General features: G+C 72.6%; 59 protein-coding genes (1 of these 59 running past the window's edge). 24 read left to right on the forward strand and 35 right to left on the reverse strand.

The window, feature by feature from the left end; translation table 11 throughout:
- Window positions 1-187 precede the first annotated feature (187 nt).
- Window positions 188-976, forward strand: a complete 789-nt coding sequence (locus tag ACFP3U_RS28995; protein ID WP_380228671.1) for a ferritin-like domain-containing protein — start codon at window positions 188-190, stop codon at window positions 974-976.
- 64 nt (window positions 977-1,040) lie between these two features.
- Here the strand turns inward: ACFP3U_RS28995 and folE are convergent, their stop codons facing one another.
- The 6 genes from folE to dacB form a co-directional block, all read right to left on the reverse strand.
- Entirely contained in the window at window positions 1,041-1,646 is a 606-nt protein-coding gene (gene folE, locus ACFP3U_RS29000; RefSeq protein ID WP_380228728.1) for a GTP cyclohydrolase I FolE, read from the reverse strand.
- A gap of 113 nt (window positions 1,647-1,759) precedes the next feature.
- Window positions 1,760-3,814 (reverse strand): ATP-dependent zinc metalloprotease FtsH, encoded by a 2,055-nt coding sequence (gene ftsH, locus ACFP3U_RS29005; protein WP_380228672.1) that lies wholly within the window; start codon window positions 3,812-3,814, stop codon window positions 1,760-1,762.
- Between the two features lie 227 nt (window positions 3,815-4,041).
- A complete protein-coding gene (gene hpt, locus ACFP3U_RS29010) occupies window positions 4,042-4,596 on the reverse strand; it encodes a hypoxanthine phosphoribosyltransferase (protein ID WP_030059589.1) in 555 nt (184 codons plus the stop codon).
- Between the two features lie 71 nt (window positions 4,597-4,667).
- Window positions 4,668-5,813 (reverse strand): tRNA lysidine(34) synthetase TilS, encoded by a 1,146-nt coding sequence (tilS, locus tag ACFP3U_RS29015; RefSeq protein ID WP_380228673.1) that lies wholly within the window; start codon window positions 5,811-5,813, stop codon window positions 4,668-4,670.
- A gap of 279 nt (window positions 5,814-6,092) precedes the next feature.
- Window positions 6,093-7,271, reverse strand: coding sequence for a zinc-dependent metalloprotease (locus tag ACFP3U_RS29020; RefSeq protein ID WP_380228674.1), 1,179 nt, complete (start codon window positions 7,269-7,271; stop codon window positions 6,093-6,095).
- 93 nt (window positions 7,272-7,364) lie between these two features.
- Window positions 7,365-9,032, reverse strand: a complete 1,668-nt coding sequence (gene dacB / locus ACFP3U_RS29025; RefSeq protein ID WP_380228675.1) for a D-alanyl-D-alanine carboxypeptidase/D-alanyl-D-alanine endopeptidase — start codon at window positions 9,030-9,032, stop codon at window positions 7,365-7,367.
- A gap of 77 nt (window positions 9,033-9,109) precedes the next feature.
- Here dacB and ACFP3U_RS29030 point away from each other — a divergent pair, with 77 nt between their 5' ends.
- From ACFP3U_RS29030 to ACFP3U_RS29040, 3 genes are all read left to right on the forward strand, one after another.
- Window positions 9,110-9,601 carry an inorganic diphosphatase gene (locus ACFP3U_RS29030; RefSeq protein ID WP_350553205.1) on the forward strand — a complete coding sequence of 164 codons (492 nt, stop codon included), beginning with the start codon at window positions 9,110-9,112 and terminating at the stop codon, window positions 9,599-9,601.
- A 224-nt stretch (window positions 9,602-9,825) separates the two neighbouring features.
- Window positions 9,826-10,497: a biliverdin-producing heme oxygenase gene (locus ACFP3U_RS29035; RefSeq protein ID WP_380228676.1), complete on the forward strand. Its 672-nt coding sequence runs from the start codon at window positions 9,826-9,828 to the stop codon at window positions 10,495-10,497.
- Window positions 10,498-10,615: 118 nt separating this feature from the next.
- A complete protein-coding gene (locus ACFP3U_RS29040; RefSeq protein ID WP_380228677.1) occupies window positions 10,616-11,203 on the forward strand; it encodes a hypothetical protein in 588 nt (195 codons plus the stop codon).
- 39 nt (window positions 11,204-11,242) lie between these two features.
- Here ACFP3U_RS29040 and ACFP3U_RS29045 read toward each other — a convergent pair whose 3' ends face one another.
- The 4 genes from ACFP3U_RS29045 to ACFP3U_RS29060 form a co-directional block, all read right to left on the reverse strand.
- Window positions 11,243-12,181: a TolB-like translocation protein gene (locus tag ACFP3U_RS29045; protein ID WP_380228678.1), complete on the reverse strand. Its 939-nt coding sequence runs from the start codon at window positions 12,179-12,181 to the stop codon at window positions 11,243-11,245.
- 248 nt (window positions 12,182-12,429) lie between these two features.
- Complete coding sequence (locus ACFP3U_RS29050) at window positions 12,430-12,603, reverse strand: hypothetical protein (RefSeq protein WP_380228679.1); 174 nt, start codon at window positions 12,601-12,603, stop codon at window positions 12,430-12,432.
- Window positions 12,600-12,833, reverse strand: coding sequence for a hypothetical protein (locus ACFP3U_RS29055; RefSeq protein WP_380228680.1), 234 nt, complete (start codon window positions 12,831-12,833; stop codon window positions 12,600-12,602). The genes ACFP3U_RS29050 and ACFP3U_RS29055 overlap by 4 nt, the downstream gene beginning before the upstream one ends.
- Window positions 12,830-13,195 carry an ATP-binding protein gene (locus tag ACFP3U_RS29060; protein WP_380228681.1) on the reverse strand — a complete coding sequence of 122 codons (366 nt, stop codon included), beginning with the start codon at window positions 13,193-13,195 and terminating at the stop codon, window positions 12,830-12,832. Before ACFP3U_RS29060 ends, ACFP3U_RS29055 begins: the two co-directional genes overlap by 4 nt.
- Window positions 13,196-13,453: 258 nt before the next feature.
- On the opposite strand from ACFP3U_RS29060, the gene ACFP3U_RS29065 reads away from it, so the two are divergent.
- From ACFP3U_RS29065 to ACFP3U_RS29075, 3 genes are all read left to right on the forward strand, one after another.
- Window positions 13,454-14,314 (forward strand): helix-turn-helix domain-containing protein, encoded by an 861-nt coding sequence (locus ACFP3U_RS29065; RefSeq protein WP_380228682.1) that lies wholly within the window; start codon window positions 13,454-13,456, stop codon window positions 14,312-14,314.
- Window positions 14,315-14,325: 11 nt separating this feature from the next.
- The gene (locus tag ACFP3U_RS29070) at window positions 14,326-14,517 is read left to right on the forward strand and encodes a DUF397 domain-containing protein (RefSeq protein ID WP_380228683.1); all 192 of its coding nucleotides are present in this window, start codon (window positions 14,326-14,328) and stop codon (window positions 14,515-14,517) included.
- Between the two features lie 73 nt (window positions 14,518-14,590).
- Window positions 14,591-14,782 carry a DUF397 domain-containing protein gene (locus tag ACFP3U_RS29075; RefSeq protein WP_380228684.1) on the forward strand — a complete coding sequence of 64 codons (192 nt, stop codon included), beginning with the start codon at window positions 14,591-14,593 and terminating at the stop codon, window positions 14,780-14,782.
- 66 nt (window positions 14,783-14,848) lie between these two features.
- Here the strand turns inward: ACFP3U_RS29075 and ACFP3U_RS29080 are convergent, their stop codons facing one another.
- The gene (locus ACFP3U_RS29080; RefSeq protein ID WP_380228685.1) at window positions 14,849-15,715 is read right to left on the reverse strand and encodes a helix-turn-helix domain-containing protein; all 867 of its coding nucleotides are present in this window, start codon (window positions 15,713-15,715) and stop codon (window positions 14,849-14,851) included.
- 114 nt (window positions 15,716-15,829) lie between these two features.
- Between ACFP3U_RS29080 and ACFP3U_RS29085 the strand changes: the two genes are divergently transcribed.
- Entirely contained in the window at window positions 15,830-16,528 is a 699-nt protein-coding gene (locus tag ACFP3U_RS29085; RefSeq protein WP_380228686.1) for an SDR family NAD(P)-dependent oxidoreductase, read from the forward strand.
- A 73-nt stretch (window positions 16,529-16,601) separates the two neighbouring features.
- Here ACFP3U_RS29085 and ACFP3U_RS29090 read toward each other — a convergent pair whose 3' ends face one another.
- Window positions 16,602-17,570, reverse strand: coding sequence for a helix-turn-helix transcriptional regulator (locus tag ACFP3U_RS29090; protein WP_380228687.1), 969 nt, complete (start codon window positions 17,568-17,570; stop codon window positions 16,602-16,604).
- 63 nt (window positions 17,571-17,633) lie between these two features.
- Between ACFP3U_RS29090 and ACFP3U_RS29095 the strand changes: the two genes are divergently transcribed.
- Window positions 17,634-18,020, forward strand: a complete 387-nt coding sequence (locus ACFP3U_RS29095) for a VOC family protein (RefSeq protein WP_380228688.1) — start codon at window positions 17,634-17,636, stop codon at window positions 18,018-18,020.
- Window positions 18,021-18,297: 277 nt separating this feature from the next.
- On the opposite strand, the gene ACFP3U_RS29100 is transcribed toward ACFP3U_RS29095, so the two are convergent.
- Window positions 18,298-19,098 (reverse strand): DUF6426 family protein, encoded by an 801-nt coding sequence (locus tag ACFP3U_RS29100; protein WP_380228689.1) that lies wholly within the window; start codon window positions 19,096-19,098, stop codon window positions 18,298-18,300.
- A gap of 234 nt (window positions 19,099-19,332) precedes the next feature.
- On the opposite strand from ACFP3U_RS29100, the gene ACFP3U_RS29105 reads away from it, so the two are divergent.
- Entirely contained in the window at window positions 19,333-22,245 is a 2,913-nt protein-coding gene (locus tag ACFP3U_RS29105) for a LuxR C-terminal-related transcriptional regulator (RefSeq protein ID WP_380228690.1), read from the forward strand.
- A 279-nt stretch (window positions 22,246-22,524) separates the two neighbouring features.
- On the opposite strand, the gene ACFP3U_RS29110 is transcribed toward ACFP3U_RS29105, so the two are convergent.
- The 3 genes from ACFP3U_RS29110 to ACFP3U_RS29120 form a co-directional block, all read right to left on the reverse strand.
- The gene (locus ACFP3U_RS29110; RefSeq protein WP_380228691.1) at window positions 22,525-22,743 is read right to left on the reverse strand and encodes a dodecin; all 219 of its coding nucleotides are present in this window, start codon (window positions 22,741-22,743) and stop codon (window positions 22,525-22,527) included.
- A 107-nt stretch (window positions 22,744-22,850) separates the two neighbouring features.
- Entirely contained in the window at window positions 22,851-23,810 is a 960-nt protein-coding gene (locus ACFP3U_RS29115) for an asparaginase (protein WP_380228692.1), read from the reverse strand.
- 76 nt (window positions 23,811-23,886) lie between these two features.
- Window positions 23,887-24,474 (reverse strand): RsiG family protein, encoded by a 588-nt coding sequence (locus ACFP3U_RS29120; protein ID WP_380228693.1) that lies wholly within the window; start codon window positions 24,472-24,474, stop codon window positions 23,887-23,889.
- A gap of 524 nt (window positions 24,475-24,998) precedes the next feature.
- Between ACFP3U_RS29120 and dtd the strand changes: the two genes are divergently transcribed.
- Entirely contained in the window at window positions 24,999-25,439 is a 441-nt protein-coding gene (gene dtd, locus ACFP3U_RS29125; protein ID WP_380228694.1) for a D-aminoacyl-tRNA deacylase, read from the forward strand.
- A 33-nt stretch (window positions 25,440-25,472) separates the two neighbouring features.
- On the opposite strand, the gene ygfZ is transcribed toward dtd, so the two are convergent.
- The 3 genes from ygfZ to ACFP3U_RS29140 form a co-directional block, all read right to left on the reverse strand.
- Entirely contained in the window at window positions 25,473-26,435 is a 963-nt protein-coding gene (ygfZ, locus tag ACFP3U_RS29130) for a CAF17-like 4Fe-4S cluster assembly/insertion protein YgfZ (RefSeq protein WP_380228729.1), read from the reverse strand.
- Between the two features lie 19 nt (window positions 26,436-26,454).
- Complete coding sequence (locus tag ACFP3U_RS29135; protein WP_380228695.1) at window positions 26,455-26,919, reverse strand: Fur family transcriptional regulator; 465 nt, start codon at window positions 26,917-26,919, stop codon at window positions 26,455-26,457.
- 145 nt (window positions 26,920-27,064) lie between these two features.
- Window positions 27,065-27,667, reverse strand: a complete 603-nt coding sequence (locus ACFP3U_RS29140) for a heme-binding beta-barrel domain-containing protein (RefSeq protein ID WP_380228696.1) — start codon at window positions 27,665-27,667, stop codon at window positions 27,065-27,067.
- A 283-nt stretch (window positions 27,668-27,950) separates the two neighbouring features.
- Here ACFP3U_RS29140 and ACFP3U_RS29145 point away from each other — a divergent pair, with 283 nt between their 5' ends.
- Window positions 27,951-28,331: a DsrE family protein gene (locus ACFP3U_RS29145; protein ID WP_380228697.1), complete on the forward strand. Its 381-nt coding sequence runs from the start codon at window positions 27,951-27,953 to the stop codon at window positions 28,329-28,331.
- Here ACFP3U_RS29145 and ACFP3U_RS29150 read toward each other — a convergent pair.
- From ACFP3U_RS29150 to ACFP3U_RS29180, 7 genes are all read right to left on the reverse strand, one after another.
- On the reverse strand, window positions 28,325-28,603 hold the full coding sequence (locus ACFP3U_RS29150) for a DUF3099 domain-containing protein (RefSeq protein ID WP_380228698.1): 279 nt from the start codon (window positions 28,601-28,603) through the stop codon (window positions 28,325-28,327). The genes ACFP3U_RS29145 and ACFP3U_RS29150 overlap by 7 nt on opposite strands.
- Window positions 28,604-28,673: 70 nt before the next feature.
- Window positions 28,674-28,964 carry a DUF1416 domain-containing protein gene (locus ACFP3U_RS29155; protein ID WP_380228699.1) on the reverse strand — a complete coding sequence of 97 codons (291 nt, stop codon included), beginning with the start codon at window positions 28,962-28,964 and terminating at the stop codon, window positions 28,674-28,676.
- A 39-nt stretch (window positions 28,965-29,003) separates the two neighbouring features.
- Window positions 29,004-29,837: a sulfurtransferase gene (locus ACFP3U_RS29160; RefSeq protein ID WP_380228700.1), complete on the reverse strand. Its 834-nt coding sequence runs from the start codon at window positions 29,835-29,837 to the stop codon at window positions 29,004-29,006.
- 265 nt (window positions 29,838-30,102) lie between these two features.
- Window positions 30,103-30,183, reverse strand: coding sequence for an Ms5788A family Cys-rich leader peptide (locus ACFP3U_RS29165; protein ID WP_350517234.1), 81 nt, complete (start codon window positions 30,181-30,183; stop codon window positions 30,103-30,105).
- 225 nt (window positions 30,184-30,408) lie between these two features.
- Window positions 30,409-31,125, reverse strand: a complete 717-nt coding sequence (locus ACFP3U_RS29170) for an LmeA family phospholipid-binding protein (protein ID WP_380228701.1) — start codon at window positions 31,123-31,125, stop codon at window positions 30,409-30,411.
- 190 nt (window positions 31,126-31,315) lie between these two features.
- The gene (locus tag ACFP3U_RS29175) at window positions 31,316-32,941 is read right to left on the reverse strand and encodes a hypothetical protein (RefSeq protein WP_380228702.1); all 1,626 of its coding nucleotides are present in this window, start codon (window positions 32,939-32,941) and stop codon (window positions 31,316-31,318) included.
- A gap of 5 nt (window positions 32,942-32,946) precedes the next feature.
- The gene (locus ACFP3U_RS29180; RefSeq protein ID WP_380228703.1) at window positions 32,947-33,246 is read right to left on the reverse strand and encodes a MoaD/ThiS family protein; all 300 of its coding nucleotides are present in this window, start codon (window positions 33,244-33,246) and stop codon (window positions 32,947-32,949) included.
- Window positions 33,247-33,929: 683 nt separating this feature from the next.
- Here ACFP3U_RS29180 and ACFP3U_RS29185 point away from each other — a divergent pair.
- The 5 genes from ACFP3U_RS29185 to ACFP3U_RS29205 all read left to right on the forward strand — a co-directional run bounded on the left by ACFP3U_RS29185 (window position 33,930) and on the right by ACFP3U_RS29205 (window position 39,500).
- Window positions 33,930-34,664 carry a response regulator transcription factor gene (locus ACFP3U_RS29185; RefSeq protein ID WP_380228704.1) on the forward strand — a complete coding sequence of 245 codons (735 nt, stop codon included), beginning with the start codon at window positions 33,930-33,932 and terminating at the stop codon, window positions 34,662-34,664.
- Between the two features lie 147 nt (window positions 34,665-34,811).
- Window positions 34,812-35,858: a LacI family DNA-binding transcriptional regulator gene (locus ACFP3U_RS29190; RefSeq protein ID WP_380228705.1), complete on the forward strand. Its 1,047-nt coding sequence runs from the start codon at window positions 34,812-34,814 to the stop codon at window positions 35,856-35,858.
- A 94-nt stretch (window positions 35,859-35,952) separates the two neighbouring features.
- A complete protein-coding gene (locus tag ACFP3U_RS29195; RefSeq protein ID WP_380228706.1) occupies window positions 35,953-37,173 on the forward strand; it encodes a S1C family serine protease in 1,221 nt (406 codons plus the stop codon).
- Between the two features lie 57 nt (window positions 37,174-37,230).
- Window positions 37,231-38,007 carry a response regulator transcription factor gene (locus ACFP3U_RS29200; RefSeq protein WP_380228707.1) on the forward strand — a complete coding sequence of 259 codons (777 nt, stop codon included), beginning with the start codon at window positions 37,231-37,233 and terminating at the stop codon, window positions 38,005-38,007.
- Window positions 38,004-39,500 (forward strand): sensor histidine kinase, encoded by a 1,497-nt coding sequence (locus ACFP3U_RS29205; RefSeq protein WP_380228708.1) that lies wholly within the window; start codon window positions 38,004-38,006, stop codon window positions 39,498-39,500. Before ACFP3U_RS29200 ends, ACFP3U_RS29205 begins: the two co-directional genes overlap by 4 nt.
- Before the next feature lie 75 nt (window positions 39,501-39,575).
- On the opposite strand, the gene ACFP3U_RS29210 is transcribed toward ACFP3U_RS29205, so the two are convergent.
- From ACFP3U_RS29210 to ACFP3U_RS29225, 4 genes are all read right to left on the reverse strand, one after another.
- A complete protein-coding gene (locus ACFP3U_RS29210) occupies window positions 39,576-41,366 on the reverse strand; it encodes a bifunctional metallophosphatase/5'-nucleotidase (RefSeq protein WP_380228709.1) in 1,791 nt (596 codons plus the stop codon).
- Window positions 41,367-41,608: 242 nt separating this feature from the next.
- Window positions 41,609-42,958 carry an ATP-binding protein gene (locus ACFP3U_RS29215; RefSeq protein WP_380228710.1) on the reverse strand — a complete coding sequence of 450 codons (1,350 nt, stop codon included), beginning with the start codon at window positions 42,956-42,958 and terminating at the stop codon, window positions 41,609-41,611.
- Between the two features lie 38 nt (window positions 42,959-42,996).
- Window positions 42,997-44,586, reverse strand: coding sequence for an SCO6880 family protein (locus tag ACFP3U_RS29220; RefSeq protein WP_380228711.1), 1,590 nt, complete (start codon window positions 44,584-44,586; stop codon window positions 42,997-42,999).
- Window positions 44,587-44,593: 7 nt separating this feature from the next.
- Entirely contained in the window at window positions 44,594-45,541 is a 948-nt protein-coding gene (locus ACFP3U_RS29225) for a hypothetical protein (RefSeq protein ID WP_380228712.1), read from the reverse strand.
- Here ACFP3U_RS29225 and ACFP3U_RS29230 point away from each other — a divergent pair.
- Window positions 45,531-45,695, forward strand: coding sequence for a hypothetical protein (locus ACFP3U_RS29230; protein ID WP_380228713.1), 165 nt, complete (start codon window positions 45,531-45,533; stop codon window positions 45,693-45,695). The two genes, ACFP3U_RS29225 and ACFP3U_RS29230, sit on opposite strands and share 11 nt — an antisense overlap.
- 186 nt (window positions 45,696-45,881) lie before the next feature.
- Here the strand turns inward: ACFP3U_RS29230 and ACFP3U_RS29235 are convergent, their stop codons facing one another.
- A complete protein-coding gene (locus tag ACFP3U_RS29235) occupies window positions 45,882-46,712 on the reverse strand; it encodes a hypothetical protein (RefSeq protein WP_380228714.1) in 831 nt (276 codons plus the stop codon).
- 271 nt (window positions 46,713-46,983) lie between these two features.
- The gene (locus ACFP3U_RS29240; RefSeq protein WP_363555486.1) at window positions 46,984-47,334 is read right to left on the reverse strand and encodes a hypothetical protein; all 351 of its coding nucleotides are present in this window, start codon (window positions 47,332-47,334) and stop codon (window positions 46,984-46,986) included.
- 248 nt (window positions 47,335-47,582) lie between these two features.
- On the opposite strand from ACFP3U_RS29240, the gene ACFP3U_RS29245 reads away from it, so the two are divergent.
- Complete coding sequence (locus ACFP3U_RS29245) at window positions 47,583-48,752, forward strand: C40 family peptidase (RefSeq protein WP_380228730.1); 1,170 nt, start codon at window positions 47,583-47,585, stop codon at window positions 48,750-48,752.
- Window positions 48,753-48,947: 195 nt separating this feature from the next.
- A complete protein-coding gene (locus ACFP3U_RS29250) occupies window positions 48,948-49,685 on the forward strand; it encodes a phosphatase PAP2 family protein (RefSeq protein ID WP_380228715.1) in 738 nt (245 codons plus the stop codon).
- A 14-nt stretch (window positions 49,686-49,699) separates the two neighbouring features.
- On the opposite strand, the gene ACFP3U_RS29255 is transcribed toward ACFP3U_RS29250, so the two are convergent.
- Window positions 49,700-49,891 (reverse strand): hypothetical protein, encoded by a 192-nt coding sequence (locus ACFP3U_RS29255; RefSeq protein ID WP_380228716.1) that lies wholly within the window; start codon window positions 49,889-49,891, stop codon window positions 49,700-49,702.
- Window positions 49,892-50,056: 165 nt separating this feature from the next.
- Here ACFP3U_RS29255 and ACFP3U_RS29260 point away from each other — a divergent pair, with 165 nt between their 5' ends.
- Together ACFP3U_RS29260 and ACFP3U_RS29265 are read left to right on the forward strand one after the other, a co-directional pair.
- Window positions 50,057-50,947, forward strand: coding sequence for an SCO4651 family lipoprotein (locus tag ACFP3U_RS29260; protein WP_380228717.1), 891 nt, complete (start codon window positions 50,057-50,059; stop codon window positions 50,945-50,947).
- A gap of 203 nt (window positions 50,948-51,150) precedes the next feature.
- Window positions 51,151-51,342, forward strand: coding sequence for a hypothetical protein (locus tag ACFP3U_RS29265; RefSeq protein ID WP_380228731.1), 192 nt, complete (start codon window positions 51,151-51,153; stop codon window positions 51,340-51,342).
- A gap of 76 nt (window positions 51,343-51,418) precedes the next feature.
- Here the strand turns inward: ACFP3U_RS29265 and ACFP3U_RS29270 are convergent, their stop codons facing one another.
- On the reverse strand, window positions 51,419-51,817 hold the full coding sequence (locus ACFP3U_RS29270) for a metal-sensitive transcriptional regulator (RefSeq protein ID WP_380228718.1): 399 nt from the start codon (window positions 51,815-51,817) through the stop codon (window positions 51,419-51,421).
- Window positions 51,818-52,167: 350 nt separating this feature from the next.
- On the opposite strand from ACFP3U_RS29270, the gene ACFP3U_RS29275 reads away from it, so the two are divergent.
- Both ACFP3U_RS29275 and ACFP3U_RS29280 read left to right on the forward strand, forming a co-directional pair.
- Complete coding sequence (locus tag ACFP3U_RS29275; protein ID WP_380228719.1) at window positions 52,168-52,788, forward strand: DUF47 domain-containing protein; 621 nt, start codon at window positions 52,168-52,170, stop codon at window positions 52,786-52,788.
- A 5-nt stretch (window positions 52,789-52,793) separates the two neighbouring features.
- Entirely contained in the window at window positions 52,794-53,792 is a 999-nt protein-coding gene (locus tag ACFP3U_RS29280) for an inorganic phosphate transporter (RefSeq protein WP_380228720.1), read from the forward strand.
- 168 nt (window positions 53,793-53,960) lie between these two features.
- Here the strand turns inward: ACFP3U_RS29280 and pstB are convergent, their stop codons facing one another.
- On the reverse strand, window positions 53,961-54,365 hold the 3' portion of the coding sequence (gene pstB / locus ACFP3U_RS29285) for a phosphate ABC transporter ATP-binding protein PstB (protein WP_380228721.1). It continues 372 nt past the right edge of the window; 405 of the gene's 777 nt are visible here — the last part of the coding sequence; its start codon lies off the right edge, out of view; it ends in the stop codon at window positions 53,961-53,963.

Genomic DNA, 54,365 nt, shown 5'->3' on the forward strand with positions numbered 1-54,365 from the left:
AAGCCGTCGAGGTGCGTGCCCCGGCGTCGGCCCGCAGGCGGGGGTTTGAAGACGGGCCCTAGGTGTGTGTGCGGCACCCGGGTGATTACCGGGCGGTCGGCGCAAGGCCGGGCGCCGCGGGGGGACGCATCTCGACCGCCACGGCCGACGGACGGCCGGGGCCGTCCCGATCCGGGCAGGAGGCCCCATGCTCAGCACCCGATCGCTCTTCGACGAGATCTACCGGAACGACGAGGCCTACCAGTTGTTCTGCAGCATCGCCGCGGGCGGCGAGGACCAGGGCGGCTGGGAGAACGAGCGGATCACCGAACTCACCCGTGACCCGGTACTCGCCCCGAAGATCGCCCGGCACGGCGCCGACGAGCGCAAGCACGGCCGGATCTTCACCCAGCTGCTCCACAAGCGCGGCCTGCCCAAGCTGGACGTCCCCGCCGAGGCCGACTACTGCATGCTGCTGGAGCGGCAGGGCGTCGGCCTCGCCCACGAGCGGCTCACCACCGACGCCCCGCTGACCGACCGCGAGATCATCACCTACCTGGCGCACAGCCGGGTCACCGAGCAGCGCGCGGCCGAGCAGATGCGCCAGCTGGTCAAGGTGTACGGGGACAACCCCGACCTCGGCCGGGCGATGCGGATGATCTCGGCGGACGAGGACAACCACCTCGCCTACTGCCACGAGGAGCTGCTGCGGCTGGCCGCCGAGGGCCACGGCCCGTTCATCCGGCACACGCTGGAGACCTGCGCGCGCGGCGAGATCCGCACCCACCGGGACGTCGGGCTGGCGGTGACGTCCCGGATGGCGCGGATCCTGGCCTGGCCGCGCTGGCAGCTGGCCGTGGTCACGGCCGGCGTGCACGCGCTCTACCTGTACGACCTGCTGTACGGCTGGCGGCGGATGGTGCGGCTGCGGACGCCCGCCCTGCGCAACGCGCTGGGCACCCCGGCGCCGCCGCACGCCGAGCACGAGCCGCTCTGAGCGGCTCCCGCCCCTCCGCCCGTACGAGCCCGTACGACGCCGTACGGGGCCCCTCGCGACCCGGTCAGCGCCCGATGATGAGGCTCATCGCCTCGGCCCGGGTGGCCGGGTCGCGCAGCTGCCCGCGCACGCAGGAGGTGATGGTCTTGGCGCCGGGCTTGCGGATGCCCCGCATCGACATGCACATGTGCTCGCACTCGACGACCACGATCGCGCCGCGCGGCTCCAGGATCCGCATCAGCGCGTCGGCGACCTGGCTGGTGAGCCGCTCCTGCACCTGCGGCCGGCGGGCGTAGACGTCGACCAGCCGGGCCAGCTTGGACAGGCCGGTGATCTTGCCGCTGGTGGACGGGATGTACCCGACGTGCGCGACGCCCCGGAACGGCACCAGGTGGTGCTCGCAGACGGAGGTCAGCTCGATGTCCTTGACCAGCACCATCTCGTCGTGGCCGAGGTCGAAGGTGGTGGTCAGGACCTCCTCGGGCACCTGCCAGAGCCCGGCGAATATCTCCTTGTAGGCCCGTGCCACCCGGGCGGGGGTCTCCAGCAGCCCCTCGCGGTCCGGGTCCTCGCCGACCGCCAGCAGCAGCTCACGGATGGCGTTCTCGGCCCGCTTCTGGTCGAAGGTGCCGACGGCGGGCGGACCGTCGAGCGTCACCGGGTCGATCATGCGGGCCTCGCTCACTCGTTTGACGAACATGGGTTGAACAGCACGGATGCCGCGCCTCCAGGGTACAAACCCTGGTGGCGCGGCATCCATTCCGTCGGTTGCCGGTGCGGCGGTCAGCCCTCGGTGGGCGGTTCGACCGGCAGCGGCGGGAGCTTCACCACGTCGGCCGGGGCGGCCTCGGCGGTGGCGGCGGCACCGTTGGTGAGCGCCAGCTCCTTGGGCGACTGGACCGGCGGGCGGGTGGACGGCGTCCGACGGGCGGAGCCGGTCCACGCCGGACGCGCCGGGCGCCTGACGATGGGGGCGAAGATCTCGGCGATCTGCTCCTTGTTGAGGGTCTCCTTCTCCAGGAGCTCCAGGACCAGGTTGTCGAGCACGTCGCGGTTCTCGACCAGGATCTCCCAGGCCTCGTTGTGCGCGTTCTCGATGAGCTTCTTGACCTCTTCGTCGACCAGCCCGGCGACCTCTTCCGAGTAGTCGCGCTGGTGGCCCATCTCGCGGCCCAGGAACGGCTCCGAGTTGTCGCTGCCGAACTTGATCGCACCGAGCCGCTCGGTCATGCCGTACTGGGTGACCATGGCCCGCGCGGTGGCGGTGGCCTTCTCGATGTCGTTCGACGCGCCGGTGGTCGGGTCGTGGAAGACCAGCTCCTCCGCCGCGCGCCCGCCCAGCATGTAGGCCAGCTGGTCGAGCATCTCGTTGCGGGTGGTGGAGTACTTGTCCTCGTCCGGCAGCACCATGGTGTAGCCGAGGGCCCGGCCGCGGGACAGGATGGTGATCTTGTGCACCGGGTCGCTGTTGGGGCACGCCGCCGCCACCAGGGCGTGGCCGCCCTCGTGGTACGCGGTGATCTTCTTCTCCTTCTCGGACATGATCCGGGTCCGCTTCTGCGGGCCGGCCACGACGCGGTCGATCGCCTCGTCCAGCGTGACGTTGTCGACCAGCTTCTTGTCCGAGCGGGCGGTCAGCAGGGCGGCCTCGTTGAGGACGTTCGCCAGGTCGGCGCCGGTGAAGCCGGGGGTGCGCTTGGCGACGGCCGAGAGGTCGACGTCCGGCGCGACCGGCTTGCCCTTCTGGTGCACCTTGAGGATGTCCAGTCGGCCCTGGAGGTCGGGGCGCTCGACCGCGATCTGCCGGTCGAAGCGGCCCGGGCGCAGCAGCGCCGGGTCCAGGATGTCCGGGCGGTTGGTGGCGGCGATCAGGATGACGCCGCCCTTGACGTCGAAGCCGTCCATCTCGACCAGCAGCTGGTTGAGGGTCTGCTCGCGCTCGTCGTGGCCACCGCCGAGGCCGGCACCGCGGTGCCGGCCGACGGCGTCGATCTCGTCGACGAAGACGATCGCCGGGGCGTTCGCCTTGGCCTGCTCGAAGAGGTCGCGGACGCGGCTGGCGCCGACACCCACGAACATCTCGACGAAGTCCGAGCCGGAGATCGAGTAGAACGGCACCCCGGCCTCGCCCGCGACGGCGCGCGCCAGCAGGGTCTTGCCGGTACCGGGCGGGCCGTAGAGCAGCACGCCCTTGGGGATCTTGGCGCCGACGGCCTGGAACTTGGCCGGCTCCTGGAGGAACTCCTTGATCTCGTGGAGCTCCTCGACCGCCTCGTCCGCGCCGGCGACGTCGGCGAAGGTGGTCTTCGGGGTGTCCTTGGTGAGCAGCTTCGCCTTGGACTTGCCGAACTGCATGACGCGCGAGCCGCCGCCCTGCATCTGGTTCATCAGGAAGAGGAAGACCAGCACGATGATCACGATGGGCAGCATCGACAGCAGGAGGCTGACGAGGGTGCTCTGCTTCTCGGGGCTGATGGTGTAGCCCTCGGTGAGCGTGCTCTGGTCGTTGTCGTTGATCTGGGCCTGGAGCTTGTCGGCGATCGCGACACCCTGGTCGCCGATGTACGAGGCCTGGAACTTGCTGCCGGACTGCGGCTTGCCGGTGCCCACGGCGGGCAGCTTGGAGCCGTCCTTCAGCTGGATCTTGATCGTGTTCGAGTCACCCGTGGTGATCTGCGCCGACTTGACCTGCTTCGCGTCGATCGCTGCGACGACCTGCCCGGTGTCCACCGTCTTGTAGCCGTTCGAATCCGAAACGACCTGCATCAGCACGATGACGGCGAGGACGGCCAGCACGATCCACATGATCGGCGCACGGAAGTATCGCTTAACGTCCATCCATGCGGGGCGTTGCCGCCCCGTCCCTCCTGCCACTCAACGGCGCCGCGGGGCCCTGGGCCGCCGGCGCATCCGGTCAGTGCTCATGTGAAGAGCGGTTTTATTGGACCGTACCGCAGTACGACCCCCACGTGGCGGGAGCACTGCGATACGACGTTCTTCTATGGTCCCCCCGATCCAACGGGCGGGAACAGGTTCCTGTTCCCGCCCGTCGTCCGAACGGGTTCTCAGCCGCCGTAGACGTGCGGGGCGAGAGTGCCGATGAACGGCAGGTTGCGCAGCTTCTCGGCGTAGTCGAGGCCGTATCCGACCACGAACTCGTTCGGGATGTCGAAGCCGACGTACTTGACGTCGATCTCGACCTTGGCCGCGTCCGGCTTGCGCAGCAGGGTGCAGACCTCCAGCGAGGCCGGGCCGCGCGAGCCCAGGTTGCCGAGCAGCCAGGACAGGGTCAGACCGGAGTCGATGATGTCCTCGACGATCAGGACGTCACGGCCGGCGATGTCGGTGTCGAGGTCCTTCAGGATCCGCACCACGCCGGAGGACTTGGTGCCCATCCCGTAGGAGGAGACCGCCATCCAGTCCATGGTCACCTGCGAGTGCAGGGCACGGGCGAGGTCGGCCATCACCATCACGGCCCCCTTGAGGACGCCGACGATCAGCAGGTCCTTGCCTGCGTAGTCGCGGTCGATGCGCTCGGCCAGCTCCAGGAGCTTCGCGTCGATCTCGTCCTTGCTGATGAGCACCTTCGCGAGGTCAGCGCCCATGTCGTTCTGGTCCACCGGGGATACGTCCTCAAACGTGTCGGGGTCTGGATGGCCGGCGGCCGGCTCCCCCGGGGCATGCCCGCCCGTCAGTCGCCCTGTCGCCGAAAGACCAGCGTGCCACACCGCCGGGTGGCTTCGACGCCCCCGGGTAGGTGCAGCGGCCCCTGGCCGCGCCATCCGGTGACCAGCAGGTCGATCGTTTCGAGGTGCCGGGCGAACAGGTCGCCCGCCGGACAGCCCGCCCGCAGCGCGGCCCGGCGCAGCACCCGGCGGCGTACGGCGGGGGGCAGCTCGGCCAGTTTGACGGCGTCCAGGGCGCCTTCGCCCGTCCGGATGTCGCGCTCGGCCAGCGCGGCCCACTGGTCGAGCGCGTCGGCGTCGTCGCGGAACAGCCGGGCGGTCCGGGCGAGGGCCTCGACCACACCGCCGCCCAGGTGCTTCTCCAGCACCGGCAGCACCTCGTGGCGGACCCGGGAGCGGGTGTAGGCCGGGTCGCAGTTGTGCGGGTCGTCCCAGACCGGGATGGCCTGGGCGGAACAGGCCTGCCGGGTGGCGGCCCGGTCGAGCTCCAGCAGCGGGCGGCGGTAGCGGCCCTTCTGGGCCGGCATGCCGGCCAGCGAGCGGGAGCCGGAGCCGCGGGCGAGGCCCAGCAGGACGGTCTCGGCCTGGTCGTCGCGGGTGTGGCCGAGCAGGACGGCGACCGCGCCGTGCCGCTCGGCGGCGGCGTCCAGCGCGGCGTACCGGGCGTCCCGGGCGGCGGCCTCGGGACCGCCCTCGCGGCCGACCAGGACGGCGACTGTCTCGACCGGGTCGAGGCCGAGTTCGCGCAGCCGGTCGGCGACCTGGGCGGCGCGGTCGGCGGAGCCCGTCTGGAGGCCGTGGTCGACGGTGACGGCGCCGACCCGCAGGCCGATCTTGGGCGCCTCGAAGGCGGCGGCGATGGCGAGCGCCATGGAGTCCGCGCCGCCGCTGACGGCGACCAGGACCAGCGGGGAGCCGGGCGCGGCGGGGGTGCGGGGCAGCCCGGACGGGTGGCGGTGGGCGTTGCCGATCAGCGTGGTGCCGACGGCGGCGCCGGTGGCGGCAGCGGCGGCGGCCAGCGGCACGCCTCCGGTGCGCTCGCGCGGCTCGCGGGCCGGCGCGGTGAAGGTGGAGCCGGCCTCGGCGGCGAGGTCGGTGAGGGTGCGGCGTACGGCCAGGCGTATCGCGGCGACGGCGGGGTGTGGGCCCACGGCGGACGACTCCTCGACGGAGGGGGGACAGGGCGGCGGTGGGCGCGGCGGGGACCGCGCATCCATGAGCACCGTGTTACCGGGCGCTCACAGATGGTGGCAGAAAGGAGGCACCCGCTACGCCACCCGCGCCACCGGTACGACCACCGTCCCACGTTCGGGTGAATGAAGAAACGTATCTTCACCCGCCATGTGCACGACTGGTCCACCCGTGCGAACGGGTTCGGCCTTTCCACGGCCCTTCCGCGCCCCCTCCGCGCCCGTTCCGAGCCGGCTGCGTCAGCGGGCCACCCGGGCGACCCAGGCGGCCGGGTCGTGGATCTCGTCCTTGGTCGGCAGGGTGTTCGGCGAGGTCCAGACCCGGTTGAAGCCCTCCATGCCGACCCGCTCGACCACGCCCCGGACGAACACCGCGCCGTCCTGGTACTGGCGGAGCTTGGCGTCCATGCCGAGCAGCCGGCGCAGCACCAGGTCGAGCCGGTTGGCGCCGCGGTCCCGGCGCTGCTGGAACTTCTCCCGGATCTCGGCGACGCTCGGCACCACGGCCGGGCCCACGCCGTCCATCACCACGTCCGCGTGCCCCTCCAGCAGGGACATCACCGCGGTCAGCCGGCCGAGGATCTCCCGCTGGGCCGGCGACTGGACGATCTCCAGCAGACCGGCCGACGGCGTACTGTCGCCGCGCCCGCCGAGACCGGGCAGGCCGGCGCCGAGCGAGCCGGCGGCCTCCCGCAGCCGGTCCACCAGCGCGCCCGGGTCGACGTCCGTCTCGGCCAGGAAGGACTGCACCTCGGACTGGATGTGGTCGCGCAGCCAGGGCACCGCGGTGAACTGGGTGCGGTGGGTCTCCTCGTGCAGGCAGACCCAGAGCCGGAAGTCGGCCGGGTCGACGTCCAACTCCCGCTCGACGTGGACGATGTTGGGCGCCACCAGCAGCAGCCGGCCGGGGCCGGGGCCCTCGGGGCCCAGGCGCGGCTTGTCGAACAGCGCGGCCGGGCTGTCCGGCGCCTCCAGCGACGGCTCGGCCGGGGCGAAGGTCTCGTACTGGCCGAGCACCTTGGTGGAGAGGAACGCCAGCAGCGCGCCGACCTCGATGCCGGTCGCCTTCTCCCCCACCGTGCCGAGCATCGCGGAGGCCGAACCGCTCGACCGGCGCGCCTGGAGCTTCTCCACCAGCGGCTGGACGATGGTGCGGAAGCCCGCGACGTTGGCCCGCACCCAGCCCGGGCGGTCCACGATCAGCACCGGGGTCGCGGCGGCCTCGGCCAGACTGCTGGAGCGCATGCCGGTGAACTCCCGGACGTGCTCCTCGGCGGCCAGGGCGTGCCGGCGCAGTTCGGCGACGACCGCCGCCGCCTCGGCCCGGCTCACCTCCGGCCCCGGCCGCACCAACCTGGTCGCGGTCGCGACCGCGAGATTCCAGTCGACCATGTCGGCACCGCCGCTCGCGCTCGTCATGCCATCACCGTACGTGCTCCCGTCCGCCTGGGGGAGCCGGAACGGCCGGTCAATGGCAGCCCGGTGGCAGCCCGGTGGCCGGCCGGTGGTCCCTCAGTGGCAGCCGCAGGCCGCCAGTTTGGCCACCACGCGGTCCATCGCGGCGCGGGCGGTGTCGACGGGGGCGCCGGTCCGGGTCATCAGGGCGAAGGCGAGCAGCCGGCCGTCGGCGTCCACCACGGTGCCCGCCAGGGTGTTGACGCCGCTCAGGCTGCCGGTCTTGGCGCGGACCAGGCCGGCCGCGTCCGCCGCCCCGGAGCCGGCGCCGAAGCGCTTGCCGAGGGTGCCGGTGAATCCGGCGATCGGCAGGCCGGACAGCACCGGACGCAGCGTCGGGTGCTGCTCGGAGGCGGCCAGCGCGAGCAGCTTGACCAGGACGGCCGGCGGGATCGCGTTGCCGGTGTGCAGACCGCTGCCGTCGTTGATCGTCACCCCGGTCATCGGCACGCCGAGCCGGGCGAGCTCCTGGGTGACGGCGGTGGCCGCGCCCTCGAAGCCGGCCGGCTGGTGGGCGGCGATCGCGGCCTGCCGGGCGATCGCCTCGGCGAGGGTGTTGTCGGAGGTGGTCAGCATCCGCTCGACGAGGCGGGCCACGGTGGGCGAGTCCACCCGGCCGAGCACCGGGGCGTCGGCGGCGATCGGGGCGGCGGCCGGCTTCGCCTTGCCCTGGACGGTGACGCCCTGGGCCTTGAGCAGGGCGGCGAAGGCCTCGGCGGCCTGGCCGGCCGGGTCGGGGACGCGGGCGGGCGCGTCCTCGCGGCTCTTCGGGTCGACCCTGCCCTCGTCCACCATCAGCGGCGTCACCGCGGCGATGTTCTCGCCGTCGTGGTTCTTGTGCAGCAGGCCGCCGGTGTAGAGCGAGACGTCGTAGTCGAGGACGACGGTGGTGGTGCCGGCGGCCTTCAGCGCGGCCGCCGTCTGCCGGGCCAGCGCGTCCAGCGAGGCGGGGGCGGTGTCCGGGTCGACGGGGAGGCCGCCGATCAGCACCTGGTCGGCGGGGAGCCCGGTCAGCGTCGGGTCACCACCACCCACGAGGGTGATCCCACCGGTCGCCGCGTTCTTGACGACCCTGGTGGTCAGCCGGGTGTCCGCCGGGATCAGCGAGAGGGCCGCGACCGAGGTCGCGAGCTTGGTGGTGGAGGCGGGTGTGGCGGCGGCGTTCTCCGCCGTGCCGTAGATGAGCTGGCCGTCGGCGGCGTCCGCGACGGCGAGGCCGACGGTGCCGAGGTTCCGGTCGGCGAGCACGGCGGCGAGGGCCTGCTGGAGCCCCTGGGCGGTCGGCAGGGCGCTGCCCGGGCCGGCGTCGGCGGCGGCCAGCACGAGGCCGGCGGGGGCCGGGCGGGCGGCGCCGGCGGGCTTGGCGGGCGCCGCGGCGCCCGGCGCGGTGGTGGCGGGGCTCGCGGGGCTCGCGGGGCTCTTCGGGCTGGACGCGCCGGCGGGCGGTCGGGGGGCGCTGTCGTCGCCCCGGTTGCCCTTGTCGCCCTTGCCCGCCTTGTCGCCCTTGTCGCCCTTCTTGCCGTTGCCCTCGTCCTCGTCGCCCTGGGCGTTGCCCGTCCCCGGCCCGCCGGGCGTGCCGGGGGCGGCCGGTCCGGACGGGGTGGTGGACGGCTGGGCGTACGCGCCGCCCGCGCCCAGCGTCACCCCGGCGACCAGCAGCGCCGCCCCGAACAGCCCGGCAGCCGTCCCCCCGCGCCGGCTCCCCGCCCCAGCCCCTGCTCGCACCGACCCGGCCCCTTTCCTGAGCACCCACTCCCGTAGGAGACACTTGGATTCTGTCAGTCCCTACCTTGGAGGAACCGTTGGAGTTCGACGTCCTTATCGAAATCCCGAAGGGCTCTCGTAACAAGTACGAGGTCGACCACGAGACCGGCCGTCTGCGGCTCGACCGGATGCTCTTCACCTCGACCCGCTACCCGGCCGACTACGGCTACGTCGAGGGCACCCTGGCGGACGACGGTGACCCGCTGGACGCCCTGGTCATCCTGGACGAGCCGACCTTCCCCGGTTGCCTGATCAAGTGCCGCGTCATCGGCATGTTCAAGATGACGGACGAGGCCGGCGGCGACGACAAGCTGCTCTGCGTTCCGGCGACGGACCCGCGCTGGGAGCACCTGCAGGACATCCACCACGTGTCGGAGTTCGACCGCCTGGAGATCCAGCACTTCTTCGAGGTCTACAAGGACCTGGAGCCCGGCAAGTCGGTCGAGGGTGCCAACTGGGTCGGCCGCACCGAGGCCGAGGCCGAGGTCACCGCGTCGATCAAGCGCCTGGCGGACCAGGGCGGTCACTGAGCCGTCGTGCCCATCTCGTCCGTCCGGCGGCCCGTCCACCGGGGCGCTTCGGGGTAGGTCGAGGCAGTCGGAGGCCGGGATTCGCGGAGTCGTTCCGCGGACCCCGGCCTTCGTCGTACCCGGGGGCGGACCATGATGGGTTACCGACACCCTGTCGGCATGGCGGTTAGTTAGGTTAGGCTAACCGAAGCAATCGGGGTGTCACTCGATCTCTGGAGGCCCGCATGCCCGCACCCGAGCAGCCCGTCCCGTTCTCCACCGTGCTGCGCACCGCGAGCAGCGCCGAGCACGAGGCCGCCGAGCACTCCTCGTTCATGAGCCACCTGCTCGGCGGACGGCTCGGGATCGAGGCCTACGCCGACCTCACCGGCCAGCTCTGGTTCGTCTACCGCGCCCTGGAGGGGCGGGCGGAGGAGTTGGCGGAGCACCCGGTGGCCGGGCCGTTCATCGACCGCACGATCCTGCGGACCGCCGCCATCGAGCGCGACCTGGCCCACCTGCGGGGCCCGGACTGGCGCGAGGGGCTGGTCGCGCTGCCGGCCACCGCCGCCTATGCGGCGCGGCTGGAGGAGTTGGTGGAGCGGTGGCCGGCGGGCTACGTCGCGCACCACTACACCCGCTACCTGGGCGACCTCTCGGGCGGCCAGATCATCCGCGGCATCGCCGAGAAGACCTGGGGCTTCGAGCGCAAGGGCGACGGCGTGCGGTTCTACGTCTTCGAGCAGGTGGAGAACCCGGCCGCGTTCAAGCGCGAGTACCGGGCCAAGCTGGACGCCGCCGGACTGGCGCTGGACGAGGTCGAGCGCCGCCGGGTGGTCGAGGAGTGCAAGCGCGCGTTCCGGTTGAACGGCGCGCTCTTCCAGGACCTGGACACCCGGTACCCGCTGAGCGCCTGAGCGTTTGTGCGTGAGCAGGAAGTCGGCCGGTCCGACTTCCTGCTCCGCGGCGTTTCGTCGGGTTCTCCCGGGGCCCGCACTGGTGTGCGGCGAGGGCCGTTCCTGGTACTGATGGGGCGTGCGCTTTGACAACGTCCCGATACCGCCGTCCATCGATGCCAGGCCCCGCGATGCCCGCGGCTACCCCGTTCCGGCGATCACGCCGTGGGAGGGCGACCAACCCCAGTTCGCGCTGACGGACTACGGCCGCAGCGCCGACTGCGCGCGCGAGCGGCTCTGTTCGGTCTGCAACCTGCTGATGCCCAAGGGGCCGGTGTGGCGGGTGGTCGGCGAGACGGAGAGCGCCGCGATCGCCGAGGCACTGGCGGCCGGGCGGCCCTACCGCAATCTCGCCCCGACCCTGGAGGGCCCCGGCCACCGCGCGTGCATGCTCTACGCCTCGATGGTCTGCCCGTACCTGGCCCGGCCCAACGCGCGGCGCAGGCAGTCGGCCGAGCAGCCGGACGACCTGACCGGACACGTGGTCCGGGGCGCGATCCGGGGCACGACCGGCGCCGTGGTGGGGTTCGGCGACTACGAGTACGGGATCACCGACACCCGGGTGCTGTTCCGCTTCCTCGACGTGGTGGAGTTCCTGCCCCATGACAATGCGGACGAGCATCTCGCGGACCTGAGAACGGAGTTGGACCGCCTGGCCGGTCGCTGACCCGGCCGGGCGGTCCCCCGGTCCTCGTGCTCGTCGGTGTCAGCCGCGGTAGGCCGGCAGGCCGACGCGGCTGGTGACCACGACGGGCTTGGCGGCACCGCTGACCGGGAGGGTGACGATGCCCTTGGGCGTCCGGGCGGCGATGGTCCGGCCGTCCGGCGAGAAGGTCGGCTCGGTGTAGTTGGTGGTGGCCTTGGGAGTGAGGTCCTTGGCGGTCTTGTCGCCCCGGCCCTGCACGAAGAGGTGGTCGTGGCCCTGAACGGAACGGACGAAGACGACGTCCTCACCGTCGGGCGAGACCGCGGGCTCGGAGCCCTTGGCCAGCTCGTCGGTCTGCGAACGCAGGTTCTCGTCGCGGATGTAGACGGTGCCGTTGTCGACGTTGGCGAAAACGCTGGTGCCGGTCTTGCTGCTCGCGTTCGGCCAGATGTTGCCGGTCTGCGGCAGGAGGTCGCCGTCGCCGTCGCCCCAGACGCTCAGGTCGGCCGGCTGGCCCTGGCCGGCCGCGGCGGGAACGGTCTTCAGCTGGGAGACACCGTTCTTCCTGGCGACGAAGACGATGCTGTTCCTGGCGGGAACCCCCGCCGCCGGGATGGCCGGGACCGAGTGCCAGGTGGGGTGGTTCCAGTTCTGTCCGCCGGGGTTCTTGGCCACGGTGACCCGGTTGCTGCCGTCCGGGTCGGAGATGACGAGGTTGCTCGCACCGTCGATGAAGACGGCCTTGCTGCCGTCCGGGGACCAGGCGAGGTCCCGCACGACGGTGCGGAAGTCGACCGTCCTGCCGTCGATCTGCACGTACCGGGTGCCGTTGCTGACGGTCAGCACGTTGTGCTTCAGCCCCTTCGAACCCGCGGCACCGAGCGAGGCGGCCTGGGCGGCCGGGCTGACGGTGGCCACCAGGCCGAGCGTCAGGGCGGCGACGGCGGCGAACTTCGCGGCGCGGGACGAGGACTTGCGGAACGAAAGGGCCTTGCTCATGATCGGTTGTCCCCCTGGAACGACGTGATGCTTCGATTCCGCACCAGAGCCGTGCCGTGTCCACCGTCCTCGGCGGACTGTCGTCCGCCCGTTCGATCACTCGCTGCTCTGTGCGATGAGAGAAGCCTGTCAGCCGTGCTTCCGCAATGTGTGTGGCAACCGTCACGGATGTGAAACAGCGTCACGCGATCCACACAAAGGCGACGGAGCAGGAGGTCGGAGGGGTCGACTTCCTGCTCCGAGGCGGTTCATCGAGCTTTTTCGGGAGTGCCGTCGATGGGGGTGCGGCGCCCCTGGCACCCACGGCAGGTGATCGGCGGTGGCGGGCTGATCTTCAGGGCGGTGAGGACGCCGGTGATCACGGTGGCGATCGCGAGGGTGAGGAGGATGGCGAAGGCCGCGCCGATGAGGAAGGTGCTCATTCCTGTCCCGTTTCGCGGAGGAGCGCGAGCAGGTTGAGGACGGTGGCGACGGAGGTCTCGCCGAAGTCGACGAGGAGGCGGCCGTCGATGGTGACGTCGGAGACGGCGGCGGAGCCCCAGCGGATGCCGAAGGGCTTGCCCCGCTCGTGGAGTTCACGGAGGAGGGAAGTGACCTCGGGTTCGGTGTAGGTGCGGAGGTACGCGTCGTGCGGTTCGACGGGGGCGTTCACGCGGCGGCGTCCAGCTCGAACCAGGTGACCTTGCCGGCCTTGACGGGGTCGACGCCGAACCGGTGGGTGAGGGCGCGCACGAGGTGGAGCCCGCGCCCGGAGACCGCGTAGAGGTCGCCGGGGTGGGGGGATTCGGACAGGTCCGGGCAGTCGTCGCACACCGAGACCCGGAGGGTGGCCGGTCGCAGGCAGACGAGGACGGCCGGCGCCTGGCAGCCCCCGTGCTGCCAGGCATTCACGAAGATTTCGTGAAAGGCGAGTTCGGCGTCGTCGATGACGTCCGGCGGCCAGCCGGAGGAGGAGAGGGCGGCCCGGAGTTCGGCACGGGCGATGGAGCAGTCGGGCGGGTTGAGGGCACGCATGACAGACCTCCATGGGGAGGAGTGAGGGAGGGGAGGAAACGTACGCCGAACATGGGCAGCAGGCGCCTACCGCCGCAGATCACAGGCGTTACTGACGATCCGCCATGTGATCGACGCAACACTGACGGTAGGCCATAATGTTCCACGCGTGCAACACGATCCAGGAAGATGGGCCCGCGGGGACGAGAGGTCTCACTCGCGCGAGTGGCATCCCGAGCCCGCGCAGCGGGAGACTGCTCCGACACGGAAGGACACCCCTTGGCACTCAGGACCCAGATCAGTGAGAGGCAGCGGCGCTTCGGCGCTGAGCTGAGGCGCCTCCGCGAGGGCGCGGGGCTGGCGGTCAAAGACGCCGGAGCGCTCGTCGGCATGGGCGGCCCACAGCTCAGCCATATCGAGGCCGGACGTACGGGGCTGGATCCCGATCGCCTGGCCGTTCTGCTGAGTTCATATGGTCACATGAATGAGACCTATGTTGCGGCGCTCCAGCAGATGGGGCTCAGCAATGGGAAAGGCTGGTGGAGCTCCTTCAAGGGGCTTGTCACCACCGCTGCCCTCGATCTGGCGGAGTCCGAGTCGACTGCTGCTTCGCTGTCCAGCTACGAAACGCTGCTGATCCCCGGACTGCTTCAGCTCCCCGGCTACAGCGAGGTCATGCTCAGCGGCGACAAGAAGAAGGTGGAATTCCGGCAAAGCCGCCAACAGGTCGTAGGCGAGGACATGGCCGTCCCCTTCCACGCGGTGATCCATGAGGCCGCTCTGCACACTCGATTCGGCGGCTCGGACGCCATGAGGGACCAGCTGGACCATTTGGTCGAGCTCAGCGAACTCCCTCACATCACGATTCAGATCCTGCCCTTCCGCTGCACCGACTTCGTCTCCACCGGTACGCCATTCATGATCATGCATGGCCGACACCGAGATCTGGACACAGTGCTGTGGGAGCACCCCGGCGGCACCTCGTACTTGAGCGACCAGGAAGAAATCACTACCTACAACTCGAAGTTTGAGCGGCTCAAATCCCTTGCTCTCCCGGCGCTGGACGCGTCTTGCCCTCTGCGATCTCGTGTCGAACACGACTCCTGGGGTCTAATTCAACATCTTCGCTACACCCTCTAAGGAAGGCGCACATGTCAGAGCTCGATTGGCAGAAGTCCAGCTTCAGCGGCGACGATGCCAATTGTGTCGAGGTCCGCACAGAGGCCGGCCTGGTCGAACTCCGGGAATCCGACGACGGCGACGTCATCCTCCACACCACCCCGGCCGCCTTCGCCGACCTCCTCGGCACCATCAAGGCCGGGAAACTCGACCACCACGCCTAACCTCGACGCGCCCTCGCTCCACACGAGCGAGGGCGCCAACCCCAGCTCACAGCAGCCGATGCGGGAGGCAACAGTGCAAGATCATCACTGGCAGAAGTCCAGCTTCAGCGGAGATGACTCCAACTGCGTCGAGGTCCGCACAGGGGCCGGCCTGGTCGAACTCCGGGAGTCCGACGACGGCGACGTCATCCTCCACACCACCCCGGCCGCCTTCGCCGACCTCCTCGGCACCATCAAGGCCGGGAAACTCGACCACCACGCCTAACCTCGACGCGCCCTCGCTCCGCACGAGCGAGGGCGCCAACCCCAGCTCACAGCAGCCGATGTGGGATCAGTTGTGCGTGGTGGCCGGTGGGCCGGCGATGGCGGTGAGCCGGAGCTTGGTATCGTCCTCACTGCCGGGCACAGCGGTCATGATGACGATCTTGAGCTCGGAGTCGCCGTCGGTCAGGACGTCGCAGTCCACCGTGACCGGGCCCACCGACGGGTGGTCGATCGTCTTGTGGTCCTCGCGGTGCGCGGCCACCTCTCCAATCACCCACAGCTCGGCGAACCTCCTGTTGCCCGCGTTCAGATCGCGGATCAGCGCGGCCAAGCGGCCGTCCTGGGGGAAGCGGCCGGTGGCGCGGCGCAGGTCGGAGACGACGGCGGCGTCGGTGGTGTCGCGGTCCGCCTCGGTCACCGGCCACAGCGCGAGGCGGGCGGGGCCGGCGTCCACCGGGAACCTGTCGCGGGCGAAGTTGCGCAGCCGCGGTGGCGAGGCGGAGGGATCGCCCAACAGGGCGGCCCACCCGCGGTTCCACCACACCAGTTGCCAGTCCGCCGCGAACACGGCCACCGCCACGTCCCCGAGACGGGCGAGCACCCGTTGCATGCCGGGCGGGAGGTGGTCGGAGATCGCGCCGTCCGCCGGCGGTACGAGCCGGGCAAGCCGGTACAGGTGGTCCCGCTCGGCGGTGGACAGTTGCAGGGCTCGCGCCAGGGACGCCACCACCGACGCCGAGGGTGTCGTGGCCCGCCCCTGTTCGAGGCGCACGATGTAGTCGACCGATACCCCGGCCAGGTCAGCCAGTTCTTCGCGTCGCAGCCCGGCTGCCCGGCGCCCGCGGGCCACCGGCAGCGCGGCGGCCGATGGGGGCAGCCGGTCCCGCCACGTGCGGATCATCGCGCCCAGTCCGGTTCCGGGTGTCGCCGACATGAACTCCATCCTCCCGCATCCCTGGCCGTGCAGGGGGGCGCGAGGGTGGTACTGGTCTTCCTATCGTCGTGGCGTCCCTGGCCCGCCTCCCTCGTCGGGATCAGAGTCGGACGCATGACCATCACCTTCATCACCGGAGCCAACAAGGGACTCGGCCGCGAGACCGCCCGCCGCCTGATCGAGTGCGGCCACACCGTGCTCGTCGGAGCACGCGACCGCGAACAGGGCGAGGAGGCCGCCGCCGCGCTCGGCGCACGCTACGTCCCCATCGACGTGACCGACGACGCGTCCGTGGCCGCCGCGGCCGCGGACGTCGCCGAACACGAGGGCAGGATCGACGTCCTGATCAACAACGCCGGTGTGCACGGCCCCATCGGCGATCCCGGCGACCTCACCGCCGCCGACGCCCGCGCCGTCCTCGACGTCAACGTCATCGGCGTCATCCGCACCACCACCGCGTTCCTGCCGCTACTGCGCCGCTCGGACGACCCTGTGATCGTCAACGTCAGCAGCGGCATGGGCTCCCTCGCCCTCACCCACGACCCCGGCCGGCCCGAGTCGCACGTCGTCGCGCCGCTGTACACCTCCTCGAAGGCGGCGCTGACGATGCTGACCACGCAGTACGCCAAGGGGCTCAAGGACATCCGCGTCAACGCCGCCGACCCCGGCTACACCGCGACCGACCTCAACGGTCACAGCGGCCCCCAAACCGTCACCGAGGGCACGGACGCGATCGTCGCCCTCGCCACCGAGAAGCCCGGCGCCGGCAGCGGACGCTTCGTCTCCCGCCACGGCGAGATCGCCTGGTCCTGACACCGGCCGCGCCGGATCAGCCGGGGTGCTCCAGGACGCGACTCGCATCGTGATCGACCTGCGGTTCGCCCCCCTACAGGGGCTGGCCACCTCCGTTGTCCTCGAACAGCTCGCGCGTGCGGCGCAGCAGTGCCTGCCGCACGTCGTCCGGGGACAGCACCCGTAGCGGGGTGCCCAGGCTGAGCAGGTACTTCGCGAGGCCGTCCGCGTCGGGGCCGCCGATCTCGATGATGGTGGCGTCGGGGCCGTCCGGGTGGTGGGTGCCGACCGTCGGCGGGACCAGCCGCAGCGCCCGGTCCATGGGCAGCGGGAGGCGGACCGTCACGTAGCGCGGGTACACGCCGCTCGCGATGCCTCGCGAGACCAGAAGCGCCGGATCGGGCGGGTCGACGAGTTCCACCTCCTGCCCCGTCGGCTGCGCCTGCGTCACCCGGTCGGCCCGGAACGTCCGCCACTCGCCCCGCGCCACATCCCGGGCGACGAAGTACCAGTGGCGGCCGGTGTGCACGAGGCGGTACGGGTCGACGTCCCTGACGCTGGCCTTCTCCGCCCGGTCGCGGTACGACAGGCGGACGCGCTTCCCCTGGCGGCACGCGGTGGCGAGTTCCAGCAGCATGCCGGGCGCGACCTGCGGCTCGTCGGGCCTGGGGGTGTGCACGAACGCGGCGTCCATCCCGGCCAGCCGGTCCGCGATCTGCGGCGGGAGGGCCTGCCGCAGTTTCAGCAGCGCCGACAGCGCGGCCTGGTCGTTGCCGAGGACGCCGCTGAGCGCGGCTTCGCGCAGGGCGACCGCCACGGCGAGTGCCTCCTCGTCGTCGAGGATCAGCGGTGGCACCCGGGTGCCACCGCCGCCCAGGCGGTAGCCGCCCCACGGCCCGGGCTCGGATTCGACGCCGTAGCCGAGCTCCCGCAGCCTGGCGATGTCCCGGCGGACGGTGCGCTCGGTGACCTCCATCCTCCCGGCCAGCTCGCCGCAGGTCCACGACGGCCGCGCGGACAGCAGCGAGACAAGTCGCAGAAGGCGGGCGGACGTACTGATCACATCCCGAAGTCTCCTCCACGACCAGGACCGAACCTGTCCTGGTCCCGTCGTAGCGTCCTCCCCATGAGCACCGGAACCACTTCCGCACCCGCGATCCGCTACTCGGCCGTCACCTTCGACTGCCCGGACCCGGCCGAGCTGGCCCGCTTCTACGGCGACGCCCTCGGCCTGCCCGTCGTCTACTCCAGCGACGATTTCATCCTGCTCGGCCAGGAGGGTTCGCCCGGACTGGGCTTCAGCCGGCTGGCCAACTACCGACGGCCCACCTGGCCGGACCCCTCCCAGGAGAAGCGGGCCCACATCGACCTGGGTGTCTACGACCTCGATGCCGCCCAGGCCCGGCTGCTGGGCCTGGGCGCCGTGGAACCCGCGACCCAGCCGCAGCCTGATCGGTGGAGGGTCCTGCTGGACCCCGCCGGCCATCCGTTCTGCATCTCCACCCTGGCCTGAGCATGATCGGCCGACTGATGACCATGACCGCGCACCCGGGCAGTGGCGGTGTACTCGCCGCACCGCAGAGACCTCACCGTCCTGGGCGGGGTGGGCGTCTCGACCGATGGCCGACCCTGACGAACGTCTGGCGCAGGAAGTCGGACGGGCCGACTTCCTGCGCAAGCGCTGTGGCCCTCGCTCGGATCGGGCGAGGGCCACGGTCGGGCTTCGAGGGAAGGCTCAAGCACTCCCGCGCCGTGGCCGCGCGCGCCTGTGTCTTCCACGGAGACAAGCTTCAGCAGCCGCGGGTGCTCACGACGCCGGTGGGCTGGGTGACGTTGATGAACTCGGTCGAGTAGTTGCCCCAGAAGTCGCGCGTGGTGACCGCGTAGACGCTGGTCTGGTACTCGACGAACACGGCCCAGGACTCACCCGGCTTGAGGGTGAACTCCAGGTTGTAGGTCTCGTTGATGCTGGTGTTGAGCTGCGTGCCCAGCTGGGCGGTGAGTATCTCGCTCGTCGAGAACGAGAGGTTGGTGCTGGTCTGGGTGGAGACGGTGTAGCTCACGCCCCTGCTGTACTTGGCCTCGACGGAGGTGGACTGGTTGCGGAGGCACTTGCTGGCGCGCTCGTCCCACGACCTGCCCCGGCGGTGCAGGGTGACCTGGGGGCCCGAACCGTCCCCTTGGGCCACCGGAATGCCGGGGCCGGCCGGGATGCCCGGGAGGGTGGCGTATCCGGTGACCACGACCTGGGGCAGGGTCGCGTCGACGGGCTGACCGATCGAACCGTCCGCGAGCTCCACCACCGATCCGCCGCCACCGGACGGACCGGCCCCGCCGTCTCCGCCGTCCCCGGGGTCGCCGCTCCAGCCGCCGCCCCCTTCGCTACCGCCGCCACCGGACGGGTCACCCACGTCGCCGCCGGGCCAGCCGCCGCCCCCTTCGTTACCGCCGCCCTCGTCGCCCGGGTCCTCGTCCTGGCACAGGGTGGAACCGTCGCAGGCGTACGCGGCGAAGGGAACGGCCATGCTCGGAACGGCGGTGAGGACGACGGCGCCGAATACGGCCGACGTCGCCAGGTTTCTCAACTTCACGGGTTCTCCAAGGTCGGGTCAGCTGAATGTCGAGCCGGGTTCTCGACCCGATGGCACGGCAGTCTTCCCGGCGGCCCGGCCCCGCACAGCCGTAGAACTACGCAACCGAATACGGAGCTGTCAGTGCGGCGCACTACGTTGGGCCCGAGGCCAGGGACGGGGGGGAGAAGTTCCGAGACTGAGGTGAAGGGGTCGGTGGGCGTCGTGCCGTTTCCGATGGCGGACGGTCCAACGGTGGGACGTGAGGCGGAGTTCGCGCGGCTCGCTCAGGTCCTGGACGGGTTGGAGCGCGGCCGGGGAGCCGTGGTCGAGATCACCGGTGAACCGGGCGCGGGCAAGACGCAGTTGGCCTGCGGGCTGGCGGAGCAGGCGGCGCGACGCGGGCTTCCGGTGATCTGGGCCCGGGCGCCCCGCTCCGGCGAGGGCCCGTTCCGGGTCTTCCGCGACGCGGCGGGGCCGGTCTCGGCCGCCGAGACGTCCGACCAGGCCGCCTGGTGCGAACTGATCCGGCGCCGGGCCGCCGGTGGCGTGCTGGTGGTCGACGAGCTGCACCTGGCCGATCCGGCCTCGGTGGAGCTGGCACTCCGGTTGGTCCGCTCCGCCTCCGCCCACTCCGCCTCCGCCCGTTCCGCGCCCACCACCCCTGCCACCCCGGCCCCGCCCGTCGCCGCCTTCGTGCTGGTGCTGGCACACCGGCCCCGGCAGAGCCCACCGGCCCTGCTGGAGGCACTCGACCTCGGTGTGCGGACGGACGCGATCGTCCGGGTGGAGGCCGGCCCGCTGGATGTGGCGGCGGTGTCGGCGCTGCTCGACCACTGGCACCGGGCGGCCGGGGCGGTGGCGGCCGGGGCGGAGGCGGTGACCGACGGGACCGCCGCCGCGGTGGCCCTGCACGCCGCGTCCAAGGGGCTGCCGGGGTACCTGCGGCTGCTGGTCGCGGCCCGCTTCGACACCGGGCTGTGGCCGGACCGGGCGGGCGACGACGAGGACGCGCTGCTGCGCGAGGCGGCGCCGCTGCTCGCCGAGCTCGGCGAGCTGAGCGGGCCGGCCCGGGCCGCCGCGCGGGCGGCGGCCGTGCTGGGCGGAACGTTCCGGCCGGCCGAGGCCGCCCGGATCGCCGGGCTCGGCGCGCGGGACGGCCTGGCGGCCTGCGCCGAGCTGGTCCGCGCGGACCTGGTGCGTCCGGCGGGTCACGGCCGGCACCTGGCGTTCCGCCATCCGGCCGTCGGACAGGCCGTGCACGCCGACTGCGAGCTGCCCTTCCTGCTCGACGCCCACCGGCTGGCCCTGCGGATCGCCGTCGAGCGCGGTGCCCCGGCCCCCGAACGGGCCCGGCACGCCGAGCACCTGGTGCACACCGACGGGCCCACCGCGGCCCGCGTCCTCGCCGAAGGGGCTGCGGAGACGGTCACCCGGGCACCCGCGCTCGCGGCCCGCTGGCTGCGGCTCGCCCTGGACGCGCTGCCCGCGCGTGGCCGGGGGCTGCGGGAGCGGCCGATCTGGGAGCTCGCGCACTGCCGGGCGCTGATCGCCTCCGGACGCCTCACGGAGGCCCGCGCCCTCGCCCACCACCTGCTTGCCGAAAGCTGCCCCCGGGCCGCCGGGCAGGCCGCCGACGAGAGCGCCCGACTGCCCCCGCACCTGCTGCCGCGGGCGTACGCGGTCTGCGCCGCCGCGGAGCGGCTGCTCTGTCGCTACGAGGAGGCGGAGGCCATCGCCCGCACCGGGATGGCGCTGCTGCCCCGGCCGCTGCCTGACGTGCTGTCGGCCGAGGCCACCGAACTGGTCTACGAGTACGGGCTGGTGCACGTGCTGCGCGGCACCCACGACCGGATCCGCCCGCTGCTGCGGGAGGCCGCCCGGTCGCGGACCGAGGCCGGGCACGCCGCCTCGACGGCCCTGGACGTCCTCATCGCCTTCTGCGACGTCCTCTCCGGCGACACCGCGCGGGGAGCGGCCGAAGTGGCCCGCTGCGCCGCGCTGGTGGACGCGTTGCCGGACGGTGTGGCCGGCCACACCCCGGACGTCCTCACCCTGCTCGGCTGCGCGGAGCTGTACCTGGAGCGGTTCCCGGACGCCCGCCGCCACCTCCTGCGGGGTCTGGACGCCGCGACCGGCGGGGCGCAGAAGCACATCCGCGCCGACCAGTTGCTGGGCCTGACCATGATCGACCAGTGGGCCGGGCGGCTCGACGAGGCGGAACGCCGGGCCACCGAGGCGGCGGAGCTGGCCCGGGCCGTCGGCACGCCCGACGTGGTGACGCTGGCGACGGCGATGCGCGCCATGACGCTGGTCTGGTCCCGGGGGCGGCGGTACGCCGGTCACGCGGTCGCGCTCGCGGCCCGGGCGGTGGACACCACCGCGCTGGGCCGGGGCTGGTGGGCCACCTCGGCGATCAGCCTGCTGGCACACGCGCAGCTGATCGGCGGGGACCCCGCCGGCTGCCTGCGGACCCTGCTGGACGGCGGCGGCGGTCCGGGCCTGCCGGAGGTGCAGCCCGCCTTCCGGCCCTCGCTGCTCGCCCTGATGGCACTCGCCGCGCTGGCCGGCGGGGACCTCGGCCACGCCGAGCGGTTGCTCACCGACGCGGAGGAGGACGCCGGCCGGCTCGCTCTGCCGCTGCAGTGGGCGTGCGTGCACCGGGCCGGGGCCCAACTGCGGTCGGCGCGCGGGGACCACGCCGGGGCGCTGGAGCTGTTCGAGCGAGCCGCGGAGGGCTTCCGCACCGGCGGACTGCCCGTGCAGCACGCCTGGACGCTCATCGCCGCGGCACCCGTGGCGGCGGCGGTACGCGGCCCGGCCGCCGCGCTGGACCTCCTGGCGCGGGCCGAGGCGCTGGCCCGTCCCTGCGGGGCGGTCCTGGCCGTGGAGGAAGCGACACGTGTGCGCGACCGGCTCGCCGCGGGCCCCGAGCGGGCGGGCCTCCCGGCCACCGGTCACGGGTCCGCGGACCTCCACTCCGCGCTGAGCGAGCGCGAACGGGAGGTCTCCGAGCTGGCCGCCACGGGACTGCGCTCCCGGCAGATCGCCGAACGCCTCTTCCTCAGCCACCGCACCGTCGACTCCCATCTGGGCAGCGCCTACCGCAAGTTGGGCGTCTCCTCCCGCACCGCCCTGGCCCGGGCACTCGGCCCCGCCAGGCCCTGAAGCTTGTTCCGGACAGCGCAGGAAGTCGGAAGGGCCGACTTCCTGCGCAAACGCTGTGGCCCTCCGGTCAGACACCGAGGGAACTGCGGTGGCGGGCCAGGGCGGTGGCGCCGCCGCCCAGGAGCAGCAGGCCTCCGGCGGTGGCCAGCAGGGGGATCACCGGGGTGGAGCCGGTCAAGATCGTGCCGCACCCCCGGACGGGCGTGCCGCTGGTCCTGCCGGAGCGGCCGTAGGCGGGCGGGGCGTAGGCAGCGGCCGTCGGCAGCGCGCGGTCCGCCGTCAGTCCTCGTCGTCGTCCAGCCGGAAGCCGATCTTCAGGCCGACCTGGTAGTGCTGGATCCGGCCCTCGGCGAGATGGCCCCGGACCTGCGTCACCTCGAACCAGTCGAGATTGCGCAGCGTCCTGGAGGCACGGTCCACGCCGTTGCGGATCGCGGCGTCGATGCTCTCGGTCGAGGACCCGACGATCTCGGTCACCCGGTACACGTGCTCGCTCATGACGGACTCCCTCAGCTGTGCGACACCCCCCGGTCCACCGTGCACCGGGGGGCGCCGCTCCGCATTCCGGCAACCGCCGGACGGAGCCCCGCCCCAGCGGACGCCCGTCAGAACGCCGCGCGGACCTCGCCGACCGGTATGCCGCCGCCGAGCAGCGGGGAGGCCGCGATCCGGTCGAGCGTGCCGTCCCCGGTGGTGACCCCGAGGCGGCGCAGGGCGGCGGCGAGCACCGGCCCGCGGGCCCGCTCGGCGCCGTCGTCGATCTTGAAGGCGAGCGCCCGGCCGTCCGGCAGCGCCACCACCTGGACGGCCTCGGCGCCCATCTTGGCGAGCGCGCCCGGCACCGCCCGCATCAGCCAGGTGTCCGCGCGCCGGGTGCCGGCCACGTACTCGGGGTGCGCCCGCATGGCGTCGGCGACCCGGCGCTGGGGGGTGCCCGGCTCGGCCAGCAGCAGGGCCCGGAAGCCGCGGGCCAGGCCGGTCAGGCTGACGGCCAGCAGCGGCGCGCCGCAGCCGTCGACCCCGTCGTGCGCGGCCGGCTCGCCGACGCACTCCTCCAGGGCCTCGCGGGCCAGCTGCTGGATCGGGTGGGCCGGGTCGAGGTAGCTGTCGACGGGCCAGTCGTTGGCCACGCAGGCGGCCAGCCAGCCGGCGTGCTTGCCGGAGCAGTCCATCAGGACGGGCTCGTGGTCGCCGCCCCGGTGCAGGTGCAGTTCGGCCTCTGTCTCGTCCAGCGGCAGGTCGGCCGGGGTGCGCAGGGCGGTCTCGTCCAGCCCCGCGGCGGCCAGGATCTGCCGTACGCCGGCGAGGTGAAACGATTCTGCAGAGTGGCTGGAGGCCGCCAGCGCCAGCAGCTCCCCCTCGATCGCCAGCCCGGCCCGCAGGGTGGCCACCGCCTGGAACGGCTTGGCGCAGGAGCGCGGGAACACCGGCGCGTCCGGCGTGCCCAGCGCGTACTCGACCGAACCGTCCGCGGCGAGCAGGACCAGCGAGCCGTGGTGCCGGCCTTCGACGAAGCCCGAGCGGACGATCTCGGCGAGCACGGGCAGGGGGGCGGGGTGGGACATGGCGGAGAGCCTTCCGGAGTGAGGGTGGACCGGGGGGCGAGCCGGGCCCGTCCCCCGCCCACGGCGCCTCGTCCGGTCAGAGCGGGCCGCCTGCGAGCAGGTCCTCGACCCGTGCTTCCCCATCACGGTACCTGCGGGTGATTTCCGCGTTGCAGCCGTCCGCCGTCCGCAGCAGCCGCTGCCGCCGCCCGGAGACCTCGCGCTCGTGCGCGCGCAGCCGCTCCAGCGCCGCCAGCAGGTCCGCCGCCGGGTGCGCCGCCAGGTCGGCCAGCTGCACGTCGCCCATCAGCGCGTCCGCCTCCAGCTGGGACTGCTGCCCGCGCGGCGGCCCCAGGGTGACGTGCCGGGCCGAGCGGCGGACGGTCGAGGGCGCGTCCGTCAGGATGGCCGACAGCCGCTCCAGCAGGCCGCCGGACGGCTCCGCCGGGCCCGCCGGACGGGCGGCGCCGCCGTCGGGCCGGCGGTCCAGCTCGGCCAGCAGGATGTCCATCCGGCCGTGCAGCAGCCGCCGCAGATAGGAGAGGTCCTCCTCCTGCTCCAGGGTCTCCCGGCGCAGGGTCCGCAGCTGGTCCAGGCCCAGCCGTTCGAGCTCCGGCTCGATCCCGGGCCCGGGGCCCTCCGGCACCCGCCCGTCGTGGTCCTGCGCCGCGTCGATCGCGTTCATCAACCAACCCACCTGCCGTCGTCCCGATCCCGCCCGCTCGCGGCACCCTCGCCTGCCGCCCGGTCCGGCCCGTCACCACCGCGAGCGCCGTCGGCGCGTTCCCGTCCGGAGGCACGCCCGGACGCCCGCGATGGTTCCCGCCCCCGGCCGTGGCCACCCACCGGGGCGACACGACCAGAACGCCTGACCTACCGGCTCGACCGCCCGGCCGAACCGGGCCCGGCGCGGCGGACCTTCGGCGCCCCGGACCACGGACGTGCCCGGCCTCCCCCCGCCTCACGCGGTGGACGGCCGGACGCGTCCTTGTACGGTCCCCCAGCGTGCCACCCCGCCCCACGCCGCCGCACCGCCCGTGCACCCGAACGGCCCTCTGGCGAAGAGGGGTGGCTGATACGACCGAAGCTTTTCCCAGGAAGAGCGGCGCCAAGGAGCGCGCAGGCGCACGCTACCCGGCGCGCGCCACACTCAAGGGCGCCCCGGAGGCGCCTGCTCGCGCCCCCGCCGCCTCCGGCAGAATGGCGGGCATGCGAGCAGTGGTGCAGCGAGTGACCGAGGCCCGGGTGACGGTGGCCGGGGAGACCGTCGGCGCGATCGAGGGGCCCGGGCTCTGCGTCCTGGTCGGCGTCACCCACGACGACACCCCCGCCGAGGCGGACCGGCTCGCCCGCAAGCTCTGGACGCTGCGGCTGCTGCCCGCCGACGAGAACGGCGTCGAGCAGTCCTGCTCCGACATCGGCGCGCCGCTGCTCGTGATCAGCCAGTTCACCCTCTACGGCGACGTGCGCAAGGGCCGCCGCCCCACCTGGAACGCCGCGGCGCCCGGGCCGGTCGCCGAGCCGCTGGTCGACGAGGTGGTCGCCCGGCTGCGCGCGCTCGGCGCCAAGGTGGAGACCGGCCGCTTCGGCGCGGACATGCGGGTCGCCCTGGTGAACGACGGCCCGTTCACCGTCCTCGTGGAGGTCTGAGGCGTGGAGGTCTGAGCGGGGACGCCTGTGGCGCTACTGCGGGACGATCACGTCCTGCGTCCCCGGCACCGTCCCGGCCAGCAGCACCGCGTCCACCGGCACGTTCCGCTTCACGACGGCCAGCGCGACCGGCCCCAGCTCGTGGTGCCGGGCCGAGGAGGTGACGAAGCCGAGCGCCCGCCCCTGCGGCTCCGCGGCGAGCCGCACCTCCGTCCCGTGCGGAGGCAGCACCTCCTCGGTGCCGTCCAGGTGCAGCAGGACCAGCCGGCGCGGTGGCCGCCCCAGGTTGTGCACCCGGGCCACCGTCTCCTGCCCCCGGTAGCAGCCCTTCTGCAGGTGGACGGCGGTGGTCAGCCAGTCCACCTCGTGCGGGATGGTCCGGTGGTCGGTCTCGAAGCCGAGCCGCGGCCGGTGGCCCTCGATCCGCAGCGCCTCGTACGCCCAGATGCCGGCCGCCGGGCCGTACCCCGCGGTGAGCTCCGCCAGCGCGGCGCGCGGCAGGAAGAGGTCCCGCCCGTACGGCAGCTCGCGGACGGCCGCCGCGCCCTCGGCGGAGGCGGTCGAACCGGCCGGCAGGTGGACCACCGCGTACTCGGCGGTCGCGTCCGCCACCTCGACCCGGTAGAAGAACTTCATGCTCTCCAGGTAGCCGATCAGCGCCTGCTGGGTGCCCGGCTCGACGTGCGCCCAGGTGGTGGTGCCGTCGTCGACCAGGTAGAGGGCGTGCTCGACGTGCCCGTTCGGGGAGAGCACCAGCGCCTCGGTGGCCTGCTGCGGCGGCAGCGCGCTGACGTGCTGGGTGAGCAGCAGGTGCAGCCAGCTCAGCCGGTCCTCACCGGTGACGGTGAGCACGCCGCGGTGCGAGAGGTCCACGAAGCCGGTACCCCGGGCGAGGTTCCGTTGCTCGCGGAAGAGGTCGCCGTAGTGGGCGGCGACGCCCTCGTCGGCCCCCTCGGCGGGGACGGCTCCGGGCAGGGCAAGCAGCGGACTCTTCAGACCGGTCATACCGGCAAGCTTACGGCCGCTCCGCGGCGCGTTCGGCGGAGCAGTCGGCGCAGCGGCCGAAGATGGCGAAATGCTTGAGGTCGGTGTCGAAACCGTGCTCGGCGCGCAGGCTGTCGATCAGCGGCTGGGCGATCTCGGTACCGGTCTCGGTGACCTTCTCGCAGTCCCGGCAGACCAGGTGCAGATGGTGGTGGCGGCCGGCCAGGTGGTAGGTCGGGGCGCCGTGGCCGAGGTGGGCGTGCGAGACCAGGCCCAGCTCCTCCAGCAGCTCCAGGGTCCGGTAGACGGTGGAGATGTTGACGCCGCTGGCGGTCTGCCGGACGTGGCCGAGGATGTCGTCGGGGGTGGCGTGGTCGAGCGCGTCGACCGCCTCCAGGACGAGCTGGCGCTGCGGGGTGAGCCGGTACCCGCGCTCGCGCAGGTCGGCCTTCCAGTCGCCGGAGAGCTGCCAGTCGGTGGTGCCGGTGTCCGCCACGGTCCTGTCCCTGCCAAACGTCGGGGGTCCTGAGGCAAGTGTAGGGACCGGCCGACCGGCCGGTCCCTACCCCGCACGCCTCGGCGGACGTCCGCGGACGCCCGGGGCCGCCCCCGTCCGGGGGGCGCGGCCTACTTGACGCGGCCTACTTGAAGAAGGCGATGCCGTCGTCCGGCAGGTCGTTGATGTCCTTGATCAGCTGAGCGGGCGAGAGCACCTTCTTCAGCTGCGCGGACATGTACGGCCGCAGCGCGACGTTCGGGGCGGCCTTCTCGCCCACCCAGAGCAGCTCCTCGTTGACGAAGCCGTAGAGCCGCTTGCCGCCCGAGTACTCCGGCGAGCCCTCGATCCGGGCCACCGCGTCGGTGGAGACGTCGATCTGCGGCTTGCCGTCGGCCAGCTCGCCGTACCAGATCTCCACCGTGCCGTCGTCACGGACGGACGAGATCTCGACCCCGCGGGCACCGCTGGTGCCGTGCTGGTTGCTGGTGATGCGCCAGAAGGCGTGCTCGTTCTCCAGCGGGCGGATCTTCTCACCCTCGCTGTTCAGCACCCAGGTGCGGGAGCGGAACTCCAGGAAGGGCCGTCCGTCGTGGCGGATGACGATCTCCTGGCCGAAGTTGCACTTCTCGGTGCCCGGGCCCCCTTCACCGGGCAGAGGGGCGTAGACGCCCGCGCCCTCCCAGGTACCGAGGAGGAAGGCCAGCGGGACGACGTCCTTGTGGAGGTCTGAGGGGATCTCGATCATGTTCCTGGTCGCTGTCGTCGGTGCGGAATCACTTCAACCGTACGGCAGTCGCTCAGCGCTGGCCCTGGTACAGCTTCATCACCGAGAAGATGGCGAACCAGGTGATCAGCACGGCCATGAGGGCCAGCAGACCGTCGAAGAAGATTTCCAGACCGGACACGGGGGGCTCCCAGGGCGGCGACAGTGTGGTGGATGAGGCGGATTTTGCTGCCGCTCACTCTATCCGGACGGTACCGACGGGTCTCGGTGAGCCCCACCACCTCGGCGATCTAGTGTGTCGGCCATGTCGTCTCAGTCGTCTCAGAAGAAGCTCGTCGTCAAGGTGACCGCCGGGGCCGACGCCCCCGAGCGGTGCTCGCAGGCCTTCACGGTGGCGGCGGTCGCCGCCGCCAGCGGGGTCGAGGTCTCGCTCTGGCTGACCGGGGAGTCGTCCTGGTTCGCCCTGCCGGGGCGCGCGGCGGAGTTCGAGCTGCCGCACGCGGCGCCACTGCCCGACCTCATCGAGGGGATCGTGGCGGGCGGCGGCTCCATCACCCTGTGCACCCAGTGCGCGGCCCGGCGCGGGATCGAGGAGAAGGACCTCATCGAGGGGGCCCGGATCGCGGGCGCCCAGGTCTTCGTCAGCGAGATCATGGCCGACGGCGTGCAGGCGCTCGTCTACTGATCCGGCGGGCCCTCGCGGTCGGGGCGGTCCCGGTCGTGGCCGGGCTCGTCCCACCGCGGGTCCTCCCAGCGCGGGTCGTCCCACCAGTCGTCCTCGGGGTCGCGCCGGTTGGCGAACACCGCCGCGACCGGCGGGATGACCATCGCGACCACGCAGAGGCCCACGGCCGCCGGGACGGAGACGAACCGCACCACTCCCCAGGCCAGTACGAAGAGGCCCAGGCAGACGCCCATCATGGCGTAGTAGTAGCGGCGCCGCCGGCGGGACTTCACCCTCCCACGGTATGCCCGAGGGCCCCTGCTCGGCAGGGGCCCTCGGTGACGCTGATCGGTCGCCGACCGGTCAGACCGCGATCGCGACCTCGGTCAGGTCGCCCTGGGAGGCGACCACCTGGCGGTCCACGGTCTGGCCCGGGATGAGCGCCCGCAGGGTCCACTTGCCCGGGCGGGCGAAGAACCGGAACTGGCCGGTCGCCGAGGTGGGCACCTCGGCCGTGAACTCGCCGCCCTCGTCGAGCAGCCGGACATAGCCGTTGACCGGCTCACCGTCGCGGGTCACCGAACCCTGGATGATCGTCTCGTTCGCCACGTCAACTCCTGCCAGGTCCGGGCCGCCGGCCTTCGCACCGCACATTGTCTGTTTCCCTTCAGCCTTACGGGTGGAGCCGGTGGCTCAGTTGCCGAGCTCGATCGGCACGCCGACGAGGCTGCCGTACTCGGTCCAGGAGCCGTCGTAGTTCTTCACGTTCTCCTGGCCGAGCAGCTCGTGCAGGACGAACCAGGTGAGCGCGGAGCGCTCGCCGATGCGGCAGTAGGCGATGGTGTCCGTCGCCAGGTCGACGCCCTCGGCCTCGTACAGGGCCTTGAGCTCGTCGTCGCTCTTGAAGGTGCCGTCGTCGTTGGCGTTCTTCGCCCACGGGATGTTGCGCGCGGACGGCACGTGGCCGGGGCGCTGCGACTGCTCCTGCGGGAGGTGGGCCGGGGCGAGCAGCTTGCCGGAGAACTCGTCGGGCGAGCGGACGTCGACCAGGTTGAGGGTGCCGATGGCGGCGATCACGTCGTCGCGGAAGGCGCGGATCGAGGAGTCGGCGGCCTGCGCCGCGTACTCGGTCGCGGCGCGCTCCGGCACCTCGGAGACCAGGTCGCGGGAGTCCAGCTCCCACTTCTTGCGGCCGCCGTCGAGCAGGCGGACGTCACCGTGGCCGTACAGCTTGAAGTACCAGTAGGCGTACGAGGCGAACCAGTTGTTGTTGCCGCCGTAGAGGACGACGGTGTCGTCGTTGGCGATGCCCTTGGCGCTGAGCAGCGCCTCGAAGCCCGCCTGGTCGATGAAGTCGCGGCGGACCGGGTCCTGGAGGTCCTTCTTCCAGTCGATCCGGACGGCGTTGCGGATGTGGTTCTTGTCGTAGGCGGAGGTGTCCTCGTCGACCTCGACGATGACGACCTTCGGGTCGTCCAGGTGGGCCTGGACCCAGTCGGCGTCGACCAGGACGTCGCTGCGGCTCATGGTGATGTTCTCCATCCGGGGGCGGTTGGCGGAAGGTGTTGGTGCTGCTGCGGCTGCTGCGGCTGCTTCGGGTGCTGCTCAGCGGCGGTGCGGTCGCTCGTCGGACACCGGTCCGAATCCATGTCCGAATCGTGGGACGAACGGCGGCGCGCGGTGCGAGCGGGCAGTGGGGTGCGGAGTGCGGCGTCCACGCCCGGCCCGAGGGCCGGCACGAATCACCGGAGGAATCGGCGGCGGGCATCAACTGCCCTGCCAGGACGCCGAGTCAGCGCATTCGACACAGACAGGCGGCCACGCGGCACAGGTCTACCGCCCGCCGCTTCGTGAGGTCCGTCTGTCGCTTCATGCCGACGATGCTAGGGACATCCGACGCCCGCTGTCATTAGCGTATCGAATGGCGAGACCAGATGGCTCGCATGATGGGATTTGACCCTCCCATGGGCGTCGGGAACCGGCCGGGGCCCGGTCGACGGCCACGCGAGGGCCGTGCGAGGGGCGGGAAGGGCACCGCTCCGCGGCCGGTGCTGGACAGCGCGTCTCGCGGAGCGGAACGGTGGACGGCGGGGCCGGGTCAGCCGATGAGCTTGACGTCCTTGCCGTCGAAGGCCAGCCGCAGGCCGTCCTCCTGCGGCGTGACCGAGGCGAGGTTCAGCCCGGCGGGCAGCTCGGAGAGGGTGAAGCTGATCGGTTTCAGGCTCTGGTCGGACACCCCGGCCAGCAGCGAGGCCATCGCGCTCATCCGGAAGCCGTCCACCGTCACGGTGTTCCCCTGGTTGTGCACCGAGGCCTCACCGACCGGGAACGGTCCGAGCGAGGCCTTGATCTTGCCCGGGCCGCCGTAGGAGAGGCTCAGCCGGGTGCCGGCGCCGAGCGAGAGCCGGCCCGCGTTCGGCACCAGCTCCGAGGCCGGCGGCAGCAGCCGCGACAGGTCGGTGTAGTCGATCAGACCGGACCCGGACCCGCTGTCCACGGTGGCGCTGCTCATGTTGTCGCTCACCTCGACGCCGGACAGCTTGGCCGAGAAGGAGTGCAGCGCGACCTTGTCCTTGCCCTCGCCGACGGTCAGCCCGTCCGAGGAGATCCGCACGTCGTCCAGCTTCTGCGAGACGACCTGGGTGAGGAACGGGAAACCCTCGATCGACACGTGCGGCTTCTGGCTCATCCGGCCGCTCTTCAGGATCTGCTCGGCCGCCTCGTCCTCGGCGACACCGACGGCGATCCGGTCGGCGCCCACCAGCACCCCCGAGAGCACCACCAGGCCGATCGTCGCCTTCAGCCAGCCGCGCATCGCTCTCCCCCGTCGTCGCCGGTCGCTGTCGTCCGCTGTCGTCCGCCGTTGTTCACGGCCGTCGCCGGACGTGGTGTCGGCGGATCCGGCCACTCCGGTACGGCCGCTCGCACGACGGTACGACGTCCCGCCCCGGAGCATGGTTCCGGGGCGGGACGTCGTGGGGAAGACCGGCGGTGACCGGCGGCGGTCAGCCGAGCAGCTCCGTGGCGATCCAGACCAGCGGCGCCGACACCGCGAGCGGCAGCGCCACGCCGGCCGTCATGTGGACGAACCGGGACGGGAAGTCGTACCCCGCCACCCGGCGGCCGATCAGCGCGCCGAGACCGGCCGCCGCGCCCAGCGCCGGCGGGGCGCCGACCGCGAGGCCCAGGCCGACCGCCGCGAGCAGACCGAGCAGCGGGCCCAGCCACTTCGGCCCGGGCAGCGGCGCGGCCGCCAGCAGCGTCGCCAGCGCGACCGCGCCGACCGCCGCCGGCACCCAGTCGGCCAGCAGCAGCGCGGTGCAGAGCACCGTCACCACGGTGGCCGAGCCGAGCACCGTCAGCGCGTAGAACCGCTCCTTCGGATCGGCCGGCCGGAACGTCTGCAGCACCAGGACCAGCAGGAAGAACCCGCCGAGCGTCCCGACCACCGCCCCCGTGCCGCCGTCCGCGTCGGCCAGCAGCACCGCCACGTCGGCCACCACACCGGCCAGCGCGGCCAGCGCGATGCCCTGGCGGGCCGGCCACATGCCGTTCAGCCGGAACCAGCCGGCCGCCGTCAGGCCCTGGAGCAGCACCAGCGCCAGGGCGAGCCCGAGCTGGCCGAGCGCCGCGCCGCCGGCCAGCAGGGCGGCGGCACCGGCGGTGATCAGGGCCGGCTGGAGGCCCGGGTCGTTGATCGGCGAGCCGGTCCGGACGACGGGGGCCGCCGGGGCGGCCGGAGCCACGGCCGGGGCGGCCACCGGAGCGGCCTGGACGGGGAACGGCGCGGCCGGGGCCGCCGGGGCGGCGTGGCCGCCCTGTGCGGCGCGGGCGGCGCGCGCGGCCCGCGCCGCGGCCGGGTCGGTCAGCACCGGGGCCGGCGGCTCCGGGCGCTTCAGCGTCATGGTCGGCTGGTCGAGGCCCTGCGCCCCGTCCGGCACGGGCGCGTGGACCTGCCCCTGGCCGTACGGCGCCCCGCCGGAGGCCTGGCCGGGCGCCTGCGCCCGGGCATGGGCGGGTCCGGCGTGGGCGGGTCCGGCGTGGGCGGGCGCCCCGGTGTGACCGGGGAAGGGCGCCGACGGCTGCCCCGGGACACCCGGCGGCATCGCACCCGACACCCGCACGGGCGGGAGCAGCGCGGTCGCCGCCGCGTCGCCCATGGGCGGCACCGGCGGGAGCAACGTGGTCGCCGCCGCGTCGTCCATCGCCGGCACGGGCGGGAGCAGCGCCGTCGCGGCGTCGTCCACGACCGGCCCGCCACCCGGTCCAGCCCCGTACGGCGCCTGGCCGTAGGCCTGCTGTCCGTACGGCTGCTGCTGGCCGTAGGGCTGTTGTCCATAGGCCTGCTGCTGTGCGTAGGCCTGCTGCTGCTCCGACGGGCCACCGTACGACGGCCCGCCCAACCCGGGGGCGTGCGGCTGCGCCGCGAGCCCCTGCTGTGCGTAGGGATCCGGCGCGTACGCCTGCTGCGGGGCGTACGGATACGGCGGCTGCTGCGGGTGCTGCCCCTGCGCCCCCTGCGGGTACGGAGTCTCCTGCGGGTACGGCGGCTGGTGCTGCTGCGGCGGCTGCCCGTACGGGTACTGCGGCTGCTGCGGCGGGCCCTCGGGGGCCCCGTTCGTCCCGGTCACGCCGCTCACCCGCCCGCGAACGGCGGGAGGACCTCGATCGTGCCGCCCTCGCTGAGCGCCACGGTCGTGTGGTCACGGCCGCCCACCGGCGAGCCGTCCACCAGGTAGGAGCAGTGGCCGAGCAGCCGGACCAGCTTCGGCCGGTCCGCGTGCCGCTCCTTGGCCTCCGCCAGCGCCTCGGCCAGGGTCGCCGCCAGGTACGGCTCCTCGGCCAGCCCGGCCTCCGACTTCGCCGCCGCCCAGTAGCGGATCGTTCCGCCGACCTGAACGGCGGCCGCCGGGTCGTGCCCGGTGGTCGCGCCCATGGCAACCCCTTCTCGTCGTCCTCGCCCCGTCCCGGGTGCCCCCGGTCGGGTCCACCACCGGAGGCGCCCGGGCCTCGCCCGAAAGGTGTACGCGCACGGTGCCGCCGATGTGCGTCCCATGATGGCGTGTTCGCCGGTGCGAGCGGCAATCGCCCTGGCCCGGCCCCCGGCGGCGCCGTCGCGAAGCTGTGGCCGGGCTCACCCCGGGCGCGCCCCGAAAAGGCCGAGCCATCGGCTCCCGGCCCTCCCGGCGCGGAGGCGGGTCGGCTATTCTCGATCCTCAAGGGATCCGGGCAGAGTCGCCCCCGGGTCCTTTTGTGCTTTCAGGACGCCAGTACGGACGTTCGTGCGATTCGTCGGCCCACCCCCGGCGGACGCAGGAACCGCCCCCACCACGCACGGCACAACGATGTGCCGGGCCCGGCAGGGGCGTCGGACACCCCCGGCTCCGGGCCGCCGCCCGGGACCGGCCAGGACCGGAAGGTTCGCGGGATGAACAGGGAAGAAACGGTGCATCGCGGGTTGCGGGACCCCCGGCACACGCCCGGTTCGGCCGCGCGCGCCGGCACGTCCTCCGATTCCCACCGGGCGGCCATCTCCGCCCCCTCACCAGCACGTGTGCCATCCGACTGTGGCGGCAGCCGGAACGCGACCGCGACGACCCGGAAAGGGGACTACCGGGTATGAGTTCTCTGCTCCTCCTCACCAACGCGCTTCAACCCTCCGCGGAGGTGATGCCCGCGCTCGGCCTGCTGCTGCACAACGTCCGGGTGGCACCCGCCGAGGGCGCCGCCCTGGTCGACACACCCAGTGCCGACGTCATCCTGGTGGACGGCCGACGCGACCTGCCGCAGATCCGTAGCCTCTGCCAGTTGCTGCGCTCAACTGGCATCGGCTGCCCGCTGATCCTGGTGGTGACCGAGGGCGGCCTGGCCGCCGTCACCGCCGACTGGGGCATCGACGACGTCCTGCTCGACACCGCCGGCCCCGCCGAGGTCGAGGCCCGGCTGCGGCTCGCCCTCGGCCGGCTCCAGGTGGCCACCGACGACAGCCCGATGGAGATCCGCAACGGCGACCTCTCGGTCGACGAGGCCACCTACTCCGCCAAGCTCAAGGGCCGGGTGCTCGACCTCACCTTCAAGGAGTTCGAGCTCCTCAAGTACCTCGCCCAGCACCCCGGCCGGGTCTTCACCCGGGCGCAGCTGCTGCAGGAGGTCTGGGGCTACGACTACTTCGGCGGCACCCGGACGGTCGACGTGCACGTCCGGCGGCTGCGCGCCAAGCTCGGCGTCGAGCACGAGGGCCTGATCGGCACCGTCCGCAACGTCGGCTACCGCTTCGTCGTCCCGGAGAAGCCCGAGAAGGGCGAGCGCTCCGAGCCGGCCGCCGTACTCTCCCCGGCCGCCCTGGAAGCCTGACCCGGCCGGCCGGGCGGGGCCCACCCGCACCGCCCGGCCCGGCCTGTCCGGATTCGCCCCGGCCCGTCCCGACCCGTCCCGCGGACGCCTCCCGACGGGCGGAGATCCCCACTGCCCGGGCGCACGCCACACGCGTAGACTCCCCCCGTGGCCAAAGTGACGCGCGACGACGTAGCCCGACTGGCTGGTACCTCGACCGCGGTCGTCAGCTATGTGATCAACAACGGGCCGCGGCCGGTCGCGCCCGCCACCCGCGAGAAGGTGCTCGCCGCGATCGAGCAGCTCGGCTACCGGCCGAACAGCGTCGCGCAGGCGATGGCCTCCCGCCGCACCAACCTCATCGGCATGGTCGTCCCGGACGCCCGCCAGCCGTTCTTCGCCGAGATGGCGCACGCCGTCGAACGGGCCGCCTCCGAGCGCGGCAAGCTCGTGCTGATCGGCAACTCCGACTACGTCGACGACCGCGAGGTCCACTACGTCCGCGCCTTCCTCGGCATGCGGGTCTCCGGCCTGATCCTGGTCAGCCAGGGCCCCTCGCAGCGGGCCGCCGAGGAGTTCGCCGCCATGGAGGGCGCGAAGGTGGTCCTGCTGCACCGCCGCCCCGAGGCGATCGACGACGTCGCGGTGGTCACCGACGACGTCGGCGGCGCCGAGGCCGTCGTCCGCCACCTGCTGGAGGTGCACGGGCACCCGTACGTGGCCTGCTTCGGCGGCCCGGTCGAGTCCCCCGCCCCCGGCGACCCGGTCATCGACCACGTCGAGGGCTGGCAGCGCGCCATGGACGCGCACGGCCTGCCGACCGAGCCGCACCTGATCGACGCGCCCTTCCACCGCTACGGCGCGTACGACGTCGCGCTCGGCGTGCTGCGCTCCGACAACCGCCCGCCGGCGATCTTCTGCTCCACCGACGACCAGGCCATCGGCGTGCTGCGGGCCGCCCGCGAGGTGGGGCTGCGGGTGCCGGAGGACCTCGCGGTGGCCGGCTTCGACGACGTGCCGGAGGCCGCGCTGGCCGACCCGCCGCTGACCACCGTCGCCTCCGACCGCGACGCGATGGCCAGGGCGGCCGTGGACCTGGTGCTGGACGACTCGCTGATGGTGCCCGGCTCGGACACCGAGCGGGTCCGCAAGTTCCCGTCGCGCCTGGTCGTACGGCGTTCCTGCGGCTGCTCGCCGGACGCCGCCGACGCCTGACCTGACCAGGCTTTATGAGAAGTGAACGGGCTTCTCGGGGGCTTCTGAGCGGGCTCTCACCGGATTCTCATCCGCCGGGCGGAGCTTGGTCGCCATGAGCGATCACCAGCAGTGGCAGCACCGCCCCGGCGGCGAGCGGAACAACGACGAGCGGTACGACGGCGGCCCGTACAGCGGCCCGTACGGCGACGGGGCCTACGACGGCGCCTACGACGGCCCGGCCGACTACCCGCACGGGGAGCAGTGGCCCCGCATCGTCCCCGGCACCGTCCTCGGCAGCACCACCCACGACAGCACCGGCTACGGCGCCGCCGCCCACCCCGCCGCCGGCACCCCGCCCCCTCCCCCGTACCCGCCGTTCCCGCCCGAGGCGGCCGGCCAGGACGGCCCGGACGCCCCCCGCGGCCCCGGCCGCCGGGCCAGGAGCGGCCTGCTGCGCGGCCGGCTCGCCCTGGTCACCGCCGTCGCCGCGGCCGCCGCCGTGCTCGGCGGGGTCACCGGCGGCGTCGTCGCCGCCCAGGACCACCGCTCCGCCGCCCGCACCGGCACCATCGCCAGCCCGGTCGCCGTCCGCACCGACGGCAGCGCGGACGTCGCCGCCGTCGCGGCCGCCGTCTCGCCCAGCGTCGTCCAGATCACGGTGAAGACCGGCGGCGGGACCGCCACCGGCACCGGCGTGGTGCTCACCACCGGTGGGCAGATCCTCACCAACTACCACGTGGTCTCCGGCGCGGCCGACGGCGGCCAGATCACCGTCACCTTCCACGACGGCTCCACCGCCCGGGCCGCCCTCACCGGCACCGACAAGGGCCTGGACGCCGCCGTGATCACCGCGAGCGGCGCGAAGCAGCTCACCCCCGCCGTCCTCGGCGACTCCTCCGCCGTCTCGGTCGGCGACCCGGTCGTCGCCATCGGCAACCCCGAGGGCCTCACCGGCACCGTCACCTCCGGCATCATCAGCGCCGAGCACCGCCAGGTCACCGTCCAGGTCGACGAGGGCACCACCAGCGGCAACGGCGGCTTCGGCTTCCCCAAGCTGCCCGGGACGCGCGGCAGCGCCCCGCAGAGCGGCGGCGAGACCGCCACCTACCAGGCCTTCCAGACCGACGCCGCGCTCAACCCCGGCAACTCCGGCGGCCCGCTGATCAACGCCAACGGCCAGGTCATCGGCATCAACTCGGCCATGTACTCGCCGAGCGGATCGAGCGCCACGGCCGGCGGCAGCGACGCCGGCAGCGTCGGCCTCGGCTTCGCCATCCCGATCGACGACATCAAGCAGGTGCTGCCGAAGCTGCAGTCCGGCCAGAACGTCTGACGACGTCCGACAATTGACCCGAGCAGGCCCTCCCGCCACCAGAAAGGGCAACCGCCGATGACCCCGTCCGCCGACGACCGCACCCCCGCCGAGCCCGGGCAGCAGACCACCGCCCGGCTCCTCGTGGTCGACGACGAACCCGCCCTCCGGGACGCCCTGGAGAGCAGCCTCGCCTTCGAGGGCTACGAGGTCGCCACCGCCACCGACGGCTACGAGGCCCTCGAGTCGGTCGAACGCGACCGGCCCGACCTCGTCCTGCTCGACATCATGATGCCCCGGATGGACGGCCTCACCGCCGTCCGCCGGATGCGCTCGCGCGGCGACACCGTGCCGGTGCTGATGCTCACCGCCCGCGACGCCGTCGGCGACCGCGTCACCGGCCTGGACGTCGGCGCCGACGACTACCTCGCCAAGCCCTTCGAACTCGACGAGCTGCTCGCCCGGGTGCGCGCCCTGCTGCGGCGCAGCGCGCTCGCCGGCGAGGCCGCCGCCCGGGCCGCGGCCGTCGAGGAGGAGACCGACGTCCTCGCCTTCGCGGACCTGCGGATGAACACCGCCACCCGCGAGGTCACCCGGGCCGGCCGGCCCGTCGAACTCACCCGCACCGAGTTCATGCTGCTGGAGATGTTCCTGGCCCACCCCCGGCAGGTGCTCACCCGGGAGCAGATCCTCAAGGCGGTCTGGGGCTTCGACTTCGAGCCCTCGTCCAACTCGCTGGACGTGTACGTGATGTACCTGCGCCGCAAGACCGAGCAGGGCGGCCTGTCCCGGCTCATCCAGACCGTCCGCGGGGTCGGCTACGCGCTCCGCCCGGCCGCCGGCACCAGCGCGTGAGCCCCGTCGTCCCACCGCCCCCGCTCCACCCGCCGCGCGTCCCGCGCCGCGGCCGCCTCTCCGCCTGGTACGGCGCCCGCTCCCTGCGCACCCGCCTCACCTTCCTCTCGGCGGCCGCGGTCGCGGTGGCGATCGCCCTGTCGGCGCTCGCCTGCTGGTTCATCGTGGAGAAGCAGCTCTACAACGTGGTCCGCAGCGACCTGCAGAACGTGCGGGAGGTCGGTCCGCCCGCCCAGGTCGACGACTGCTCCACCAACCTGCAGAACGCACTCAGGGCGGTGCAGAGCACCGCCCCGCAACCGCCGGCCGGCGGTTCCGCCCCCCGCGACACCCAGTACGTGATCACCGGCCAGCCGCCGCTGTACTGCCTGCCGCCGCAGGCCACCAAGGCCATCGCCCCGGACCCCGGCGACACCGCCGTCCTCGCCCTCAAGCCGAACCAGTCCATCATCCGTGAGGGCCACTACACCAACGGCGAGCCCGCGCTCGTCCGGGTCTCCTGGACCAAGCCGAAGTCCCTCCCGCCCACCCTGGTCATGGTCGCCACCTCCACCAAGGCGGTCGACGAATCCCTCGACGGGCTCGCCATCGTCCTCGGCGGGGTCGCCCTCGGCGGCATCATCCTGGCCGGTCTCGCCGGGCGGCTGGTCGCCCGCTCCGCGCTCCGGCCCGTCGACCGGCTCACCGACGCCGTCGAGCACATCGCCCGCACCGAGGAGGTCGGCACCACCATCCCCGTACACGGCGAGGACGAGATCGCCCGGCTCTCCACCTCGTTCAACTCCATGAGCATCGCCCTCGCCAACTCCCGCGAGCGCCAGACCCGCCTGATCGCGGACGCCGGGCACGAGCTGCGCACCCCGCTCACCTCGCTGCGCACCAACGTCGACCTGCTGATCCGCAGCGACGACACCGGCCGCCCGCTCCCGCCGGCCACCCGCACCAAGATGCTCGGCAACATGAAGGCCCAGATGCAGGAGCTCACCGAGCTGATCGGCGACCTGCTCCAGCTCTCCCGCCCGGACTCCCCGAAGCCGGTACGCACGCTCGCCGTGGTCGCCGTGCACGAGATCGTCGAACGGGCGGTCGAACGCGCCAAGCTGCGCGGTCCGGGGCTCGTCTTCCAGACCGCCACCGCGCCCTGGTTCGCGCACGCCGACGCCGCCGGCCTGGAGCGCGCGGTGATCAACCTGCTGGACAACGCGGTCAAGTACAGCCCGCCCGGCGGCACCATCGCCGTCCGGCTCGACCGGGGCGTGCTGACCGTCCGCGACCACGGTCCCGGGATCCCCCAGGACGAGCTGCCATACGTCTTCGACCGGTTCTGGCGCTCCCCGTCCTCGCGTCAACTCCCCGGCTCCGGGCTCGGGTTGTCGATCGTCGCGCAGAGCGTCCGGGAGGCCGGCGGCGAGGTGTCGCTCGGCCCGGCCGCGGACGGCGGGCCCGGCGCGCTGGCCACCCTCCGGCTCCCCGGCGGGCCCACCCCGACCTGAGGCGGGGCACGAAAAAGGGGCGGGGCGCCCCGACAGCGCCCCGCCCCGGCCGGCTCACGGCCGGCGACCACCGACTCAGTCGAGGTCGCCGCCCGGGCCGATGACCTTGATGCGGTCCTGCGCCGGAGCCTTCAGCGGCGCGGCGGCCGAGCTGTTGGCACCCAGGTAGGCGTTGAAGACGTCCAGGTCGGAGGCGCCGACGAGCTTCTCGGTGCCGGCCGCGAAGGCCGGGAAGCCGTCGCCGCCGCCGGCCAGGAACTCGTTGGCCGCGACGCGGTACTTGGCGGCCGGGTCGATCGGCGCGCCGCCCAGGCGGATCGAGTCGACGACGACCCGCTCGGCGCCCTTGTTGCGCATGTCCAGGGTGTAGGTGAGGCCCTTGGACGGCTGCAGGATCTTCGGCGAGGCCTCGTTGGAGCCGCTCACCTGCTGCTGGAGCAGCTGGATCAGCTGGTCCCCGGTCAGCGTCTTGACCTGCATCATGTTGCTGAACGGCTGGACGGCGAACGCCTCGCCGTAGGTCACCACACCGTCGCCCTCGGCACCGCTCTGCTTGTGGACGAGGTCGGAGCGGATGCCGCCGGGGTTCATGAAGGCGATCTGCGCGCCGCCCTTGTCGGCGGCGGCCAGACCGGCCTGCTGGGCGTCGGCGATGATGTCGCCGAGCGGCTTCTCCGGGTCGCCGTTGCCCCGGCCGTTGATGTCCGAGGCGATGTAGCCGATCGGACGGTTGGCGATCGGCGCGGCCAGCTTGGAGTAGTGCGAGATCAGCTCCGTCATGTCCGGCGCCTTCTCGACGGTCCGGCGCACGACGTGGTTCTCGGCCTTGACCGACGGGCGGACGATCGCGCCGGTGGTCTTGTCCAGCTTCAGGTCGATCTCGGTGTACAGCCGGCCGAAGGAGGCGGCGCTGGTCACCGAACGCGGCACGCCCTGCGGGTCGGGGATGGTGCAGGCGTACGCGTTGTGGGTGTGGCCGGTGACGATGGCGCCGACCGCCGGGTCGATCTTCTTGGCGATGTCGACGATCGGGCCGGAGATGCCCTGGCCGGCCGCGCCGCAGTCGTAGTTGTAGGTGCTGCTGGCCGGCAGACCGCCCTCGTGGATCAGCGCGACGATCGAGTTGACGCCCTTGGCCTTCAGCTCGGCGGCGTACCGGTTGATCGTGGCGACCTCGTTGGCGAACTTGAGGCCCTTGACGCCCTCGGCGGTCACGATGTTCGGCGTGCCCTCCAGGGTGACGCCGATGAAGCCGACCTTCACGCCCTGCGACCTGGTCACCCAGTACGGGGCCAGCAGGGGCTTGCCGGTCTTCTCGTTGGTGACGTTGGCCGACAGGTAGTTGAAGTTGGCGCCCTTGAACCTGCGCCCCTCCTCGTAGCAGCCGTCGGTCGGGTGGCAGCCGCCGTCCTGCAGGCGAAGCAGCTCGGCGGAGCCCTCGTCGAACTCGTGGTTGCCGACCGAGGTCACGTCCAGGCCGAGCTTGTCCAGCGCCTCGATGGTGGGCTCGTCGTGGAACAGCGCCGAGGTCAGCGGGGAGGCGCCGACCAGGTCGCCGGCGGCGACGGTGATCGAGTCGTCGGCGGGGATACGGGCCTGGCGCAGCGCGGTGGCCAGGTACTCGATGCCGCCGGCCGGGGTGCTGACCACCTGGCCGGTGACCGGGTCGACCTCCCGGATGGTGCCCGAGGAGCCGGCCGGGGGCTCCAGGTTGCCGTGCAGGTCGTTGATCGCCAGCAACTGGAGGTTGACGGTCTTGGGCTTCGCGGTCGCGGCCTGCGCCACGGACGGCATGGCCAGCGTGCCGACGAGGCCTGCGGCGGCGACGACGGCCAGCGCCGACCGTCGGGTTCTGACGGAGAGCATGTAGGGGTTCCCCCGCACCTGTGAGAGCGCCCAGCTGTGGACAGGCCGACAGGCCCGGGCGCGCGAGACGAGTGTCGTTGCGCGAGTGCAGCCTAGGGTCAACGCGCGTAGCTGTCAGGCCCCTGAACGTAACGACGGGGTTACCTGCTGACGAATCGTCGCCGGACTCTGCGCACCGCTCCGCCCCCGCACCACCACCGGCGCCGGCGCCCGGGGCGGACCCGGGCGCGTCGCGACCCGACTCAGACGCCCGGCTCGGCCGCCAACTGCCGCTCGGCCCGGACCCGTTCGGCCACCGCGTCCTCGGTCATCGCGCGGTCGGTGTAGACCAGTGGGCGCTCCGCGTCGGTGATGATGTGCTTCACCACCTGGACGTTGCCGTTGACGTCCCAGACCGCGATGCCCGGCGAAAGTGTGGGGATGATCTCCACGGCCCAGCGCGGCAGACCCAGCACCCGCCCGGTGGCCCGCGCCTCCTCGGCCTTCTGCATGTAGATGGTCCGGGTGGAGGCCATCTTGAGGATCGCCGAGGCCTCCTTGGCCGCCGCGCCGTCCACCACGTCCGACAGGTGGTGCACCACCGCCACGAAGGACAGGCCCAGCCGGCGGCCGAACTTCAGCAGCCGCTGGAACAGCTGTGCCACGAAGGGGCTGTTGATGATGTGCCAGGCCTCCTCGACCAGGAAGATCCGCTTCTTGCGGTCCGGCCTGATCCAGGTGTGCTCCAGCCAGACGCCGACGATCGCCATCAGGATCGGCATCGCGATCGAGTTGCGGTCGATGTGCGACAGGTCGAAGACGATCAGCGGCGCGTCCAGGTCGATGCCGTCGGTGGTCGACCCGTCGAACATGCCCCGCAGGTCACCGTCGACCAGCCGGTCCAGCACCAGCGCGACGTCCAGGCCCCAGGACTGCACCTCGTCCACCGCGACCCCCAGCGACTCCACCGAGGACAGCTCGGGGCTGCGCAGGGTGTCGATGATGTCGTCCAGCACCGGCTGCCGGTCCCGGACCGTCGCCACCACGTGCGCGTGCGCGGCCTTCAGCGCGAAGCCGGCCCGCTCCTCAAGACCGCGCCCCATCGCCACCTCGACGATGGTGCGCAGCAGCGACAGCTGCCCGGTCTGGGTGATCGCCGGGTCCAGCGGGTTGAGCTTCACCCCGCCGTCCCGGGCGGCCATCGGGTCGAGCCGGATCGACTTTATGCCCAGCGCGTTGGCGATCAGGTTCCACTCGCCGACCCCGTCCTCGCCCTGCGCGTCCAGCACCACCACCTGCCGGTCCCGGAACCGCAGCTGGCGCAGCACGTACGTCTTCTCCAGCGCCGACTTGCCGTTGCCGGACTCCCCCAGCACCAGCCAGTGCGGGGCCGGCAGCTGCTGGCCGTACAGCTGGAACGGGTCGTACACGTATCCCTTGCCGCTGTACACCTCGCGCCCGATGATCACCCCGGAGTCGCCCAACCCCGGCGCGGCGGTCGGCAGGTACACCGCCTGCGCCTGCCCGGTCGAGGTGCGCACCGGCAGCCGGGTGGTCTCCACCTTCCCGAACATCAGGCTGGTGAACGCGTCGGTGAGGTTGCCGATCGCCATACGGGGGCCTCCAGATCAGTCGCTCGGCCGGGACCCGCTCAGCGGCGGATACCGGTGGCGAACGGCAGGGTGTTGACGAACGCGCGGTGGTGCTCGCGGTCGCACCACTCCAGCTTCAGATAGCTCTTGCCCGCCGACGCCCGGATCGTCCGCTTGTCCCGGGCCAGCGCCTCCGGATTCCGCGAGGAGACCGTGATGTACCCGACCAGGTTGACGCCGGCCGCGCCGGACGCCAGGTCGTCGCCGCGCTGGTCCACCCGGCCGCTGTGGGCCAGGTCGCGCGGGTCGACCGTGCGGTTCATCTTGGCGGCGCGGCTGGCCTCCGCCTCGTCGTTGGTCTTCTCGGTGAGCATCCGCTCGATGGCGACGTCGGTCGGCTCCAGGTCCATCGTCACCGCCACCGTCCGGATCACGTCCGGGGTGTGCACCAGCAGCGGCGCCAGGAAGTTCACGCCGACCGGGGTCAGCGGCCACTCCTTGATCCACGCGGTGGCATGGCACCACGGCTCCCGGGTCGCCGACTCACGGGTCTTCGCCTGCAGGTACTGCTGGTGCGTGGCGTCCAGCTCGGCCGGCCAGGCGTTGCGCCTCGACATCGCCTGGATGTGGTCGATCGGGTGGTCCGGGTCGTACATCGAGTGCAGCAGCGAGGAGAGCCGCGCCTGGCCCAGCGGCTGGCGCACCCGGATGTCCGCCTCCGCCAGCCGCGCGCAGATGTCGGTCAGCTCACGGGCCATCACCGCGGCCAGCCCCTCGTCGTCCCGGGCCCGCCGCCCGGCCGCGCCCTTGCCGTCGGCGCTACGCCCCATGGCGTGCGCCTCGGCCGCGAGGTCCCGGGTGTAGTGCATACAGGCCACCAGGTACGCCCGGTGCTGCTCGGACGAGGTCGACACCATCGACTGCAGCTGGTCGTACGAATCCTTCAGCCAGCGCGGCGCGCCCGTGTCACCGCGCCGCTCCACGTCCTTGGCGTGCGCGTCCGGGTCGGCCGGCAGGGTCCGGGCGAGGATCTGCAGCCGGGTCACGAAGCCGTCCCCGTTCGCGACGTGCTTCAGCAGCGTCCCGAACCGGTCGACCAGCGCCTCCTGGTCCTCCGAGTCGCGCAGCCCGACACCCGGGCCCTCGATCTCGATCGCCGCCGTCACCGTGCGCCGCTCCAGGTGCATCAGCACCCCGACCTCGTCCGGCCCGAACGGCGCCGACAGCCAGCGCAGCCGCCCGACCCCGGGCGGCGGCCCGATCTCCACCTCGCGGCCGTCCAGCCGCGTCCCGGCGTCGACCGCGTCCGACTTCCACACCGCCCGGCCGCTGCGGACCGTCCGCCGGTAGGTGCGGTTGATCTCCACCCACCGGTAGAACGTCCGGCGCCGGTACGGCACGTACACCGCCGCGATCGCCAGCGCGGGCAGGCCGACCAGGCCGGCGATGCGCAACGGCAGGATCGGCATCAGCAGACCCCAGAGCATGCCCAGGAAGGCGCCGAAGATGATCAGCACGATCTCGCCGGACTCCCGGTTCCGGCCGATCGGCGCGTTCGGGCGGGCCTTGCCGATCAGGTAGGTGCGGCGGTGGTGCACGTACGGCTGGGCGTACTGGCCGCCGTACTGGCCGAGCGGTTCGCTGCTCACTTACCCGTCACCCTCCCTTCGCTGGATTGCTGTTCGGAACCGAGGACTGGGCCGGCGGCCCGGCCTGCGGCGGCGGCGCCGGCGTCCGCCCCGCGTGGGCCGCGATGCCCGGGGCGACCGAACCGCCGCCGGCGCCCCCGCCCCCGCCACCCCCGCCCTGTCCCGGGCCGCGGTCGCCGTGCGTGCTGATGCCCTGCCGCATGAAGTTGGCCGTCCCGTTGATCATCGCTGAGCCGGCGGACACCGCGCTCGCCCGGGCGCTGCGCATGTTCATCATCTCGTCACCGAAGCCCGGCACGAAGCGGTAGACCGCGGCGCTCGCGAAGATCGACAGGAAGAGGATCGCCAGCCCCGACAGCACCCGGGCGAAGTCGTCGCTCGCGCCCGCACCGGCCGACACCGCGCCGGCCAGCCCGAGGATGATCACGATGATCGGCTTCGCCAGGTCCACCGCCACCATCACCCCCGCCCAGCGGCGCACGTGCTTCCACAGCTGCTTGTCCACCAACCCCGCGTACACCGCCGTCCCCAGCAGCGCGCCCACGTACAGCATCGCCGCCCGGATCAGCAGCTCGATCCAGAGCACCGCCGCGGCCAGCACGGCCACCAGCGAGGTGATGATCAGGATCAGCGGCCCGCCGCCGATGTCACCCTTCTCCAGGGTGTCCGCGAACCCGCCCAGGTACGTCCCGGTGTCCGACTTCGTCCCCACCGCGATCGCCTTGGTCAGCCCGTCGGTCGCGCTCACCACCGTGTACAGGATCAGCGGCGTGAACGCCGACGCCACCACGGTCAGCCAGAGGAACCCGATCGCCTCCGAGATCGCCGTCGTCAGCGGCGCCCCGCGCACCGCCCGCTTGGTCACCGCGAGCAGCCAGAGCACCAGCGTGACGATCGTCGACGCGGCGAACACCACCGCGTACTGCTGCAGGAACGACGCGTTGGTGAAGTCCACCTCCGTCGTCCCGTCGATCGCCCCCGACAACTTCCGCACCACCCACGCCGCCGCCTGCGCACACCCCTTCCCCAACGACCCCAACGGATCCGTCACCGACCCGACCGTCCCACTCCCGGGCAGCGACGCCCCGCCGCCACCAGGGGCGCAGTAGACGTCGCTGCCGGGCAGGGGAATCCCCGGACAGTTCGAGTTCGGAGCAGTGGGGGTGGGGGAAGGGGTCGCCGTGGGCGATGGCTCGGCGAGAGCCTGGTGCGCCGTCAGAGCCACCGTCAGCACGCCCAGAGCAGCGCCACCCGAGAGCCTCGTCAGAGCGCGCGGAATCGATCCCCGGCCACCGTCAGCGCGCATAGCGGAAGCCTCCGAACTGCTCGACGGCACCTGTGATCTCCTCCGCGGTCGCGGCCTGCTGGTCCGGCGGGACAGGTGCCGGGCCCGAGGCCCGGCTGAAGTCGGTGAGTTTCCAGTCCTCGCCCACCCACCGCAGGCTGAGGGTGACGGTGAACCACTCCTCCGAGACGGGCCGGACGGATCGCTCACCGGCGATCCCGAACAGCCCCGTGCACCAGACCTCGACCTTCACGCTCTCGGCCGTGTAGCCACTGCTCTTGGTCCCCACCGGCACGGTCCGGCTGACGAAGGTCATCCCCTTCGGAGCGCGACCCTGCGCGTCCACCCCGAACCTGGCGGCCGTCTCCGGCGAGAACCCCTGGTCCAGGCGGGACTGGAGGGTCTGGGCGGTGGCCGGGTCGGCGATGGTGGTGACGATGGTGTGGCGGCTGTCGGCGCGGAACATGTCGGCAGAGCCGATGGCCACGGCGTAGTTGGCGCCGGCGGACTGGGCACCCTGGTCGGTGTGCGGGAAGCCCGCGGCGATGCCGTTGACGGTGGCGGTGACCGGCTGGTCGCCGCTGGGGGCCGGTCCCGCGCCGGAGGCGGCGGTGGGGGCGGCCCCGGCCCGGTCGGCCGAGCGGCCGGGGTCGGCGGAGCGCCCGGGGTCGGGCTTGCCCCGGTTGGCGACGGAGATCGCCAGGACGAGCAGGGTGACGACCAGCAGGACGGTCAGCAGGGTGCGCAGCGGGCGCGCCTGACGGGCGCTCATCTGCGACGAGGGCTGTTCGCCGACCGGCAGCCGCGTTCGGGTGTGCGGCTGGTCGTCGGACAACGGCACGGCGGCCCTCCTGGTGCGGGGAGCCGGGGGCGGCTCCGGGGGCCCCTCCGGCCGTGGGCGGGCGCGGAGGGAAGGGGTGGTGGATGGATTCCCGGCGTGGCTCCGGGCATGCACGGATGCCCGGTCGGACAGTCCGGCAGTCCGACAGTCGGACGGTCAGACGATCGGACAGGTCGAGCGGCACGGCTGCCGCGCCGTCCACCGGCGCGTCACGACGGTCCGCCCCGTGGGCACCGTCCGCTCCGCCCCGACTGTCCGTTCTGCCCGATCGTCAGATCGCCATGCCGTACACAATGGTGAACAGAGTGCCAAGTGATCCAATGATGAACACGCCGGTCAGGCCGGCGATGATCAGCCCCTTGCCCTGTTCGGCGCCGAAGCTGTCACGCATCGCGGTGGCACCGATCCGCTGCTTGGCCGCACCCCAGACGGCGATGCCGAGGCAGGCCAGGATCGCCACGGCCATGACGACCTCCACCATCACCCGGGCCTCCGACCCGAGGCTCGCGAAAGGGCCCCAGTCCGGGGCGATCCCGCCGATGATGGTGTCGATATTCGGCTTCTTTGGAGGGTCCTCGGCCAGGTGGCCGATCGCGATGCTGTGCACGCTGCTCTGGTTCATTTCCATCTCACCGCCCGATCAGGCAAATTCAAGGGCCCAGACCCCACCCGCGCGAAGGGTCGGTACCTATTCTTGGCCAGATCTGATGTCGACTTGGCTACTTCTCGCGGATTGGTCGTGAGGCATCGGACACGTACGCGAGGATGTCCACCGTACGAAGGATAGCGCTCACTCTTTGTATCTCTGATGATTGCGGTGAGCAACGCCTTCCGGGACACTTCGACTGACGATTCGTCGGGATGGTGCTGATGGTACTCCGGAAGGGCGCTACGGCCGCCGCTGCTGCGGGAGTTGTCCTGGCCGGCTTCGTCGGGCTGGTGACGGTCGGGACGTATGCGGCGAGCGGGACTCCGCAGCAGCAGGGCAATGCCGCCGGACTCTCCCCGGGAACCGTTCCGGCCGCGTTCCAAGGGCCGATCGAGCAGTGGGGCCGGCTCTGTCCCGATCTCTCCCCCCCGTTGCTCGCGGCGCAGTTGTACCAGGAAAGCGGTTTCGACCCGCGGGCCCGTTCCGGTGTCGGGGCGGAGGGATTGGCGCAGTTCATGCCGGGCACCTGGGCGACGTACGGCACGGACGGCAACAACGACGGCCGGAAGGACCCCTGGGAGCCGCTGGACGCGATCGCCTCGGCGGCCACCTTCGACTGTGCGCTCGCCACCTATGTCGGCAAGGTCCCGGGCGACCGCCAGTCGAACATGCTGGCCGCCTACAACGCCGGGCCGGGCGCGGTGACGAAGTACCAGGGCGTACCGCCGTACCGGGAGACCCAGGGGTACGTGCGAAACATCCTGGCGACGGCCCGCAGCTTCGCCGCCCCGGTCGCGCCGGTGGCGGTGTCCGCGCAGTCGGCCGGCGCGATCTACTTCGCGCAGACCAAGCTCGGCACCCCGTACCTGTGGGGCGGCGAGGGGCTGCCCTCGCAGAACGGGCGGTTCGACTGCTCCGGGCTCACCCAGGCGGCGTACGAGAGCGTGGGCATCACCCTGCCCCGGGTCGCCAACGACCAGTGGTACGCGGGGCCGCACCCGTCCCGCGACCAGCTGCGGCCGGGGGACCTGGTGTTCTGGGCGACCGACCTGTCGGACCCGCGCAGCATCCACCACGTGGGCATCTACGTCGGCGGCGGGTACATGATCAACGCTCCGCACACCGGCGCGGTGATCCGCTACGACAAGATCGACACCCGGGAGTACATCGGCGCCACCCGGGTGACCTCGGACGCCGCGCAGGCGCTGCCGACCCGCAACGCCGACGGCGGCGTGGTCGCCCCGAGCCGCCCCGCCGACCCGGCCGCGCCGACCACCCCCGCCCCCACGGCCCCCGTGGCCCCGGCGGCACAGGTGGCCCCGGCCGCCCGGCCCACCGCGGTCGCCGCCACCCGCCCGACAGGTTCAGGTCAACTCCCTGCAAAGAACTGAGCCCCGACCGGCCCCCCGGTGTGCGCGCGATGTGGACGCTGAGTCAAGTTTCCATAACCGCGCGTTCCCGTGGAACGCTGCCCCTCGGTTATGACGTTGTGTCCGTTGGCTCCCCGTCAACCGCCCTGACCTGGGCGGCGGCGGACGGGCCACGGCCGGAACGTTCAGGTGCAGCGGACCAGAAGGAGGTGCGGCGTGTCGACGCCGCTTGCCGACACGACCAACCCCGACCTCGGACTGCTCTACGCCGTCAACGGTCTGGCCAAACGCGCCCCGGCCTCGCTGGACCACCTGATCTCCTGGATCGGCGAGTACGGCATCCTGATCGGCCTCGCGCTGCTGGGCCTGACGGGCTGGCTGCAGGCCCGGCGGCGCCCGGACGCCCCGGTGGCGATCGCCGGGCTGCTCTGGGCCCCGCTCTCGGTCGCCATCGCCGAGCTGGCCAACCTCCCGATCGCGGCGATCGTGGACCGGCCCCGGCCCTTCGTGGACCACCCCGACATCGAGGTGCTGGTCGAGGGCAAGGCCGGCACCTACTCCTTCGTCAGCGACCACTCCACGATGTCGATGGGCATCGCGGTGGCGCTCTTCCTGGTGAACCGTCGGCTCGGCTGGATCGCCGGCGGCCTGGCCCTGCTGCAGGGCTTCTGCCGGATGTACATGGGCGTCCACTACCCCACCGACGTGATCGGCGGCTTCGCGCTCGCGGTCGCCGTGGTGCTGCTGCTGGCGCCGATCGCGATGGCCGTGCTCGTACCGCTCTGCCACGCGCTGGCCCGCACCCCGCTCGCCCCGCTGATCCGCTCCGGCCGCGGGGGCGAACGCGGCGACGGACGGAGCGCCGGGCGCGGCGGCCGCGGGCGGCGCGGCGGCGGGACCCGCGGCACGGTCCGCTCCGAGGAGCAGCCGCCCGAGTCCGACCTCGCGGCGTAGGACCTCCGCCGGGCCTAGGCCGGGGCCGCGCCGTTGTCGGCGAGGTGGTCCTCGGCCTCGCGGCGGGCGAGGTCGCGGGAGCGCCGCGCCGGGGAGAACCAGCCGCAGGTGCAGGTCGCGAAGCAGAAGGAGCCGCGTTCGCTGATCACGACACGGTGCTCGGACATCCGGACGGCGCCGGTAACGGCCGGTAGCTCACTGTGCACGTGGTTCACGGTAACCCGCCGGGCCACCGGCGCGCGAGGCGCGGAACGCGCCTGGTCCCGCGTAACCCCTCGCGCCCCAACTCGTTTGCCCGGAAAGAGCTCTGCCCGCCCCCTGACGGTGGCCGGCGGGGCAGTCGGGCCCGAGGGGGTTTCGCGAGGATGAAGATGACCGACCAGCAGCGCACCGGCCGGACGGTCGGCCGGGCGGCACGGGCCGCCCTGCTCGCCGCCGTCCTGGCCGGGGCGGCCGGACTGGCCGGCTGCTCGCCGGACGGTGCCGGGAGCGCCTCGGCCGACCAGCAGGCGAGCGGCGCCCCGGACCAGCTCGCCGCCGACCCGCTGACGGCGGTGCGCGGTACCGCCGACATCACCGGCCGTTCGGGCTCGGCGCACGCCGCCACCGAGCTGGTGACCGAGTCCGCCGACAAGAAGGCCGTCTTCACCGGCGCCGGCGGCTACGACTACGTGAAGCGGATCGGCCGGCTGGAGGTGCAGGTGCCGCCGGGCGCGGCGACCACCGGCAAGATCGTCGAGGTGCTGCTGCCCGGCACCGTCTACCTCCAGAACAGCGGCGCCAAGGTGCCGGAGGGCAAGTGGGTCAAGCTGGACGTCCGCCAGCTGCCGGACGGCAACCTGGTCAGCGGCGGTGCCACCGACCCGGCCTCCGCCGCGGGCGCGCTGCGCGGCGCGCAGAAGGCCGAGCTGGTGGGCCCCGAGACGGTCGACGGGGTCGCCCTGAAGCACTTCCGCGGCACCCTGGACCTCGCCAAGGCGGCCGACGCCACCGGCGGCCGGGGCGGGGACGGCCTGCGGATGGGGGCCCAGACCTTCACCGTGAAGGAGGTCCCCTACGACGCCTGGCTGGACGAGCAGGGCCGGCTGCACAAGGTGGTCGAGGTCTTCACCTTCGCCGGGGTGGCCGGCTCCAAGGAGGCGAAGGACCAGGTGAAGGTGGTCTCGACCACCACGCTGAGCGACTTCGGCACGCCGGTGGAGGCCGCCGAGCCGGCGGCCGCGGACATCTACGCCATGAAGCCCGGCGAGAGCCCGAAGTAGCGCGCCGCGGGCGGCTCGGCGCCGGACGCCGCGGGGGCGAGGGAGGCCGCCGGTCCGGGTGGGCCCGGGAGTCCCGGATCCCACCCGTTTCGGCGGCGCCGAGATGGCCCGTCCGTGCCATGTGGACGGGCTCCGAAGTGCCTAGGCTGGACGCGGGTGGCTGCCGCCCGGGCTGGCGAGGCGCTGAAGGGGTGGTGCAGGTGATGGCGTCCACGGGCGGCCGCAGCGGCGGCCACGACGACGCGGCCCTCGACGAGATCGACCTGGCCGGCGAGCTGATGATCGCCGCCACGGCCAGCAGCGGCGACCGGCTGCCGACCGAGCGGATCGACGAGGTGCTGCTCGACCGGCCCGACGGCGGTCCGGCCGCCGGACCGGCACGCGGGGAGGGCTGAGGACTCCCGGCTGAGGACTCCCGGCTGAGGATCCCCGGCTGAGGTCCCCGCCTGCCGTACGACGCCGGGCCCCGGGTCAGCTGCGCAGCAGGCGGGCGATCGCCGCGGTGGCCTCGGCGACCTTGGCGTCCAGCTCGGCGCCGCCCTCCTCGGCGGCGGCCGCGACGCAGTGCCGCAGGTGCTCCTCCAGCAGCGAGAGCGCGAAGGACTGCAGGGCCTTGGTGCCGGCCGAGACCTGGGTGAGCACGTCGATGCAGTAGACGTCCTCGTCGACCATCCGCTGGAGGCCGCGGATCTGTCCCTCGATCCGGCGCAGCCGCTTGAGGTGGGCGTCCTTCTGCGCGCTGTACCCGTGCGGCCCGTGGGCGGCGTGACCGGCGGTGGCGGTGGCGGCGTCCGGGGAGGCCGGGTGCTCGCCGTGCGGTTCCGCCCCGGGCGCCGGCTCCGGCTCGGTGCGCGCTTGCGTGGTGGTCATCGGCCCGCCTTCGTCTGAGTGCCTGGGTGGCTGCGTCGGCCTCCAGTGTCCAACAACCGGGCCCGCAGTGGTGTTCCTCGGGCGGCGCCGGCCGGGTGCGGGTACGCGCCAGCCGCGGTTCCCCCGTCCGGGGAACACCCCGCTGTTCCGCCCGCACGGCAGGGGCGATCCGGGCGAGGTTCCGTCAGACTGGGGGCTCGCGCCCGCAGCTGTGGTGCGGGTCGGACCGCTGCTGCGGCAGCCGAACGGAAGGGGAGGTTCCGGCTCCTCTTCGGCCACCCCGTTTGCGCGAACGCGCTCGGTTGCACCTAGCATCGTTCAGTCCCCTACCCCGCACATCGGAGATTTCCGTGCGTTTTAGCCTGACCCCGAAGGAGACGAGTTTCTACGACATGTTCGCCGCCGCCGCGGAGAACCTGGTCGTGGGCTCGAAGCTCCTGCTGGAACTGCTGGGATCAGACGTGTCGGCCCGCGCGGAGATCGTCGAGCGCATGCGCGCCGCCGAGCACGCCGGAGACGACACCACCCATGCGATCTTCCACCAGCTGAACTCGTCCTTCATCACGCCCTTCGACCGCGAGGACATCTACAACCTCGCCTCGTCGCTGGACGACATCATGGACTTCATGGAGGAGGCGGTCGACCTGGTCGTCCTCTATGACATCCAGACCCTGCCGAAGGGCATCGAGCAGCAGATCGAGGTCCTGGCCCGCGCCGCCGAGCTGACCGCCTCGGCGATGCCGAACCTGCGGAGCATGTCCAACCTGACCGAGTACTGGATCGAGGTCAACCGACTCGAGAACCAGGCCGACCAGATCCACCGCAAGCTGCTCGCCCACCTCTTCTCCGGCCAGTACGAGGCCATCGAGGTGCTCAAGCTCAAGCAGGTCGTGGACGTCCTCGAACAGGCCGCGGACGCCTTCGAGCACGTCGCCAACACGGTGGAGACCATCGCGGTCAAGGAGTCCTGACCCCCGTGGACATGGCTGCACTCATCGCCGTCATCGGCGTTGCGTTCTTCTTCACCTACACCAACGGCTTCCACGACTCCGCCAACGCGATCGCCACCTCGGTCTCCACCCGGGCGCTGACGCCCCGGGCGGCGCTGGCGATGGCCGCGGTGATGAACCTGGCCGGCGCCTTCCTGGGCAGCGGGGTGGCGCACACCGTCTCCCAGGGCATCATCGAGACCCCGACCGGCAACCAGGGCATGGCGATCCTGTTCGCCGCACTGGTCGGCGCGATCGCCTGGAACCTCGTCACCTGGTACTTCGGCCTGCCGTCCTCCTCCTCGCACGCGCTGTTCGGCGGCATGGTCGGTGCGGCGCTGGCCGGCGGCACCGAGGTGATCTGGAGCGGGGTCATCGACAAGATCATCATTCCGATGATCGTCTCGCCGGTGGTCGGCCTGGTCGGCGGCTTCCTGGTGATGCTGGCGATCCTCTGGATCTTCCGCCGGGCCAACCCGCACAAGGCCAAGCGCAACTTCCGGGTCGCGCAGACCGCCTCGGCCGCCGCGATGGCGCTCGCGCACGGCCTCCAGGACGCGCAGAAGACGATGGGCATCGTCGTCCTGGCCCTCACCATCTCGGGCCACGAGAGCCCGGGCGACCCGATCCCGGTCTGGGTGAAGATCTCCTGCGCGACCATGCTCTCGCTGGGCACCTACGCGGGCGGCTGGCGGATCATGCGGACCCTGGGCCGGAAGATCATCGAGCTCGACCCGCCGCAGGGCTTCGCCGCCGAGGCCACCGCCTCGGCCGTCATGTACATCACGTCGTTCGTCTTCAAGGCGCCGATCTCCACCACCCATGTGATCACCTCTGCGATCATGGGCGCGGGCGCCACCAAGCGGCTCCGCGCGGTGCGCTGGGGCGTCGCGAAGAACATCGTGCTCGGCTGGTTCATCACGATGCCGGCGGCCGCCGTCGTCGCGGCGCTGGTGTACTGGTTCGTCCACCTGTTCTGGGGCTGACCGGCCCCGGCCGGCCGGACGCCCGGCCGGACGCGATCGGGCCCGCCCCCCACATCTCGGGGGGCGGGCCCTTTCATGCTCCGCGGCGGCACCGCCATGCAGCACCACGGAGCAGCTCTGTGCCTCACCGCTCGCGACCGCCGGCGGCAGCGGCAGCGGCGGGACCGATCAGCCGAAGCGGCCGGAGATGTAGTCCTCCGTCGCCTGCACGGACGGGTTGGAGAAGATCCGCTGGGTGTCGTCGAGCTCGATCAGCTTGCCCGGCTGGCCGACACCGGCCAGGTTGAAGAAGGCGGTGCGGTCGCTGACGCGGGCCGCCTGCTGCATGTTGTGGGTCACGATGACGATGGTGAACTGCGACTTCAGCTCGCCGATCAGGTCCTCGATGGCGAGGGTCGAGATCGGGTCGAGGGCGGAGCAGGGCTCGTCCATCAGCAGGACCTGCGGCTCGACCGCGATGGCGCGGGCGATGCAGAGGCGCTGCTGCTGGCCGCCGGAGAGGCCGGCGCCCGGCTTGTTCAGCCGGTCCTTGACCTCGTTCCAGAGGTTGGCGCCCTGGAGGGACTTCTCCAC

Origin of the sequence: Kitasatospora misakiensis, from assembly GCF_042656005.1 — a bacterium.
GTDB classification, from domain to species: domain Bacteria; phylum Actinomycetota; class Actinomycetes; order Streptomycetales; family Streptomycetaceae; genus Kitasatospora; species Kitasatospora misakiensis.

What these genes read in the sequence shown, in the direction of transcription:
- ACFP3U_RS29165 (WP_350517234.1), bottom strand. Translation starts at nt 30,183, where the DNA reads ATGAAGCGACAGACGGACCTCACGAAGCGGCGGGCGGTAGACCTGTGC.
- ACFP3U_RS29155 (WP_380228699.1), bottom strand. Translation starts at nt 28,964, where the DNA reads ATGTGCGGTGCGAAGGCCGGCGGCCCGGACCTGGCAGGAGTTGACGTG.
- ACFP3U_RS29140 (WP_380228696.1), bottom strand. Translation starts at nt 27,667, where the DNA reads ATGATCGAGATCCCCTCAGACCTCCACAAGGACGTCGTCCCGCTGGCC.
- ACFP3U_RS29120 (WP_380228693.1), bottom strand. Translation starts at nt 24,474, where the DNA reads ATGAACGCGATCGACGCGGCGCAGGACCACGACGGGCGGGTGCCGGAG.
- ACFP3U_RS29080 (WP_380228685.1), bottom strand. Translation starts at nt 15,715, where the DNA reads ATGTCGGCGACACCCGGAACCGGACTGGGCGCGATGATCCGCACGTGG.
- ACFP3U_RS29270 (WP_380228718.1), bottom strand. Translation starts at nt 51,817, where the DNA reads ATGACCACCACGCAAGCGCGCACCGAGCCGGAGCCGGCGCCCGGGGCG.
- ftsH (WP_380228672.1), bottom strand. Translation starts at nt 3,814, where the DNA reads ATGGACGTTAAGCGATACTTCCGTGCGCCGATCATGTGGATCGTGCTG.
- ACFP3U_RS29160 (WP_380228700.1), bottom strand. Translation starts at nt 29,837, where the DNA reads ATGAGCCGCAGCGACGTCCTGGTCGACGCCGACTGGGTCCAGGCCCAC.
- ACFP3U_RS29035 (WP_380228676.1), top strand. Translation starts at nt 9,826, where the DNA reads ATGCCCGCACCCGAGCAGCCCGTCCCGTTCTCCACCGTGCTGCGCACC.
- ACFP3U_RS28995 (WP_380228671.1), top strand. Translation starts at nt 188, where the DNA reads ATGCTCAGCACCCGATCGCTCTTCGACGAGATCTACCGGAACGACGAG.
- ACFP3U_RS29240 (WP_363555486.1), bottom strand. Translation starts at nt 47,334, where the DNA reads ATGAACCAGAGCAGCGTGCACAGCATCGCGATCGGCCACCTGGCCGAG.
- ACFP3U_RS29195 (WP_380228706.1), top strand. Translation starts at nt 35,953, where the DNA reads ATGAGCGATCACCAGCAGTGGCAGCACCGCCCCGGCGGCGAGCGGAAC.
- ACFP3U_RS29260 (WP_380228717.1), top strand. Translation starts at nt 50,057, where the DNA reads ATGACCGACCAGCAGCGCACCGGCCGGACGGTCGGCCGGGCGGCACGG.
- ACFP3U_RS29050 (WP_380228679.1), bottom strand. Translation starts at nt 12,603, where the DNA reads ATGAGCACCTTCCTCATCGGCGCGGCCTTCGCCATCCTCCTCACCCTC.
- ACFP3U_RS29180 (WP_380228703.1), bottom strand. Translation starts at nt 33,246, where the DNA reads ATGGGCGCGACCACCGGGCACGACCCGGCGGCCGCCGTTCAGGTCGGC.
- ACFP3U_RS29070 (WP_380228683.1), top strand. Translation starts at nt 14,326, where the DNA reads ATGTCAGAGCTCGATTGGCAGAAGTCCAGCTTCAGCGGCGACGATGCC.
- ACFP3U_RS29020 (WP_380228674.1), bottom strand. Translation starts at nt 7,271, where the DNA reads ATGACGAGCGCGAGCGGCGGTGCCGACATGGTCGACTGGAATCTCGCG.
- ACFP3U_RS29185 (WP_380228704.1), top strand. Translation starts at nt 33,930, where the DNA reads ATGAGTTCTCTGCTCCTCCTCACCAACGCGCTTCAACCCTCCGCGGAG.
- ACFP3U_RS29200 (WP_380228707.1), top strand. Translation starts at nt 37,231, where the DNA reads ATGACCCCGTCCGCCGACGACCGCACCCCCGCCGAGCCCGGGCAGCAG.
- ACFP3U_RS29215 (WP_380228710.1), bottom strand. Translation starts at nt 42,958, where the DNA reads ATGGCGATCGGCAACCTCACCGACGCGTTCACCAGCCTGATGTTCGGG.
- ACFP3U_RS29115 (WP_380228692.1), bottom strand. Translation starts at nt 23,810, where the DNA reads ATGTCCCACCCCGCCCCCCTGCCCGTGCTCGCCGAGATCGTCCGCTCG.
- ACFP3U_RS29245 (WP_380228730.1), top strand. Translation starts at nt 47,583, where the DNA reads ATGGTACTCCGGAAGGGCGCTACGGCCGCCGCTGCTGCGGGAGTTGTC.
- ACFP3U_RS29110 (WP_380228691.1), bottom strand. Translation starts at nt 22,743, where the DNA reads ATGAGCGAGCACGTGTACCGGGTGACCGAGATCGTCGGGTCCTCGACC.
- ACFP3U_RS29265 (WP_380228731.1), top strand. Translation starts at nt 51,151, where the DNA reads ATGGCGTCCACGGGCGGCCGCAGCGGCGGCCACGACGACGCGGCCCTC.
- ACFP3U_RS29045 (WP_380228678.1), bottom strand. Translation starts at nt 12,181, where the DNA reads ATGAGCAAGGCCCTTTCGTTCCGCAAGTCCTCGTCCCGCGCCGCGAAG.
- dtd (WP_380228694.1), top strand. Translation starts at nt 24,999, where the DNA reads ATGCGAGCAGTGGTGCAGCGAGTGACCGAGGCCCGGGTGACGGTGGCC.
- ACFP3U_RS29145 (WP_380228697.1), top strand. Translation starts at nt 27,951, where the DNA reads ATGTCGTCTCAGTCGTCTCAGAAGAAGCTCGTCGTCAAGGTGACCGCC.
- ACFP3U_RS29095 (WP_380228688.1), top strand. Translation starts at nt 17,634, where the DNA reads ATGAGCACCGGAACCACTTCCGCACCCGCGATCCGCTACTCGGCCGTC.
- ACFP3U_RS29210 (WP_380228709.1), bottom strand. Translation starts at nt 41,366, where the DNA reads ATGCTCTCCGTCAGAACCCGACGGTCGGCGCTGGCCGTCGTCGCCGCC.
- ACFP3U_RS29170 (WP_380228701.1), bottom strand. Translation starts at nt 31,125, where the DNA reads ATGCGCGGCTGGCTGAAGGCGACGATCGGCCTGGTGGTGCTCTCGGGG.
- ACFP3U_RS29060 (WP_380228681.1), bottom strand. Translation starts at nt 13,195, where the DNA reads ATGCGTGCCCTCAACCCGCCCGACTGCTCCATCGCCCGTGCCGAACTC.
- ACFP3U_RS29085 (WP_380228686.1), top strand. Translation starts at nt 15,830, where the DNA reads ATGACCATCACCTTCATCACCGGAGCCAACAAGGGACTCGGCCGCGAG.
- folE (WP_380228728.1), bottom strand. Translation starts at nt 1,646, where the DNA reads ATGATCGACCCGGTGACGCTCGACGGTCCGCCCGCCGTCGGCACCTTC.